General features: G+C 66.1%; 53 protein-coding genes and 1 tRNA gene (1 of these 54 only partly in view). 27 read left to right on the top strand and 27 right to left on the bottom strand.

Features of this window, described 5'->3' with window-relative positions:
• From C6P61_RS01835 to rpe, 3 genes are all read right to left on the bottom strand, one after another.
• Positions 1-95 carry the 5' portion of an MFS transporter gene (locus C6P61_RS01835; RefSeq protein WP_105728292.1) on the bottom strand. Its footprint begins 1,087 nt before the window's first position, so 95 of the gene's 1,182 nt are visible here — the first part of the coding sequence; it begins with the start codon at positions 93-95; the stop codon falls past the left edge of the window.
• 115 nt (positions 96-210) lie between these two features.
• The gene (locus tag C6P61_RS01830; protein WP_170067304.1) at positions 211-2,577 is read right to left on the bottom strand and encodes a methyl-accepting chemotaxis protein; all 2,367 of its coding nucleotides are present in this window, start codon (positions 2,575-2,577) and stop codon (positions 211-213) included.
• A 101-nt stretch (positions 2,578-2,678) separates the two neighbouring features.
• Positions 2,679-3,356, bottom strand: a complete 678-nt coding sequence (gene rpe, locus C6P61_RS01825) for a ribulose-phosphate 3-epimerase (protein WP_105728221.1) — start codon at positions 3,354-3,356, stop codon at positions 2,679-2,681.
• Between the two features lie 92 nt (positions 3,357-3,448).
• Between rpe and apaG the strand changes: the two genes are divergently transcribed.
• From apaG to C6P61_RS01795, 6 genes are read left to right on the top strand one after another with little or no spacing between them, the layout of a single operon-like run.
• On the top strand, positions 3,449-3,832 hold the full coding sequence (gene apaG / locus C6P61_RS01820) for a Co2+/Mg2+ efflux protein ApaG (protein WP_105728220.1): 384 nt from the start codon (positions 3,449-3,451) through the stop codon (positions 3,830-3,832).
• A complete protein-coding gene (locus C6P61_RS01815; RefSeq protein WP_105728219.1) occupies positions 3,819-5,900 on the top strand; it encodes a site-specific recombinase in 2,082 nt (693 codons plus the stop codon). The genes apaG and C6P61_RS01815 overlap by 14 nt, the downstream gene beginning before the upstream one ends.
• Complete coding sequence (gene thiL, locus C6P61_RS01810; RefSeq protein WP_105728218.1) at positions 5,887-6,858, top strand: thiamine-phosphate kinase; 972 nt, start codon at positions 5,887-5,889, stop codon at positions 6,856-6,858. Before C6P61_RS01815 ends, thiL begins: the two co-directional genes overlap by 14 nt.
• Positions 6,859-6,867: 9 nt before the next feature.
• Complete coding sequence (locus C6P61_RS01805) at positions 6,868-7,734, top strand: NUDIX hydrolase (RefSeq protein ID WP_105728217.1); 867 nt, start codon at positions 6,868-6,870, stop codon at positions 7,732-7,734.
• A 17-nt stretch (positions 7,735-7,751) separates the two neighbouring features.
• Positions 7,752-8,291: a phosphatidylglycerophosphatase A family protein gene (locus C6P61_RS01800; protein WP_105728216.1), complete on the top strand. Its 540-nt coding sequence runs from the start codon at positions 7,752-7,754 to the stop codon at positions 8,289-8,291.
• Between the two features lie 38 nt (positions 8,292-8,329).
• Positions 8,330-8,827 (top strand): CinA family protein, encoded by a 498-nt coding sequence (locus C6P61_RS01795; protein WP_105728215.1) that lies wholly within the window; start codon positions 8,330-8,332, stop codon positions 8,825-8,827.
• A gap of 24 nt (positions 8,828-8,851) precedes the next feature.
• Here C6P61_RS01795 and C6P61_RS01790 read toward each other — a convergent pair whose 3' ends face one another.
• The 3 genes from C6P61_RS01790 to C6P61_RS01780 all read right to left on the bottom strand — a co-directional run bounded on the left by C6P61_RS01790 (position 8,852) and on the right by C6P61_RS01780 (position 11,678).
• Positions 8,852-9,229: an aminoacyl-tRNA synthetase gene (locus C6P61_RS01790; RefSeq protein ID WP_105728214.1), complete on the bottom strand. Its 378-nt coding sequence runs from the start codon at positions 9,227-9,229 to the stop codon at positions 8,852-8,854.
• A gap of 100 nt (positions 9,230-9,329) precedes the next feature.
• Positions 9,330-10,811 (bottom strand): SulP family inorganic anion transporter, encoded by a 1,482-nt coding sequence (locus C6P61_RS01785; RefSeq protein WP_105728213.1) that lies wholly within the window; start codon positions 10,809-10,811, stop codon positions 9,330-9,332.
• Between the two features lie 90 nt (positions 10,812-10,901).
• On the bottom strand, positions 10,902-11,678 hold the full coding sequence (locus tag C6P61_RS01780; protein WP_244908726.1) for a YecA/YgfB family protein: 777 nt from the start codon (positions 11,676-11,678) through the stop codon (positions 10,902-10,904).
• 150 nt (positions 11,679-11,828) lie between these two features.
• On the opposite strand from C6P61_RS01780, the gene C6P61_RS01775 reads away from it, so the two are divergent.
• Positions 11,829-14,294, top strand: coding sequence for a Lon protease family protein (locus C6P61_RS01775; protein WP_105728211.1), 2,466 nt, complete (start codon positions 11,829-11,831; stop codon positions 14,292-14,294).
• A gap of 129 nt (positions 14,295-14,423) precedes the next feature.
• Complete coding sequence (locus C6P61_RS01770) at positions 14,424-14,888, top strand: bacteriohemerythrin (protein ID WP_202428027.1); 465 nt, start codon at positions 14,424-14,426, stop codon at positions 14,886-14,888.
• Between the two features lie 4 nt (positions 14,889-14,892).
• Here the strand turns inward: C6P61_RS01770 and C6P61_RS01765 are convergent, their stop codons facing one another.
• A complete protein-coding gene (locus tag C6P61_RS01765; protein WP_105728210.1) occupies positions 14,893-15,846 on the bottom strand; it encodes a LysR family transcriptional regulator in 954 nt (317 codons plus the stop codon).
• Positions 15,847-16,218: 372 nt separating this feature from the next.
• Between C6P61_RS01765 and benA the strand changes: the two genes are divergently transcribed.
• From benA to C6P61_RS01725, 8 genes are all read left to right on the top strand, one after another.
• A complete protein-coding gene (gene benA, locus C6P61_RS01760) occupies positions 16,219-17,583 on the top strand; it encodes a benzoate 1,2-dioxygenase large subunit (protein WP_105728209.1) in 1,365 nt (454 codons plus the stop codon).
• 18 nt (positions 17,584-17,601) lie between these two features.
• Positions 17,602-18,090 carry a benzoate 1,2-dioxygenase small subunit gene (benB, locus tag C6P61_RS01755; protein WP_105728208.1) on the top strand — a complete coding sequence of 163 codons (489 nt, stop codon included), beginning with the start codon at positions 17,602-17,604 and terminating at the stop codon, positions 18,088-18,090.
• Positions 18,091-18,218: 128 nt separating this feature from the next.
• Complete coding sequence (benC, locus tag C6P61_RS01750) at positions 18,219-19,235, top strand: benzoate 1,2-dioxygenase electron transfer component BenC (protein WP_105728207.1); 1,017 nt, start codon at positions 18,219-18,221, stop codon at positions 19,233-19,235.
• A 53-nt stretch (positions 19,236-19,288) separates the two neighbouring features.
• On the top strand, positions 19,289-20,068 hold the full coding sequence (locus C6P61_RS01745) for a 1,6-dihydroxycyclohexa-2,4-diene-1-carboxylate dehydrogenase (RefSeq protein WP_105728206.1): 780 nt from the start codon (positions 19,289-19,291) through the stop codon (positions 20,066-20,068).
• Between the two features lie 74 nt (positions 20,069-20,142).
• Positions 20,143-21,477 carry an MFS transporter gene (locus tag C6P61_RS01740; protein ID WP_105728205.1) on the top strand — a complete coding sequence of 445 codons (1,335 nt, stop codon included), beginning with the start codon at positions 20,143-20,145 and terminating at the stop codon, positions 21,475-21,477.
• 13 nt (positions 21,478-21,490) lie between these two features.
• The gene (pcaD, locus tag C6P61_RS01735) at positions 21,491-22,267 is read left to right on the top strand and encodes a 3-oxoadipate enol-lactonase (protein WP_105728204.1); all 777 of its coding nucleotides are present in this window, start codon (positions 21,491-21,493) and stop codon (positions 22,265-22,267) included.
• Between the two features lie 121 nt (positions 22,268-22,388).
• A complete protein-coding gene (locus C6P61_RS01730) occupies positions 22,389-23,195 on the top strand; it encodes an alpha/beta fold hydrolase (RefSeq protein WP_105728203.1) in 807 nt (268 codons plus the stop codon).
• Positions 23,196-23,210: 15 nt separating this feature from the next.
• Positions 23,211-24,881 carry an ATP-binding protein gene (locus tag C6P61_RS01725; protein WP_105728202.1) on the top strand — a complete coding sequence of 557 codons (1,671 nt, stop codon included), beginning with the start codon at positions 23,211-23,213 and terminating at the stop codon, positions 24,879-24,881.
• 160 nt (positions 24,882-25,041) lie between these two features.
• Here C6P61_RS01725 and cynR read toward each other — a convergent pair whose 3' ends face one another.
• Positions 25,042-25,920: a transcriptional regulator CynR gene (gene cynR, locus C6P61_RS01720; protein WP_105728201.1), complete on the bottom strand. Its 879-nt coding sequence runs from the start codon at positions 25,918-25,920 to the stop codon at positions 25,042-25,044.
• 110 nt (positions 25,921-26,030) lie between these two features.
• Here cynR and C6P61_RS01715 point away from each other — a divergent pair, with 110 nt between their 5' ends.
• From C6P61_RS01715 to C6P61_RS01700, 4 genes are all read left to right on the top strand, one after another.
• On the top strand, positions 26,031-27,212 hold the full coding sequence (locus C6P61_RS01715) for a muconate/chloromuconate family cycloisomerase (protein ID WP_105728200.1): 1,182 nt from the start codon (positions 26,031-26,033) through the stop codon (positions 27,210-27,212).
• Positions 27,213-27,241: 29 nt separating this feature from the next.
• Positions 27,242-27,520: a muconolactone Delta-isomerase gene (gene catC / locus C6P61_RS01710; RefSeq protein WP_105728199.1), complete on the top strand. Its 279-nt coding sequence runs from the start codon at positions 27,242-27,244 to the stop codon at positions 27,518-27,520.
• A 26-nt stretch (positions 27,521-27,546) separates the two neighbouring features.
• The gene (locus tag C6P61_RS01705) at positions 27,547-28,521 is read left to right on the top strand and encodes a tripartite tricarboxylate transporter substrate binding protein (protein ID WP_105728198.1); all 975 of its coding nucleotides are present in this window, start codon (positions 27,547-27,549) and stop codon (positions 28,519-28,521) included.
• 403 nt (positions 28,522-28,924) lie between these two features.
• Positions 28,925-29,863, top strand: coding sequence for a dioxygenase family protein (locus tag C6P61_RS01700; RefSeq protein WP_105728197.1), 939 nt, complete (start codon positions 28,925-28,927; stop codon positions 29,861-29,863).
• A gap of 93 nt (positions 29,864-29,956) precedes the next feature.
• Here the strand turns inward: C6P61_RS01700 and C6P61_RS01695 are convergent, their stop codons facing one another.
• On the bottom strand, positions 29,957-30,763 hold the full coding sequence (locus C6P61_RS01695) for an IclR family transcriptional regulator (protein ID WP_105728290.1): 807 nt from the start codon (positions 30,761-30,763) through the stop codon (positions 29,957-29,959).
• Positions 30,764-30,877: 114 nt separating this feature from the next.
• Here C6P61_RS01695 and C6P61_RS01690 point away from each other — a divergent pair, with 114 nt between their 5' ends.
• The 3 genes from C6P61_RS01690 to pcaF are packed head-to-tail and all read left to right on the top strand — an operon-like array spanning position 30,878 to position 33,484.
• Entirely contained in the window at positions 30,878-31,591 is a 714-nt protein-coding gene (locus C6P61_RS01690; RefSeq protein WP_105728196.1) for a 3-oxoacid CoA-transferase subunit A, read from the top strand.
• A gap of 17 nt (positions 31,592-31,608) precedes the next feature.
• Complete coding sequence (locus C6P61_RS01685) at positions 31,609-32,253, top strand: 3-oxoacid CoA-transferase subunit B (RefSeq protein WP_105728195.1); 645 nt, start codon at positions 31,609-31,611, stop codon at positions 32,251-32,253.
• Between the two features lie 28 nt (positions 32,254-32,281).
• The gene (pcaF, locus tag C6P61_RS01680; RefSeq protein WP_105728194.1) at positions 32,282-33,484 is read left to right on the top strand and encodes a 3-oxoadipyl-CoA thiolase; all 1,203 of its coding nucleotides are present in this window, start codon (positions 32,282-32,284) and stop codon (positions 33,482-33,484) included.
• Here the strand turns inward: pcaF and C6P61_RS01675 are convergent, their stop codons facing one another.
• The 5 genes from C6P61_RS01675 to C6P61_RS01655 form a co-directional block, all read right to left on the bottom strand.
• Positions 33,485-34,879: an aminopeptidase P N-terminal domain-containing protein gene (locus C6P61_RS01675; RefSeq protein WP_105728193.1), complete on the bottom strand. Its 1,395-nt coding sequence runs from the start codon at positions 34,877-34,879 to the stop codon at positions 33,485-33,487.
• Entirely contained in the window at positions 34,876-35,655 is a 780-nt protein-coding gene (locus C6P61_RS01670; protein ID WP_105728192.1) for a nucleotidyltransferase family protein, read from the bottom strand. Before C6P61_RS01670 ends, C6P61_RS01675 begins: the two co-directional genes overlap by 4 nt.
• Before the next feature lie 72 nt (positions 35,656-35,727).
• On the bottom strand, positions 35,728-38,598 hold the full coding sequence (locus C6P61_RS01665) for an Ig-like domain-containing protein (protein WP_105728191.1): 2,871 nt from the start codon (positions 38,596-38,598) through the stop codon (positions 35,728-35,730).
• Positions 38,599-38,819: 221 nt separating this feature from the next.
• Positions 38,820-39,512 carry an NYN domain-containing protein gene (locus C6P61_RS01660; protein ID WP_105728190.1) on the bottom strand — a complete coding sequence of 231 codons (693 nt, stop codon included), beginning with the start codon at positions 39,510-39,512 and terminating at the stop codon, positions 38,820-38,822.
• Positions 39,513-39,896: 384 nt separating this feature from the next.
• Positions 39,897-39,972, bottom strand: a tRNA-Arg gene (locus C6P61_RS01655).
• A 131-nt stretch (positions 39,973-40,103) separates the two neighbouring features.
• On the opposite strand from C6P61_RS01655, the gene C6P61_RS01650 reads away from it, so the two are divergent.
• Positions 40,104-40,580, top strand: coding sequence for a c-type cytochrome (locus C6P61_RS01650; protein WP_105728189.1), 477 nt, complete (start codon positions 40,104-40,106; stop codon positions 40,578-40,580).
• A gap of 88 nt (positions 40,581-40,668) precedes the next feature.
• Here C6P61_RS01650 and C6P61_RS01645 read toward each other — a convergent pair whose 3' ends face one another.
• The 11 genes from C6P61_RS01645 to C6P61_RS01595 form a co-directional block, all read right to left on the bottom strand.
• Positions 40,669-41,208, bottom strand: a complete 540-nt coding sequence (locus C6P61_RS01645) for a DUF2946 family protein (RefSeq protein ID WP_105728188.1) — start codon at positions 41,206-41,208, stop codon at positions 40,669-40,671.
• A gap of 84 nt (positions 41,209-41,292) precedes the next feature.
• Positions 41,293-41,730 (bottom strand): YybH family protein, encoded by a 438-nt coding sequence (locus tag C6P61_RS01640; RefSeq protein WP_105728187.1) that lies wholly within the window; start codon positions 41,728-41,730, stop codon positions 41,293-41,295.
• 89 nt (positions 41,731-41,819) lie between these two features.
• Positions 41,820-42,236 carry a F0F1 ATP synthase subunit epsilon gene (locus C6P61_RS01635; RefSeq protein WP_105728289.1) on the bottom strand — a complete coding sequence of 139 codons (417 nt, stop codon included), beginning with the start codon at positions 42,234-42,236 and terminating at the stop codon, positions 41,820-41,822.
• A 121-nt stretch (positions 42,237-42,357) separates the two neighbouring features.
• Positions 42,358-43,764: a F0F1 ATP synthase subunit beta gene (atpD, locus tag C6P61_RS01630; protein ID WP_105728186.1), complete on the bottom strand. Its 1,407-nt coding sequence runs from the start codon at positions 43,762-43,764 to the stop codon at positions 42,358-42,360.
• A gap of 41 nt (positions 43,765-43,805) precedes the next feature.
• A complete protein-coding gene (atpG, locus tag C6P61_RS01625; protein ID WP_105728185.1) occupies positions 43,806-44,675 on the bottom strand; it encodes a F0F1 ATP synthase subunit gamma in 870 nt (289 codons plus the stop codon).
• 33 nt (positions 44,676-44,708) lie between these two features.
• A complete protein-coding gene (gene atpA, locus C6P61_RS01620) occupies positions 44,709-46,265 on the bottom strand; it encodes a F0F1 ATP synthase subunit alpha (RefSeq protein WP_105728184.1) in 1,557 nt (518 codons plus the stop codon).
• Positions 46,266-46,314: 49 nt separating this feature from the next.
• Positions 46,315-46,845: a F0F1 ATP synthase subunit delta gene (locus C6P61_RS01615; protein WP_105728183.1), complete on the bottom strand. Its 531-nt coding sequence runs from the start codon at positions 46,843-46,845 to the stop codon at positions 46,315-46,317.
• A 20-nt stretch (positions 46,846-46,865) separates the two neighbouring features.
• Positions 46,866-47,336 carry a F0F1 ATP synthase subunit B gene (locus C6P61_RS01610; RefSeq protein WP_105728182.1) on the bottom strand — a complete coding sequence of 157 codons (471 nt, stop codon included), beginning with the start codon at positions 47,334-47,336 and terminating at the stop codon, positions 46,866-46,868.
• 97 nt (positions 47,337-47,433) lie between these two features.
• A complete protein-coding gene (gene atpE, locus C6P61_RS01605) occupies positions 47,434-47,685 on the bottom strand; it encodes a F0F1 ATP synthase subunit C (RefSeq protein WP_105728181.1) in 252 nt (83 codons plus the stop codon).
• 74 nt (positions 47,686-47,759) lie between these two features.
• Entirely contained in the window at positions 47,760-48,644 is an 885-nt protein-coding gene (gene atpB / locus C6P61_RS01600) for a F0F1 ATP synthase subunit A (RefSeq protein WP_105728180.1), read from the bottom strand.
• 21 nt (positions 48,645-48,665) lie between these two features.
• Entirely contained in the window at positions 48,666-49,196 is a 531-nt protein-coding gene (locus C6P61_RS01595) for an ATP synthase subunit I (RefSeq protein ID WP_105728179.1), read from the bottom strand.
• 201 nt (positions 49,197-49,397) lie between these two features.
• On the opposite strand from C6P61_RS01595, the gene C6P61_RS01590 reads away from it, so the two are divergent.
• Genes C6P61_RS01590 through lipA form a run of 3 tightly spaced genes read left to right on the top strand, consistent with a single transcriptional unit; the run spans position 49,398 to position 51,375 of the window.
• On the top strand, positions 49,398-49,682 hold the full coding sequence (locus tag C6P61_RS01590; protein WP_105728178.1) for an HP0495 family protein: 285 nt from the start codon (positions 49,398-49,400) through the stop codon (positions 49,680-49,682).
• Positions 49,683-49,684: 2 nt separating this feature from the next.
• Positions 49,685-50,362 (top strand): lipoyl(octanoyl) transferase LipB, encoded by a 678-nt coding sequence (lipB, locus tag C6P61_RS01585; protein ID WP_105728177.1) that lies wholly within the window; start codon positions 49,685-49,687, stop codon positions 50,360-50,362.
• Positions 50,363-50,394: 32 nt separating this feature from the next.
• Positions 50,395-51,375: a lipoyl synthase gene (gene lipA, locus C6P61_RS01580; RefSeq protein ID WP_105728176.1), complete on the top strand. Its 981-nt coding sequence runs from the start codon at positions 50,395-50,397 to the stop codon at positions 51,373-51,375.
• Between the two features lie 70 nt (positions 51,376-51,445).
• Here the strand turns inward: lipA and C6P61_RS18260 are convergent, their stop codons facing one another.
• Both C6P61_RS18260 and C6P61_RS01570 read right to left on the bottom strand, forming a co-directional pair.
• A complete protein-coding gene (locus C6P61_RS18260; protein WP_280524100.1) occupies positions 51,446-53,302 on the bottom strand; it encodes a TolC family outer membrane protein in 1,857 nt (618 codons plus the stop codon).
• Positions 53,303-53,558: 256 nt separating this feature from the next.
• Positions 53,559-55,560, bottom strand: a 2,002-nt coding sequence (locus C6P61_RS01570) for a DUF5801 repeats-in-toxin domain-containing protein (protein ID WP_146114948.1), incomplete at its 5' end; no start/stop codon positions are given.

The following is a 55,560-nucleotide window of genomic DNA, read 5'->3' as shown; positions in this document are numbered from 1 at the left end:
AGCGCGAACACCGGCAGCACCAGGAACAGCCCCAGCATGCGCAGGGCGAAGATAGCGGCGAGCGAGACACTGGCGCGGCGTTCGCCGGCAGTCATGCGATGGGGGTCGTTCTGGGTGTCGGGCACGATGGGGGTGGCGACCGGAACCAGGCTGGGCCTGGATCGGCCGCGCAGATGGCGGGCGAAGCCGCCATTTTCGCTCAAGCGCGGCTCAGTGGTTGCTGAGGGCGCTGCGATAGGCGCCACAACCCACCAGCAACTGCTCGCTGACCGGCAGCACGAAGGAGGACTTGCCGCGCACGTCGCCGGTCAGCGGGTTGACGATGTTGTATTCGATCCAGCCGCCGCCGTCCTGATCGACCCGCTCCCAGGCGTCGCGCAACAGGCGTTCGGCATCCACGCCCGGAGCGTCGTAGACCGAGCTGCCCGACTTGCTGCGATCGGCGCCCATGACGCGGTAGCGGCCCTCGCGGTCGAGCACGAAGATATAGAGGTCGCGGTCGATGAAGCGGCCATGGGGTTGGTAGAAATCCTCGCTGGCGCGCTCCAGGCCCCTGGCCCGGATGTGATCGAGCGCTGCCTGCGCCAGATGCATCGCGACATCGGCGGTACCCTGGGTCAGCGTCATGTACTGCACCGCCTGGGTCAGGTCCGACGTGCGGTCCATCAGCTGGCCGCAGCGGCTGCTGGTGCGATCCGCCATCGAGGCGTTCTGGTAGGTCACCTGGTCGATCTCGTCCATCGCCTGCGCCACTTCCTTCAGCGCGACGCTTTGCTGCTTGCTGGCGACAGCCATGCCGTCGATGCGCACGGCGATGTCGCGGATGCCGGTGACGACGCGCTCCATCACCTCGTTGACCGAACTGATCTCGGCGACCGAGGCCTTGACCCGCCCGGTCGAGGCCGCAATCAGCGAGCGCACCTCGCCGGCAGCCGATTGGGTGCGCTGCGCCAGGCTGCGGACCTCGGCCGCCACGACGGCAAAGCCACGCCCCGCATTGCCGGCACGCGCGGCCTCGACTGCGGCATTGAGCGCCAGGATGTTGGTCTGGAAGGCGATGCCGTCGATCACGCCGATGATCTCGTTCATGCGCTGCGAGGTGGTCTGCAAAGTACCCATGCCCTGCACGGTCTGCTGCATCAGGCCATGCGCCTGCTCGGTCTCGCGGTGCAGCACCTCGCCGACGCGGCTGATCTCCTGTACCGATTCGCCGTTGCGCGTCACGGTGTCGGCGGCGTCGCGCACGCTGGCCGTGGCCTGCTCGAGGCTGGCAGCCTGCGACTGGGTACGCTCGGAGAGCTGGCCGCTGTCGCCCACCAGCTGCTGCCCCATGTGGCCGAGCACGGCCGAAACGCTGCGCACATCGGCGACCAGCCCGGCCAGGCTGGCCAGCATGAGCTGGAACTTGGCGCCCATGGCGGCCATCTCGTCGCGGCCGGGAATATCGACCACGCCGCTCAGATCGCCCTGGGTCGCGCGATCGATCACCTCGTTGAGCGACTGCAACCCGCCCACGGTCGCATGGTAGAAGGCCGTCACAGCATAGGCCAGCAGCAGCATCACCAGCAGCGCGCCGGCGCTGACACCGATCAGCCGACGCACGGCCTGGTCGGCCCGGGACTGCAGCAGCTCCTGCAGCCGTTGTGCGGTGGCCTGGCCGAAGGCCGCCTGCGCCTGCACGACCAGGGACACCTCGTCATAGAAATCGACGGGCTCGCCGCTCAAGGCGCCATAGCCCAGGGTCAGGCCGACCTTGCTGACCAGGCCATCGGCGGCAGACTTGAACTCGGTCCAGCCCTGGGGCGGCGGCTCGTCGGCACGCTGCAGCGAAACGATGCGACCCTCGACCTGGCTCAGCTGGCCGCGCAACACGTCGGTCTGGCCACCGCCCAGGCGCACGGCGGCATTGACCAGATCGGTGTTGTAGCCCTCGCGCTCCTGGCGCGCGAGCAGCAGCGCGCCCTCGTTGCGCAGGTGGCTGACGGTCTGGAACATCGGCAACAGGCGCTCGACGACGATGTCCTTCAGAAAATAGCCCGTGGCCGAGGCGTCCTGCAGCAGGCCCGAGTTCTCGCCGACCAGGGACATCAGCTGGCGCAGACGCTCCATCTGTTCGCCGTGGCGCGCGTACAGCGCATCGGCTTCGGTCACGTCATCGGCCGCAGCCAGCGACTCCAGGGCCTGGCGCAGCGGCGTCCAGTGCGGCGCCAGTTCGAGCTGGGGGTCGGCCTGCACGGCCCGATCCACCTGCGCCATGGCGGCCTTGAGCTGCTGGCGGGCCGCCGGCAGGTCCGACTGAGCCTTGGCATTGCCCTGCATCGCCAACCGCAGCCGGCCCTGATGCTGGCCGACCTGCTCCACCAGCTGGGTGATCTGCCGCACCACCTGCAGGCCAGCCAGTTCGTGCAGCGACTCGCGCCGGACATCCCAGTAGGACTTGGCCAGCAGGATGCTGACGAGCAGCAGCGGCAGCACCAGGGTGGCGCTCATGGCCAGCATCTTCACCGTCATCGGCAAGCGCTGCATCAGGGCAATGCCCGGGCCGAGAAGACGGGAAGGTTTGATCGAACGAGTCATGGGAGAGATCCTGGTAGCCACCAGATTCTCCCCCGCAATCATGCGGAAAACTGACAACGGGGGCTGGGGGAAACCCTAGGCCCGCGGCAGAAAATCCGCAATCAGGCCAATGCGGCTCGCATATGGTCGATCACGGTCTTGTAATCGGACTGGCCGAAGATCGCGCTGCCGGCGACGAAGGTATCGGCACCGGCATCGGCGACGCCGCGGATGTTGGCCGCCTTGATGCCACCGTCGACCTCGAGCCGGATGTCCTTGCCGCTGGCCTCGATGCGCTTGCGCGCCGCCTCGATCTTGCGCAGCGCGCTGTCGATGAAGCCCTGGCCGCCGAAGCCGGGGTTGACGCTCATGATCAGGATCAGGTCGATGTCGTCGATCACCCAGTCCAGCACGTCGAGCGACTCGGCCGGGTTGAACACCAGGCCGGCCTTGAGGCCGCGCGCCTTGATCGCCTGCACGCTGCGGTGCACATGGGTCGAGGCGTCGGGGTGGAAGCTGATCAGGTCGGCGCCGGCATCGGCGAAGTCGGCGGCAAGCGCATCGACCGGCTGCACCATCAGGTGGACGTCGATCGGTGCCGGCGTGCCGTCGGGCTTGAAGGCGTGCTTCTTGAGGGCCTTGCAGACCATCGGTCCGAAGGTCAGGTTCGGGACATAGTGGTTGTCCATCACGTCGAAGTGAATCCAGTCGGCGCCGGCGGCCAGCACATGGCGGACCTCCTCGCCCAGGCGGGCGAAGTCGGCCGAGAGGATGGAGGGGGCGATGCGGTAGGTGCTCATGCGCGAGATTGTGGCAGCTTTGCGCCGCTGCGCCAGCCACCCCGGCCAGCCCTGCAGCCGACAAAGCGCGCGAAGCTGGTTAGGATTGGCACATGCCCCAACACCAGTTCGCCGTCCAGGTCAGGCCCGAATACCTGCCCGCGCAGTCCTCGCCGATGGAGGACTCCTATGTCTTTGCCTACACGGTCACGATCTCGAACACCGGCTCGGTGCCGGCCCAGCTGATCGCGCGCCACTGGGAGATCGAGGACGCCTTCGGCGAAACCCAGATCGTCGATGGCTTGGGCGTGGTCGGTCGCCAGCCCCTGCTCCAGCCCGGCGAGGCGTTCCAGTACGCCAGCAGCGCGCGGCTGCAGACCGCCATGGGCATCATGAGCGGGCATTACTTCTGCGTCGGCGTCGACGGCCACCGCTTCGAGGTGGCGATTCCGACCTTCACGCTCAACGTCCCGACGGGTGGCCATGAAACCCATTGACGAGCCCGCCACCCTGCTGGCCACGCTCGATCCCGCCGCCGGCCGGGCCGAGCGCCACCTGTGGCTGATCGCGCTGATCGACTGGCTGCGCGGCCCCGAGGCCGACGTGCCGGCCACGCTCAAGCGACTCGGCGCCTTGCTCGATGCCGCCGAGGCCGACCCCGACTGGCTGGCGCGCTGGCGCCTCTGGTGGCGACGCTTTCGCCAGGATGTCGATCTGGCGCCGTTGCTGGCCGATTTCGGCTTTGCCTCGCAATCGGCCTTCATGACCGAGCTCGGACACCGGATCCGGCACAAGATGCTGCCGAGTTCGCCCGTGACCACCGACATGACCGAGCTGTTCGGCCTGCTGTTCCACGATCCGCTCGATGCACGCTGGCTGGGCGCCTTGTCGGCACGCCAGCTCGAACGCCTCGGCGCGCTGCTGGGGTCGGAGCCCGACCTGCCCGCCGAGAGTCGTGGCGCACCTGCAAGCCGCTTGAGCGACTGGGAGCAGACGCTGATCGATGCGCTGTCGTTCTGCATCGGCCAGATCAGCGCCACCGGCTTTCGGCCCGAGCTGCGCTCGCGCATGTCGGTCGAGGCGCGCCAGGCGCGCAGCTTCCTGGATCTGCCGATGGCGCTGGAAAACTTTCGCCGCGCCGCCGCTGCGCAGGGCGTGGCCAGCGCCGAGGCCCAGGCTCAGCTGCCCGAACTGCACCGGCTGCTGGACCTGGCGCGCCAGGCCGCCTATTCGGTCTACGCCCATCTCGAGGAGCATGGCATCTCGGTCGGCATCGTGTTCCGGCTGCGCCAGCTGCGCGAACGGGTGCTGCGGGCGACCACCCTGCTCGACTGCCTGCTGTCCGAGCAGCGCCCGCGCACGACGGCCCGTTTCATCGGCCAACTGGTGCAGGTCGGCCATGAGAGCCGCAGCATCCGCGCCCTGGTCGCCAGCAGCACCCAGCTGACCGCAGCGCGCGTGGCCGAGCGCAGCGCCGAAAGCGGCGAGCACTACATCACGCGCAACTGGGACGAGTACCGCGACATGCTGCTGCGCGCCGGCGGGGGTGGCGCCGTGCTCGGCTTCACGACCTGGTTCAAGTTCCTGCTCGGCGGCCTGGCGCTGTCGGCGTTCTGGAGCGGGCTGGCCGCGGGCCTGAACTATGCCGCCGCCTTCGTGCTGATCCAACTGCTGCACCTGACGGTCGCGACCAAGCAACCGGCCGTGACGGCGCCGGCCATGGTCGCCAAGCTGCGCGACCTGCGCTCGCGCGAAGGTGTGCTGCGCTTCGTCGACGAGGTCGCGCACCTGTTCCGCTCCCAGGTCGCGGCCATCATCGGCAACCTGGCGCTGGTGGCGCCAGTGGTGGCCCTGATCAGCGCCGCCCTGTGGCTGATGACGGATGCGCCGATGCTGACGCCCGAGAAGGCACGCCATGTGCTCGACAGCCATCAGCTGCTGGGCCCGACCCTGCTGTTTGCCGCCGTGACGGGCCTGCTGCTGTTCGCCAGCAGCATCGTCGCGGGCTGGGTCGAGAACTGGTTCGTGCTGCACAAGCTCGATTCGGCGATCGCCTACCACCCGAGCATCACCGGTCGGCTGGGCCAACGCCTGGCCCAGCGTTGCAGCCATTTCATGCGCACCCATATCTCGGGCCTGGCGGCCAATATCTCGCTCGGGCTGATGCTGGGGCTGGTGCCGGCCATCGCGGGGTTTTTCGGGCTCGAGCTCGAGGTGCGCCATGTGACCCTGGTCATGGGGCAGCTGACGGCCGCCGTGATGGCGCTGGGCTGGACGGTGTGGCTGGAGCCGGCCTTCTGGTCGGCGCTGGCCGCGATGCTGCTGGTCGGACCGATCAACCTGGCGGTCAGCTTCTATCTGGCCTTCCGGCTCGCGCTCAAGGCGCGCAGCGTCAGCGACGTCAACCGCCAGCGCATCCAGGGCGCGATCCGGCATCGCCTGCGCCGCGCGCCGCTGAGCTTCCTGTGGCCGGTCAGTGCCCAGCAGGAAACCCAGGCCCATGCCGACGTCGACATCGCCCCCCCCGAAACCCACGAGGACGAGCCACCCGATGGGCGAGTTTGAACTGATACGCCATTACTTCCAGCGCGCTGGCGCCAACCCGCCCGGCGTGGTGCTGGGCGTGGGCGACGACTGTGCGCTGCTGGCACCCGAGCCGGGCCAGCGGCTGGCGATCTCGACCGACATGCTGGTCGAGGGCCGGCATTTCTTTGCCGATGTCGATCCGGTCGCGCTCGGCCACAAGGCGCTCGCGGTCAACCTGAGCGACCTGGCCGCCATGGGCGCCCGCCCGCTCGGCTGCACGCTGGCGCTCGCGCTGCCGCGCGCCGACGCGACCTGGCTGGCCGGTTTCAGCCGCGGCCTGTTCGAGCTGGCCGATGGCGCGGCCTGCCCGCTGGTCGGCGGCGACACCACCAAGGGCCCGCTGAACCTCTGCATCACGGTGTTCGGCCAGGTGCCGCCGGGCCAGGAACTGCGGCGCAGCGGCGCGCGCGCCGGCGACGAGGTCTGGGTCAGCGGCCAGCTCGGCGATGCGCGGCTGGCGCTCGACGCGCTGCTGGGCGAGATCGAACTGGCGCCCGAAGTCCTGGCGCGGGCACGCCAGCGGCTCGAGCGCCCGACACCGCGGCTCGCGCTGGGGCTGGCGCTGCGCGGCATCGCCAGCGCCGCCGCCGATGTCAGCGACGGCCTGTGCGGCGACCTGGGCCATATCCTGGTCGCGTCGGGCGTCGGCGCCGAACTGGACGCCGATGCGCTGCTGGCCTCTGACGCCATCAGCGCCGACCTGCGCGCCCTGCCGCGCGAACGCGCGCTGCACTGTGCGCTGGCCGGCGGCGACGACTACGAACTGATCTTCACCGCACCGGCTGGCGCGCACGATGCCGTGCTGCAAGCCGCCTGCTCGGCGGCCACGCCCGTGTCCTGCCTGGGCCGCATCACGACTGAGCCCGGCCTGCGCTGGCAGGACGCCTGCGGCCGGCCACTCGATCTGGCCTGGGCCAGCTTTGACCATTTCGCCTGAATCCCCCTCATGAACCCGACTGAAACCGAACGTCCGCCGCGCGATGCGGCCTCGCTGGTGCTGCTGCGCGACGGCAGCGCCGGACTCGAGGTGCTGCTGCTGCGCCGCCACGCCGATTCCCGCGTCATGGGCGGCGTCCATGTCTTCCCGGGCGGCAAGCTGGACCCGACCGACTGCAGCCCCGATGCGCTGGCCGCGCTCGACCTCGAGGCCGAGCAACTGCTGGCACGCCTTGACGAGCCCGCGTTGACCCCGGAAAAGGCCGCCGGCCTGCACCTGGCCGCGCTGCGCGAAACCTTCGAGGAAGCCGGCCTGCTGCTGGCCGACAACGCCGATGCAGCGGCCAGGCAGGCGCTGGCGGATCGCCAGACCGCCGGCGAAGCGCTGGCCGACGCCATGGCCGCGCTGGGCCTGCGCTGGCAAGCCAGCGCCATCCTGCCCTGGTCGCGCTGGATCACGCCGCGTCACCCGGCCTCGGGGGCCGCCTTCGACACCCGTTTCTTCCTGGCCCGGCTGCCGACCGGACAGGAGGCCAGGCATGACGGCTACGAGACCACCGAGGCGGTCTGGCTGGCGCCGCGTCAGGCGCTGACGCTGCACGCCGAACACCGGCTCGAACTGGTTCCGCCCCAGCTCATGAGCCTGGTCAAGCTCGCGCGCCACGCCACTGTCGACAGCGCCTGGAACGAGGCGCTGGCCGCTCGTCCGCCACGCATCCAGCCCGAGGCCAGCGAGGTCGACGGCGAGCGCCTGCTGTACTTGCCCGGCGATCCGCTGCACTCGGTGCGCGAACGCGCACTGCCCGGCCCGACAAGGCTGCACTGGCTGCCACGCCGCTTCGAGCCCGTCGGCGGCTTCGCGGCCTGGTTCGACTGAACAAGATTCAAATTTCCATGGAAACCTCCTACAAGCCTTTCCCGAAAAGCGAGCCGGTGCTGCGCCCCGATCGCCGCTTCCTGTTCTCGCGCCTGTCGCACCTGATCGCGCTGGGCTTTGGCGCCGGCCTGAGCCGGGTGGCACCCGGCACCGTCGGCACGCTCTGGGCCTGGATCGCCTTCCTGCTGATCGACCGGCTCGGGCGGCCGGGCGACGCCGGCTGGGCGCTGATCATCGGCGCCACGCTGCTGGCGGGCTGGTGGGCCAGCGTCGCCACCGTCAAGCGCACCGGGGTAGCCGATCCGGGCTACATCGTGATCGATGAGGTGGTCGCGTTCTGGCTCGTGCTCTGGCTGGCGGCGCCGGTCGGTTTCTGGGGCCAGTTCTGGGCCTTCTGGCTGTTCCGCTACTTCGACGCCGCCAAGCCCGGCCCGGTGCGCTGGGCCGACCAGGCCTTCAAGGGCTGGGGCTGGCGTGGCGGCTGGGGCATCATGTTCGACGATCTGGTGGCAGCTGCCTGCACCCTGCTGCTGATCGCGTTCTGGCGCTGGCTCTGAACCCGCTCGAAACTTTTCACCCCTGACCGAGCATCGCCATGAGAACCGACGACCCCGAAATCCTGCAACTCTGCACCGACCTGGCGCAAGCGCTCAAGACACAAGGCGCCATGATGGCGACGGCCGAAAGCTGCACCGGCGGCCTGATCGCCGCCTGCTGCACGGGATTGAGCGGCTCAAGCGACTGGTTCGAGCGCGGCTTCGTCACCTATTCCAACGCCGCCAAGACCGAACAGCTCGGCGTGCCGGCGGCACTGATCGAGGCGCATGGCGCGGTCAGCGAGCCGGTAGCGCGCGCAATGGCGCTGGGTGCGGTCGCGCATTCACGGGCCCAGGTCAGCGTGGCAGTGACCGGCGTGGCCGGCCCGACCGGCGGCAGCGCCGACAAGCCGGTCGGCCTGGTCTGGTTCGGCTGGGCGGTGGGCGAGCAGGCCTGGACCGAATGCCAACGCTTCGACGGCGACCGCGACGCGGTGCGGGCGGCGACGGTCATGCATGCGCTGCAGGGGTTGCTGCAGCGACTGGCGACGGCCTGAGTCAGCGCCCGGCCGGCACGCGCCTCAGGGCAGCGGATGCAAGGGCTGCGCCGCGTGGTGCGGATGCTCGAGCCGGCGGATCACTTCCTTGACGATGCCGAACATCAGCGCCCGGTCCCGGCTCGGGTGATCCGAGAAATGGACCCGGGTCTGGCCGATCTCGGCGCCGTCGGGCTCGGTAGCGTCATCCGGGGTCACGAAGACCAGCGACAGCGCATGCTGCGCCAGCAGCGGCCCGCAAGCGGCCCAGTCGCGGGTCCAGGCCGGCAACGCCTGCGCGCCCGCCCAGAGCTTGCCGACGCTCTCGTAGCATTCCTCGATCTGCTGGTGGCCCAGCAGCTGCGCCAGCTGCCGCTCCTTGGCAATGCAGCTGCGGAAATAGTCCTGGTCGCTGATGCGCATGGCGTTCTCCTCCGCAATCGGTTTGCGAAAGATTGAACGCGCTCAAGACAGCGGCGTCAAGCCCGGGAGGGGCGCTGCTGCTGTGCGTGCCACGCTTCGTTCAGGCGGCTTCTGCGTCCTTGGCTCCGAGCCGGTCGATCAGCACCGCGCTGGCCTCATTGAGCCCGACCACCTCGACCGCGCAGCCATGGTGGCGCAACCGCTCGACCACCTTGTCGAGCGCAGCCACCGCCGTGATGTCCCAGAAATGCGCCCGCGCGAGGTCGATCCGCACCGGGCGCCGCTCGACATCGAGGATGTCGAAGGCCTCGATGAAGGCATCGGCCGAGGCAAAGAACACCTGGCCGGTGACGCGCCAGGTGCGCAGTCCGGTAGTCTGGTCGTCTTCGGCCTTCACCTCCAGCAGCTGCGAGACCTTGACGGCAAACAGCACGCCGCTCAGCAGCACGCCAACCCCGACGCCGGCGGCCAGGTTGTGGGTCGCGATCGTCACCACCACGGTCGCCAGCATGACCGCGCTCGAGCTGCGCGGATGCACCACCAGCGTGCGCAGCGAAGCCCAGTTGAAGGTCTCGGCCGACACCATCACCATGATCGCGACCAGCGCCATCACCGGCACCTGCGACACCCAGGGCTTGAGCAGCACCATCAGCAGCAACAGGAAGACCCCGGCAAACAGGGTGGAGAGCCGGCCGCGGCCGCCGTATTTCACGTTGCCGACCGCCTGGCCGATCATGCCGCAGCCCGCGATGCCGCCGAACAGGCTGGCCGCCATGTTGGCCAGCCCCAGGCCCGAGCATTCACGGTTCTTGTCGCTCGGGGTTTCGGTCATCTCGTCGACCACGGCGGCGGTCAGCACCGACTCGAGCAGGCCGACCATGGCAATCGCCAGCGCCGGCAGCGCGATGATGCGCAGCGTCTCGATTGATGCCGGCACCTCGGGCCGGCCGAAGCTCGGCAGCGCATCGGGCAGCCGGCCCAGGTCGGCCACCGTCGCCAGCGGCAGACCCAGCGCCGAACTCAGCAGCGTCAGGACCAGCACGCAGATCAGCGGCGGCGGAATCAGCGTGAAGGCACGCCCGGGCAGCAGCGGCAGACCGTAGATCAGCGCCAGGCCCAGCGCCAGCATGGCCCAGCCCATGCCGTTGGCGGCCTGCAGATGGGGCCATTGCGCGGCAAAGATCAGCACCGCCAGCGCGTTGACGAAGCCGGTGCGGACCGAACTCGAGACAAAGCGCACCAGCACGCCGAGCCGCAGCAGGCCGAACGCGACCTGCACCAGCCCGGCCAGCAGACCGGCCGCCAGCAGGTAGGCCAGGCCATGCGAGGCCATCAGCGGTGCCGCCACCAGCGCCACCGAACCGGCCGCGGCCGACACCATGGCCGGACGCCCGCCCGCGAACGCGATCACCAGGCTGATGACGAAGGAGGCGAACAGCCCGACCGCCGGATCGACGCCGGCGACGAAGGAGAACGCGATCACCTCGGGGATCAGCGCAAAGGTCGCGACCGCGCCAGCCAGCAGCTCGCGCGGGATGCTCGGCGCCCATTCGGCGCGCAGACGTTGCAGGGAATGCTTCATGGTTTCAAATGAAAAAACCGGCGCCACCCAGACAGGCAGCGCCGGCGTTCGAGCCGTGGATCAGGCCGGGGTCAGACCAGGTTCAGTGGGTCAGTTGGCGCCGCAGCATTTCTTGTACTTCTTGCCGCTGCCGCAGGAGCAGGGATCGTTGCGGCCGGGCTCGTCACCCTTGACCACCTGCTCGACGCGCGGGCCGATGCTCTTCCAGAGGTCGCGCAGGTCGTAGGCGGCCCAGATCGCGTCGCCATAGGCGTTGATGCGGGCCTGGCTCACGCTGGGCGGGCTGTCCTCGCCAAACATGCTGATGACCGGCTCGCCGTCGTCGTCCTCGGTCAGCGTGACGATGCGGTTCAGCGCATCCTCCAGCCACTCGCGTGCTTCCTTGTCGCGCGGGGCGGCCCATTCCTCGGGCCAGGTCTCGACCACGAACATGAAGCCCAGCGCCCAGACCTGGGCGAAATAGGGCAGCTCCTGGTCGGCCAGTTCATCGGCCATCTCGGCGCGCTCGGACTCGCTCATGGCTGCGACGGCACCGCGCACGTCCATGACTTCGGGCGCGTAGGCACGCGCGTCCTCGAGGTTGTCGACCTGGGCGTCGAGCGCGGTGACGACCTCGTTCCAGCGCCGGTTCCACAGCGTCAGGAACTGCTCGTACTGCTCAGGGCTGGCGAACAGCTCGGGGCCGAACTGGCCGCTGTCCTCGTCGCCCATCAGGGCGCCGAAATACTCGGCGGCCGGAATGTCGCGGCGGCAGCAGATCAGCGCGGCGATCGCGCCCTCGCAGAATTCCCATTGCGGGACTTCGTCGAGGCGCTCGCGCAGGCTGTCCAGGATCTGGTCGAGCGCGTCGAATTCCTGGTCGTTCATGGGCTCAAGGGCGGGAGTAGCGGTGTTCATGCCGGCAGTGTAACGGCCCGCCGTGGCGGCTGGCTAGGCAGGCGCCGGCGTTCAGGACTAGACTGGACCACAGCGCCGGCGTGGGACCTTGGGGCCAGCTGCCGGAGACAAGGAGCCCGCATGCCCGCCATCCGACTCACCCCCGCCGAGCTGCGCCTGCAGCTCGATCCCGCCCAGCTCGGCTTTGCCGACACAGCCGAACTGGCGCAGGAGGAACTGCCCTGGATCGGCCAGGAGCGCGCGCTGACCGCGGCCCGCTTCGGCCTCGGGCTCGACCACCCGGACTACCACCTGTTCGTGCTCGGCGACATCGGCACCGGGCGCTCGACCCTGCTGCAGCAGGAAATGCAGGCCGCCGCCGCCCGCCGCCCGGCACCGCCCGACCTGTGCTACTTGCACAACTTCGATGCGCCCGAGCGCCCGCGCGCGCTGCGCCTGCCCGCCGGCGAGGGCCGCCAGCTGCGCCAGCTGATGCTGCAGCTGGTCAAGACGCTGCAGACCGGGATTCCGAAGCGCTTTGCCGAATCCGACTTCAAGGCCGCGCAGGACCGGCTCGAACATGACTACGCCGAGCGCGAGGCCGTGGCCTACCAGGCGCTGTCGAGCTTCGCGGCGGCGCGCCATTTCGCGCTGCGGCGCGAGGACGGCCAGCTGATCCTGACCCTGATCGGCCCCGACGGCCAGGGCCTGACCTCGGCCGAACTCGCCGCGCTGGCGCAGGAAGAGCGCGACCGCTACGACCAGGGCGAGCGCGAGCTGCGCGGCGAGATCCTGCGCTTTCTCGAGCTGACCCAGCCGCTCGAGCGCGCGCTCGAAGCCGGCGTGACCGCGCTGCGGCTGCAGGCCGTCAAGCCGCTGCTCGAGCGCGAGCTGCAGGCGATCCGCCAGGGCCTGAAGAAGCAGATCAAGGACACGCGCAAGCTCGGCGCCTGGCTCGAACAGGTCGGCGTCGATCTGCTCGAGCAGCTGCACCTGTTCGAGAGCGGCGCGCCCGAGGACGAGCCCGAGCGCAAGGAAGCACTCGCGCAGGTGCTGGCGCGCTACCGCGTCAACCTGGTGGTCGACAACGCCGAGGCCCATGGCGCGCCGGTCATCATCGAGAACAACCCGCTGTTCCGCGCCTTGTTCGGCAGCATCGAATACCAGTCCGACAACGACGTGCTGGTGACCGATTTCTCGCGCATCCGCGCCGGCAGCCTGCTGAAAGCTCATGGCGGCTTCCTGATGCTGCACATGCGCGACCTGCTGGCCGACGAGCTGGTGTGGGAGAAGCTGCGCCGCTTCCTGCGCAACGGCCGGCTGCAGATCGAGGAGCCCGCGGTCGTCTATTCGGCCCAGGCCTCGACCTCGCTCGAACCCGAGGCGATCGATGTCGATGTCAAGCTGGTGCTGGTCGGCTCGGACGAGCATTACTACGCGCTGCAGGAGGGCGACCCCGAGTTCGCGCGCCATTTCCGCGCCAAGGTCGACTTCGCCGACAGCTTCCTGGCCAGCGACGCGACCCGGCGCGCCAGCGGCGTCTTCGTCGCCCATGTCTGCGCCCGGCTCGGGCTGCCGCATTTCTCGGCCGGCGCGGTCGCGCGCCTGATCGAGGACAGCCACCGCCAGGCCGAGGACCAGGCGCGCCAGTGCGCGGCATTCTCGCGTACCGAGGCGCTGGTGGTCGAGAGCGCGGCGGTGGCGCAGGCACGCGGCGCGCGCGGGGTCGAGGCCGAGGATGTCGCCGCCGCGCTGCAGGCACAGCGCCACCGGCACGACTACCTCGAGCAGCGCCTGCGCGAGACCATCGCCGACGGCGAGCGCATCATCGCGTTGAGCGGCCAGCGCGTCGGCCAGCTCAACGGTCTGACCGTGATCGACCTCGGCGACTACAGCTTCGGCCAGCCGATGAAGGTGACGGTACGCACCGTCGCCGGCACCGAGGGCCTGCTCAACATCGAGCGCGAGGTCGAGCTGTCGGGCCCGATCCACGACAAGGCGGTGCTGATCCTGCAGAGCTATCTGTCGGCGCTGTTCGGCCATATCGCGCCGCTGGCGCTCAACGCCTCGATCGTGTTCGAGCAGGAATACCACGGCGTCGAGGGCGATTCGGCCAGCTGCGCCGAGCTCTACGCGCTGCTGTCATCGCTGTCGGGCCTGCCGCTGCCGCAAGGCATGGCGGTCACGGGCGCGATCAGCCCCTACGGCGAGGTGCTGCCGATCGGCGGCGTCAACGAGAAGATCGAGGGCTTCTTCGCGGTCTGCCGCGACGCCGGACTCGACGGCCAGCAGGGCGTGCTGATCCCGGCGCGCAACCGCCGCCACCTGATGCTGTCACGCGAGGTCTGCGCCGCGGTCGAGCAGGGCCGGTTCCAGATCCACGGCGTCAGCCATGTCAGCGAAGGCGCCGAGCTGCTGCTGGGACGCCCCTTCGGTGCCGATCCCGGCCAGTCCTGCCCAGTCGCCCTGCCCGGCCCGGCCTGCAACCGGACGCATCCGGCCAGCTATCCCGAAAACAGCATCCTGGGCCGCGCCGAAGCCACGCTGCAGGCCTTCCGGCGCGCCTGCCTGCGCGCGACCCACCCCAAGGCCTGGCGCCGGCGCTGAAACAGCGGCGGCAACAGGCGCGGCGGCAAAACGGCCCGGGCTGGTTCATACTTCAGGCCCAGCAGCGGTCCGGCGCCCTTGCGCCACCGCCACCCCACCCACATCCCAGCCAGCCACGCCAGAAGAGACATGACCACCGAGCAACCGCACCCCGACCAGCAGCCCATGCATTGGAACGACATGTACCTGCTGGGCTACACGCCGATCGACGAGGTCCACGAGGAATTCGTCGGGCTGGTCGGCCGCATGCAACAGGCCGCCGATGCCGACCTGGCCGGCTTGCTGGCCGAGTTCACGCGCCATTGCGAAGAGCATTTCGGCATGGAAAACCGCTGGATGGTGGAAAACGACTTCCCGCCGCGCGACTGCCATATCGACGAACATGCGGCGGTGCTGGCCTCGGTGCACGAGGTCGGCGAACTGTTCGCCAAGGGCGAGCTCGGCGCCGACGTGGTGCGCGACCTGGTCGAGCATCTGGCCGACTGGTTCCCCAAGCATGCCGACCAGCTCGACTCGGCGCTGGCGCACTGGATGGCCAAGAAGCGCCTGGGCGGCAAGCCCGTGGTGCTGCGCCGCGGCCTGCAGCTGCGCTGAAGGCTCAAGGGCTGCTGCGCGGCCCGGTCAGCACCGGCATCGACTTGCGCTCGGCCTCGAGCTTTTCAACCGCCTGCAGCCGGTAGACCTCGTCGATCAGCTCGCGCAGCAGCGCGATATCCTCGGACTGGTCGTTCAGGCGCGTGCTCATGATGATCGGCGAGGTCGCGTTCGACTCGAGCAGCGGGCGGTAGACCACCTCGTCGCGGCGCAAGCGCTGGGCGCTGGCCGGCACCAGGCACAGCCCCATGCCGGCGGCAACCAGGCCGAGCGCGGTCTGCATCTCCTGCACTTCCTGCACCTCGGCCGGCTCCAGGCCCTGGTCGCGGAACAGCGACAGGATATGGTCGGCATAGCTCGGGCGCGGCTTGCGCGGGTAGACCAGCTGCGGGAAGGCCGCCGCCTGCGCCAGGCTGACCGGCCCCGATTCGCCCGCCAGGGAATGCTCGGTGGGTATGGCCAGCACCAGCGGCTCTTCGCGCAACACCTCGCGCCGCAGGCTGGGGTCGTCGAAACGCACGCGACCGAAACCGACATCGATCTGGCCGGCCTTGAGCGCCTCGCCCTGCTCGACCGTGGTCTTCTCGACCAGCACCAGCGGCACCTGCGGCCGGCGGGCGCGGAACAGGCGCGCGATGCGCGGCAGCGCGCCATACATGGTCGAGGGCACGAAGCCGATCACCAGCCGGCGATCGACCTGGGACAGGCGGCGCGTCATGGCAATGGTTTCGTCGAGCTGCTCGAGCATGCGCACCGCGCGGGCATGGAAAAAGCGGCCGGCCTCGGTCAGCGCCAGCGGCCTGGCCTCGCGGTCGAGCAGCTTGAGTCCGAGCTCCTCCTCGAGCTGCTGGATCTGTCGGCTCAGCGGCGGCTGCGAGATGTAGAGCCGTTCGGCCGCGCGGGTGAAACTGCGCTCCTGCGCCACTGCGACGAAATACTTGAGGTGCCGAAAATCCATCGCATACTTTCTGGGTATTGGATGATTCTAAAACAGTCTTTGATTTGGATCAGGGTTTGTTCATAAGATCAGCTCCGTAAGACAAGCAAGCCCCTGGAACGTAACTGACCGGACAAGAAGTCTGGCGGTCGCAGCAGCAGGGGAGCAGACGGTGCCGCGACGATGGTCACCGCAGGAGACAAGAACAGCGACAACGGGCCAGCGCCACCACCGGCGGTCTCGCGCCCGAATGCGTCCACCGTCACCTGCCAGCCGCGAAGCGTGCCGCCCGCACTGTCCGGCAGGGCCCCTCCTGCCAGACCTGCCCGCCACCCCAGCCGTTTCGGCCATGCCGCAGCGGACCAGAGCCACGAGTCCAACCGGAGATAATTTATGAGCCAAGAAAATCTGCGCGAGCGCCTGGAAGGCATGCTGGTCGATGACCACGACACCGGCCTGCACCGCGTCAAGCGTTCCGTCTTCAACGACCCGGAACTGTTCGACCTCGAGATGAAGCACATCTTCGAAGGCAACTGGATCTACTTGGCTCATGAAAGCCAGGTCCCGAATATCAACGACTACTTCACGACCACCATCGGCCGCCAGCCGGTGATGATCACGCGCAACCGCGCCGGCGAACTGAACTGCTTCATCAACGCCTGTGCCCACCGCGGCGCGCAGTTGGCCCGCTTCAAGACCGGCAACAAGGGCACCTTCACCTGCCCCTTCCACGGCTGGACCTTCAACAACACCGGCAAGCTGCTCAAGATCAAGGACCCGGAAAACACCGGTTACCCCAGCACCTTCAACAAGGAAGGCAGCCACGATCTGACCAAGATCGCCAAGTTTGCCAACTACCGTGGCTTCCTGTTCGGTTCGCTCAACGCCGACGTGCAGCCGATCGAAGAGCACCTGGGTGAATCGCGCAAGATCATCGACATGATCGTCGATCAGTCCGAAGAAGGCCTGGAAGTGCTGCGCGGCGCCTCGACCTACTGGTTCGAAGGCAACTGGAAGCTGCAGGCCGAGAACGGCGCCGACGGCTACCACGTGACCGCCGTGCACTGGAACTACGCCGCGACCCAGGCCGCCCGCAAGGAACGCGAAGCCGGCAACGACCAGATCAAGGCCATGAGCGCCGGCGGCTGGGCCAAGAAGGGCGGCGGCTCCTACTCGTTCGACAACGGTCACCTGCTGCTGTGGACGCGCTGGGACAACCCGGAAGACCGTCCGCTCTACCCGCAGCGCGAGCAGCTGGCCGAGCGCGTCGGCGCCAACACCGCCGAGTGGATGATCAACAACTCGCGCAACCTCTGCCTGTACCCGAACGTCTACCTGATGGACCAGTTCAGCTCGCAGATCCGCGTGCTGCGCCCGATCTCGGTCGACAAGACCGAAGTCACCATCTACTGCATCGCGCCCAAGGGTGAGAGCGCCGAGGCCCGTGCCCGCCGCATCCGCCAGTACGAGGACTTCTTCAACGCCACCGGCATGGCGACGCCTGACGACCTGGAGGAGTTCCGCTCCTGCCAGCAAGGCTACAAGGGCGGTGCCGCCGAGTGGAACGACATGTCGCGCGGTGCCGAGCACTGGGTGCGCGGCCCCGACGCCGAAGCCGACAAGATCGGCCTCAAGCCGATCCTGTCCGGCGTCAAGACCGAAGACGAAGGCCTCTACGTCGCCCAGCACACCTACTGGCTGGAGCAGATGCGCAAGGCGGTCGACGCCGAAGAAGCTGCCCAAGCCAACGCAAAATAAGAACCGGAGCGCCACAGCATGACTACCTCCTACGAAAACGTCTGCGCCTTCCTGTACCAGGAAGCCCGTCTGCTCGACGACCGCGAATGGGACGCCTGGATCGAGATGTACGATCCGCAGGCCGAGTTCTGGATGCCGGCCTGGGCCGATGACGGCGAGCTGACCACCAATCCGCAGACCGAGATCTCGCTGATCTACTACCCGAGCCGTGGTGGCCTGGAAGACCGCGTCTTCCGCATCCGCACCGAGCGTTCGAGCGCGACCATCCCCGACACCCGCACCTCGCACAACATCAGCAACGTCGAGATCGTCGAGCGCAACGGCGACGTCGTGAAGGTCCGCCACAACTGGTTCACGCTCAGCGTGCGCTACAACGTGACCGACACCTTCGCCGGCACCAGCTTCCTGACGATCGACTTCTCGGGCGCCAAGCCGGTGATCAAGTCGAAGAAGGTCGTGCTCAAGAACGACTACATCCGCCACGTCCTCGACGTCTACCACCTCTGATCCAGGCCTGGCCCCTTGGCGGGGCCAGACCGGATCCGGAGGCTACGGCGCCGGCCTCGCAGGGGCTGGCGCCGGTCTTTTTCCCCGGGCAACCCCGGCTTGCTCCACCCAGCAACCGAGAAATCATCATGCCGACTTACAAGATCGCCCTTAATTTCGAGGATGGAGTCACGCGCTTCATCGACTGCAAAGACAGCGAGACCGTGGCCGATGCCGCCTATCGCCAGAAGATCAACGTCCCCATCGACTGCCGCGACGGTGCCTGCGGCGCCTGCAAGTCCAGCTGCGAGTCGGGCCAGTTCGACATGGGCAGCAACTACATCGACGACGCGCTGACCGAGGAAGAACTGCAGCAAGGCTTCGTGCTGACCTGCCAGATGCGTCCGAAGAGCGATCTCGTCATCGGCATTCCCGCCTCCTCGGCCGTCTGCAAGACTGCCCAGACCAGCCTGAGCACGACCATCCAGGACGTGCGCCTGGTCTCCGACAGCACCATCGCGCTGACCGTGGCCGGCGACGATATCGCCAAGCTGTCCTTCCTGCCGGGCCAGTACGCCAACCTGCAGGTGCCGGGCACCGACGCGCACCGCGCCTATTCCTTCAGCTCGATGCCGAAAGACAACGCGGTCTCGTTCCTGATCCGCAACGTGCCGGGCGGCCTGATGAGCAGCTACCTGACCGGATCGGCCAAGCCGGGCGACACCCTGGTCATGAACGGCCCCAAGGGCAGCTTCTACCTGCGCGACATCGTGCGCCCGGTACTGATGCTGGCCGGCGGCACCGGCCTGGCGCCCTTCACCGCCATGCTTGACAAGATCGCGGCCGCCGGCGGCAGCCCGTTCCCGGTGCACCTGATCTACGGCGTCAACACCGACACCGACCTGGTCGACATCGACAAGCTGCAAGCCTTCGCCCAGGCCATGCCCAACTTCAGCTACGCGCTGGTCGTGGTCGACGCCAACAGCGCCCAGCCGAAGAAGGGCTATGTCACCAACCACCTCGAAGCCGGCCAGCTCCACGACGGCGAAGTCGACATCTACCTGTGCGGCCCGCCGCCCATGGTCGAAGCCGTCAACCAGTACCTGCGCGACCAGGGCGTCAAGCCCGTCAGCTTCCACTACGAGAAGTTCGCCGCCAGCGCCTGATCGCTGACCCCATCCAACAGCCCGTGCCAACGGGCTCTTTCATCTCCATCCGCATGACTAAACGATTCAAGAACAAGGTGGCCGTGATCACCGGCGCCGCCCAGGGCATCGGCCACGGCGTCGCGCTGCGCATGGCCAAGGAAGGCGCCCAGCTGGTGCTGGTTGACCGCTCGGAGCTGGTGTTCGAGCTGCGCGACCAGCTCAAGAAGAAGAAGGTCGACGTGCTGGCGCTGACCGCCGACATGGAAAAGTCCGCTGACTGCAATAAGGTCATGCAGCAGGCGGTCGAGAAGTTCGGCCGCATCGACGTGCTGGTCAACAACGTCGGCGGCACGATCTGGGCCAAGCCGTTCGAGCATTACCAGGAAAACGAGATCGAGGCCGAGGTGCGCCGCTCGCTGTTCCCGACCCTGTGGTGCTGCCACGCGGTGCTGCCGCACATGCTGGAGCAAAAGAGCGGCGCCATCGTCAACGTCTCGTCGATCGCCACCCGCGGCGTCAACCGCGTGCCTTATGGCGCGGCCAAGGGCGGCGTCAACGCGCTGACCGCCTGCCTGGCGCTGGAAACCGCCGAGCGCGGCATCCGCGTCAACGCGATCGCCACCGGCGGCACCGAGGCGCCGCCGCGCCGCATCCCGCGCAACGCGGCCGAGCAGACCGAACAGGAAAAGGTCTGGTACCAGATGATCGTCGACCAGACCATCAACTCCAGCCTGATGAAGCGCTACGGCACCATCGACGAACAGGTCAACGCGATCTGCTTCCTGGCCTCGGACGAGGCCTCCTACATCACCGGCATCACGATGCCGGTCGGCGGCGGCGACCTCGGCTGACCGCAGCACCTCCCAATCGCCAGGGCGGCAACACCGTCCTGGTTTTTTTCGCCCATTAGAGTAGAGAGACAAGAATGAAGAAAGTCGATGTCCATGACGTCATAGACCACGCGAAGTTCTCGGGCTTCCACTGGATGGTGATGTGCCTGTGCGCGCTGCTGCTGATTTTTGACGGCTACGACCTGTTCATCTTCGGCGTCGTGCTGCCCGCGATCATGAAGGAATGGAGCCTGACCCCGCTGCAGGCCGGTGCCCTGGGCAGCTATGCGCTGTTCGGCATGATGTTCGGTGCGCTGGTCTTCGGCACCCTGGCCGACAAGATCGGGCGCAAGAAGGGCATCGCGATCTGCTTCGCGCTGTTCTCGGGTGCCACCATCATCAACGGTTTCGCCAGCAGCCCGACCGAATTCGGCATCTTCCGCTTCATCGCCGGCCTCGGCTGCGGCGGCCTGATGCCCAACGCCGTGGCGCTGATGAGCGAATACGCCCCCAAGCGCCTGCGCAGCACGCTGGTAGCCGTGATGTTCAGCGGCTATTCGCTCGGCGGCATGCTGGCCGCTGGCGTCGGCATCTACATGCTGCCGACCTTCGGCTGGCAGTCGATGTTCTTTGCCGCCGGCATCCCGCTGCTGCTGCTGCCCGTGATCCTGTACCTGCTGCCGGAATCGGTCGGCTTCCTGGTGCGCCAGGGCCGGCACGAACAGGCCCGCGCCATCCTGGCCCGGATCGAGCAGAGCCGCGCGATCAGCAGCAACGACGAACTGGTGCTGCATGACACCAAGGGCGGCAGCGCCTCGGTGGTCGAATTGTTCCGCGAAGGCCGTCTGCTGCGCACCCTGTGCCTGTGGGTCGCCTTCTTCTGCTGCCTGCTGATGGTCTACGCGCTGAGCTCCTGGCTGCCCAAGCTGATGGCACAGGCTGGCTACAGCCTGGGATCAAGCCTGAGCTTCCTGCTGGCGCTGAACTTCGGCGGCATGGCCGGCGCCATCCTGGGTGGCTGGCTGGGCGACCGCTTCAACCTGTACAAGGTCATGATCGGCTTCTTCGCCGCCGCTGCGGTGTCGATCAGCCTGCTGGGCTTCAAGAGCTCGACCGAGATGCTGTATCTGCTGATCTTCATCGCTGGCGCCACCACCATCGGCACCCAGATCCTGCTCTACGCCGGCACGGCACAGTTCTACGGCCTGTCGATCCGCTCCACCGGCCTGGGCTGGGCCTCGGGCATCGGCCGCAACGGCGCCATCGTCGGCCCGCTGCTGGGCGGCGCGCTGATGACGGCCCAGCTGCCGCTGCAGCTGAACTTCATGGTGTTCGCCATCCCTGGCGCCGTGGCGGCGCTGGCCATGCTGGTGTTCAGCCTGCTGCAGCAACAGCGTGCCGTGGCACCGAAACCGGCTTACGCCGCCTGATCAAAGGACAGTCATGACCCAACTCCATACCGTCAAGCAAGGCCAGGGCCCCCTGGTCGTCCTGAGCCATGCGCTCGGCTGCGACCTGACCATGTGGGACGGCGTCGCCGCCGCGCTGCAGGAGCGCTACACCGTGCTGCGCTACGACCAGCGCGGCCACGGCCAAACGCCTGCGACCGAAGGCGCCTACAGCATGGACGACCTGGCCGACGACGCGGCCGAGCTGATCCGCGCCCAGGGCGTCGGCCCGGTGCATTTCGTCGGCCTGTCGATGGGCGGCATGACCGCCCAGGCGCTGGCCGCGCGCCACCCCGAGCTGGTGCGCAGCATCGTGATCGCCAACTCGGCCGCCAGCTATGACGCGGCCGCACGCGCCATGTGGCAGGCCCGCATCGACACCGTGCGGCTCAACGGCGTGCCGCCGATCGCCGACGGCGCGCTGCAGCGCTGGTTCACGCCCGAATTCCGCGCCGACCAGGTCAATGGCGGTGCCGAGCGCGTCGCCAAGCTGCGCACCGTGCTAGAGGCAACCCCCGCCCTGCCCTACGCTGCCGCCTGCGCGGCGGTTGCCGGCATTGCGCTCGATGAAGGCAACGCGCGCATCGCCTGCCCGACGCTGGTGATCGCCGGCAGCCGCGACGAAGCCACCCCGCCCGCGATGTCGCAGGCGATCGCCGACCGCATTCCGGGCGCGCAACTGGCCAGCCTGGACGCCGCCCACCTGAGCGCGGTCGAGCAACCCGAGGCTTTCGCCCAGCTGCTCGAAGGCTTCTGGGCCGGGCTGCGCTGAGCCAGTCCCGGGCAGCGGCCCGGGACTGAAGCCCAGCACGGATTGGGGTTCATGGCTACAGGGATATGATATATTCATCAATTACCAGCCTGACCTCTTTCACTACCCCTGGCCCATCGAAATGCCCTCCAACATCCGGCAGCGCAACCATGTGCGCGAAATCGGCCAGCAAGGCCCGGTGATCCTGTATGGCCATGGCTTCGGCTGCAACCAGCACATGTGGCACCGGATCACGGGGGCGTTCGAGGGCACGCACCGCCAGGTGCTGTTCGACTATGTCGGCAGCGGCCAGTCCGATCCGACCGCGTTCGACCCGCAGCGCTATGCCAGCCTCGATGGCTACGCCCAGGACATGATCGAGGTCTGCGACGCGCTGGGCTTGAGCGGCATCACGCTGGTTGCACATTCGGTCAGCTGCAACATCGGCATGCTGGCCTCGATCGCCCGCCCGGACCTGTTCGAGCGCCTGATCCTGCTCGGCCCGAATCCCTGCTTCCTGAACCATCCCCCGGACTACCATGGCGGTTTCGATCGAGCCGACCTCGAGGGCCTGCTGTCACTGATGGAAATGAACTACATCGGCTGGGCCAACTACCTGGCGCCACTGGCGACCGGCGCGGCAGTCGGTGATGCGGTCACTGGGACTTTCATCGACAGCTTCTGCTCGACCGATCCGGTGCTGGCACGCGCCTTTGCCGAAGCGACCTTCTTCGCCGACCACCGCGCCGATCTGGCCCGGGTCACCAAGCCCTGCCTGATCCTGCAGCACAGCGACGATGCGCTGGTTCCGGTCTCGGTCGGTGACTACCTGCACCGCGAGCTGCGCGGCAGCCAGCTGGAACGGCTCGACGTGAAGGGCCACTCGGCACACATGAGCCGACCGGAGCTCGTGATCGCGGCCATGCAGCGCTATCTGCCCAGCGCCTGAAGTCGGGAGCTGCGCATGGAAAAGGGCCTGATGCCGGCGTTCCTCGATCTGCCCTGCGCATTGCTGGTCACAGACCCCTCCGGCCGCATGCTGGCGCTCAACGACGAGCTGCTGGCAGTGCTGGGCGGCACGCGCGCGTACTGGGAGAGCGCGGGACTCGATGCGATGCTGCCGCCAGCCAGCCGCGTCTTCCTGCAGACCCATGTCTGGCCGATGCTGCTGCACATGGGCCGGGTGCGCGAACTGGCCCTGACACTGCGCACCCATGAGCAGCACGAGATGCCGGTGCTGATCAACGCCGAACAGACGCTGTACCAGGGTCAGCCGGCCTACTGCTGGGTCTTCTTCGTGGTCCAGGAGCGCCAGCGCTTCGAGGCCAAGCTGCTGGCGGCCAGCCAGCAGGCGCAGCAGGCCGCTGCCGAACTGAAAGCGCATTCGCTCGAACTGGCCGCCGCCAAGGAAACCGCCGAAGCCGCCAACCGCGCCAAGAGCGAGTTCCTCGCCAACATGAGCCACGAGATCCGCACGCCGATGAATGCGGTGATCGGGCTGTCCCGGCTGCTGCTCGAGACCGAACTCGATGCCCTGCAGCGCGACTACCTGGGCAAGATCCACGGCTCGGGCACCGCCCTGCTCGGCGTGCTCAACGACATCCTGGACTATTCGAAGGTCGAGGCCGGACGACTCGCGATCGAATCGCTGCCGTTGCGGCTCGACGAGCTGTTCGAGAAGGCCAGGATGCTGTTCTCGCTCAAGGCCGCCGAGCGCGGGCTGGCGCTGGAATTCGAACTCGCGCCGGGTCTGCCGCGCTCCTTGCGCGGCGACCCGCTGCGGCTGCTGCAGGTGCTGAGCAACCTGGTCAGCAACGCGCTGAAGTTCACCGCCAGCGGCGGGGTACGGGTGCGGGTCGATGCCATGGATGCCATCGATGGCGATCGCACCGACGCGGCCCTGCAGCTGCATTTCGAGGTGCAAGACAGCGGCATCGGACTCTCGCACGAGGAGATCGGACGGCTGTTCACGCCGTTTCACCAGGCCGACAGCTCGACCACGCGCCGCTACGGCGGCACCGGGCTCGGGCTGTCGATCAGCAAGCGCCTGGTCGGGCTGATGGGCGGCGAGATCGGCGTCGAAAGCCAGCCGGGCCAGGGCAGCCGGTTCTGGTTCACGGTACGGCTCGAGCAGATACCGGACGAGACACCCGCCGCAACCCTGCCGGCAGTCGGGACGCTGGCGGCTCCTGCTGCGGCCACGCCAGGCAGCAGCGCCTTGGCCACCACGCCAGAAGTCACAGCCCTGCGCGGGGCCCGGGTGCTGATCGTCGACGACAACGAAACCAACCTGATCGTGGCGCGGGCCTATGTCGGCAAGCTCGGCCTGCACTTCGAAACCGCCCGCGGTGGCCACGAGGCGGTCGAGAAGGCCTGCCGCGAGCGCTTCGACGCCATCCTGATGGACTTGCAGATGCCCGAGATGGACGGCTTCGAGGCGACACGGGCCATCCGCGCACACGAGGCAGCGCAGGGCGCAGCGCCGGTGCCGATCATCGCGCTGACGGCGGCAGTGATGCTCAAGGACCTGCTGGCGACCGAGGCCGCCGGCATGAACGACCATGTCTCCAAGCCGATCAACCGCCAGCAGCTCGCCGCGACGCTGAGCCGCTGGATTCCGGCCCAGCGCGGCTGATATCAGCCCGCGCCGGAGTTTCGTAACCCGAACAGGATCGACAGTCGCCGCCCACGCCACTACAGTTGATTCATCGACCGGCGCACAGAACTCATTGATGGCTGCGCCAGTCGAACCCACGAAGCCCGCCCAGTGCGGGCTTCGTCTTTTGCGGGGCAGCTCAGTCCAGCGGTGTCGCGCGCAGCAGCGCAACGAACTCGCGTGCCGCCGCGCTGCGCGAGGCGCCACGCCGCCACAGGATGCCGGCATGGCGCAGGATCTCGGGCTCGGTCAGCGCGATCGCTGGCAGGTCGGGCGCCTGGCGCGCCGCGCGTTCCGGCACGATGCTGGCCAGTTCGCCATAGCGGCAGACCCCCAGCAGCGACTCGACCGAATCCATCTCGACCGGTACCTGGGGCTCGATGCCGGCCCGGCGCAGGCTGTCGTCGATCAGGCGCCGGGTCGCGAAATTGCGCGGCAACAGCGCCAGCGGCAGGCCGGCCAGCTCGGCCATCGCCAGGCGGGTCCGCGCCGCCCAGGGATGATGCGGGCCGACCACCAGCAACAGGCGCTCCTCGAACAGCACCTCGGCCTCGATCTCGTCATGCTGGGCCGGGTGAAAGGCAATGCCGAGGTCGAGGTCGCCGTCGAGCAGCTGCTGCTCGATGGCACCGGCGCGCAGGTCCTGCACCTCGACCTTGACCTTGGGATAAGCCCGGTTGAAGGCCGCGACCGTGACCGGCACCACCGTGTTCAGGAAGGTCGGAAAGGCCCCGACCTTGAGCTTGCCCGACTGCAACCCACCGAGGTCGGCCAGCGCCATGCGACCGGCCTCGATCTCCTGCAGCGCGCGGCTGGCATAGACCCGGAACTCGGCGCCCGCCTGCGACAGCTTGAGCCCGCGCCCGAGCCGGTCGAACAGCGCGACGCCGAGCTCCTGCTCGAGCTGGCGCAGCCCGTGCGACAGCGTGCTCTGGGTCACGAACAGGTTCTGCGCCGACTGGGTCAGATGCTCGGTGTCGGCAATGTCGAGAAAGTAGCGCAGCTGCCGGATTTCCATGATCGTTCGATCATAGCGAATGATTTCATGGAAATAAATCATTTGTAGCCCAGTGGGCGTGGCTTTACGCTTGTCTGATTCACGAACCACTGTCCACCCAGACCCGCGACATGACCGTCTCCCATTCCATCGAGCGCATCGAGGCGCGCATCCTCGACATCCCGACCATCCGTCCGCACAAGCTGTCGTTCGGTGCCATCAGCCGCCAGAGCCCGGTCATCGTCCAGCTCTGGCTCAGCAACGGCGCGACCGGCTTCGGCGAGGCCGCCACCATCGGCGGCCCGTCCTGGAACGAGGAGTCGCCCGAATCGATCAAGCACGCGATCGACGGCTACCTGGCCCCGGCGCTGATCGGCCAGGACGGTGGCGCCTTCGGTAGCGCGCTGGCGCGCATGGACGCCTTCTGCAAGGGCAACTACTTCGCCAAGAGCGCGGTCGAGATCGCGCTGATCGATGCCTACTCGCGCACGCTCGGCCTGCCGGCCTACCAGCTGCTCGGTGGCAAGCGCATCAAGAGCCTGCCGCTGGCCTGGACCCTGGCCAGCGGTGACGTCAACAAGGACCTCGAGGAAGCCCAGCTGCGGCTGGAGCAGAAGCGCCACCGCATCTTCAAGATGAAGATCGGCGCCCGCACCCCCGAGCAGGACGTGGCCCATGTGTCGCAGATCGCGCGCGGCCTGCAGGGCAAGGCCACGCTGACGGTTGACGTCAACCAGGCCTGGGACGGCAGCACCGCGCGCCGCTTCCTGCCGCAGATGATCGATGCCGGCGTCACGCTGATCGAGCAGCCGGTGGCCAAGTGGAACGTCGAGGCACTCAAGACCCTGAGCGCCACGCTGGGCGACCGCGCCAGCATCATGGCCGACGAGACCGTCTGCAGCCCGCAGGACGCGATGATGCTGGCACGCGCGCAGGCCAGCCAGGTGTTCTCGCTCAAGGTTGCCAAGCATGGCGGCCTGCTGCGCACCAAGGAAGTCGCGGCCGTGGCCGAGGCGGCCGACATCGCCTGGTACGGCGGCACCATGCTCGAGACCTCGATCGGCAGCGCCGCCTCGGCCCAGGTATTCTCGACCCTGGGCAACAAGCACCATGGTTGCGAGCTGTTCGGCCCCCAGCTGCTGGTCGACGACATCGTGACCGAGCTGATGCCGATCGTCGACTTCGAGCTGCAACTGCCCGACGGCCCCGGCATCGGGGTCGAGATCGACCCGATCAAGCTCGAGCGCTTCGACCGCGCCCGCGCCGGCCTGACCGCCACCCATATCGACCTCGGCCACAAGCAAGTCGCCTGAGTCCCCCGTTTCAAACAAGGAAAAAAATCATGCTGTTTCTGGTTCGCATGGATGTCAACATCCCCCACGACCTGCCGGTCGAACAGGCCAACGAGATCAAGGCACGCGAAAAGGCCTACTCCCAGCAGCTGCAGCAAGACGGCCGCTGGAAGAACCTGTGGCGCGTGGTCGGCGAATACGCCAACTACAGCCTGTTCGATGTCGAGAGCAACGACGAACTGCACACCCTGCTGTCGCAGCTGCCGCTGTTCCCGTTCATGAAGATCCACGTCACGCCGCTGGCCCAGCATCCCTCGGCCATCGCCTGACCGGCCAGCCGCACAAGGACCGACCGATGAAAACCACTGCGCTCCTGCTGGCGCTCGGACTGGGCTGGAGCGGTGCCGTCATGGCGCAGACTTCGGCCACCGACTGGCCGACCAGGCCGATCCGCTGGGTCGTGCCGTTTCCGCCCGGCGGCGCGATGGACGCGATCGCACGCGCGCTCGGCGAAAAGGCCGGCAAGAGCGTGGGCCAATCGTTCGTGATCGAGAACAAGCCCGGTGCCGGCGGCAACATCGGCGCCGACTTCGTGGCCAAGGCGCCAGCGGACGGCCACACGATCATGATCACCTCGATCGGCATGGCCACCAACAAGCCGCTGTACGGCAAGCTGAGCTACGACCCGATCAAGGACTTCGCCCCGGTCAGCCTGCTGGCCGTGGTGCCCAACGTGCTGGTGACCAACAACACCCAGCCCAACGTCAAGAACGTGGCTGACCTGGTGGCGGCGGCACGCAAGGCGCCCGGCCAGCTGACCTATGCCTCGGCCGGCAACGGCACCTCGATCCACCTGGCCGGCGAGCTGTTCGCCTCGCTGACCAAGACCGACCTGGTGCATGTGCCCTACAAGGGCAGCAGCCCCGCCGTGTCGGACCTGCTGGGCGGACAGGTCAACTACATGTTCGACAGCGTGACCTCGGCGCGGCCGCACCTGCAATCGGGCAAGCTGCGTGCGCTGGGCGTCACCACTGCCAAGCGCTCGAGCGCCCTGCCCGACGTGCCGACGCTGGCCGAGGCCGGCGTGACAGGCTACGAGCTGTCGCCCTGGTTTGCCGTCTTTGCCCCCGCCGGCACGCCCAAGGCCACGATCGGCAAGCTGCAGGCGGCCCTGACCGATGCCATGAAGCAGCCCGACGTGGTCAAGCGCTTCGAGGCGATCGGTGCCGAGGCCATCGGCTCGACGCCCGACGAACTGGCTGTGCACCTGCAGCGCGAATCCACGCGCTGGAGCAAGCTGATCGCCGAACGCGGCATCCAGCTGGACTGAGGCGCCAGCGCAACAGCGACGACCCGCACCAGACCACGCCGGCCCCGGAGCTTTCCCGGGCCGGCGTGGTGCATTTTGCGGGCCGGCGAACCGCCGCTGGCAGCCTGCCAGGCAACCGGCCAGGCCCGTGCAACGTCATGCTCTACAGGTCTGACAAGAAACCCGGCCGAAGCCATAGATCCCTTCGTTACCAACAAGGGTTAACCCTAATCTTGTCGATCTGGCGGGGACAAATAGCCTTTTCATGCCTTTTGGGTATGGATCAAGTCTGAAACAGTCTTTGATTTCAACCGGCTGCTGACTCAGAATTGGCTCCGCAGACCAATCAGCCCAGCCACCGGCCAAAACCGGCCAAGGCGATTGCCTCAAGCCCCTCGTCTCGCGACGCCTACACACTCAGGAGATAACCGTGACCAAGAACGAATTCACCAAAGAGAGCCTGCTCGAGCTCGTCAACACCGTCAAGATCGCTGAAGGCGACGAGCGCGTGCGCGCCATCGTCGGCCGCATCACCGCTGACCTGTTCAAGACCATCGACGAGTTCAAGGTCACGCCCGACGAGTTCTGGGCGGCCTGCGACTGGATCACCCGCCTGGGCGCGCTGGGCCAGATCGGCCTGATCACCGCCGGCCTGGGTTTCGACCGCCTGCTCGACATCATGATGGACGAGGCTGACGAAGCCGCTGGCATCGCTGCCGGCACCCCGCGCGCCATCGAAGGCCCGCTGTTCGTTCCGAGCGCTCCGCAGTCCAACTACGAAGCCCAGCTCGACGATGACAGCACCCTGCGCGGCAAGGGCAAGGTCATGGTCGTCGAAGGCACCGTGTTCGACTTCGAAGGCAAGCCGGTCCCGAACGCCGTGATCGACGCCTGGCATTGCAACGAAGTGGGCGGCTACTCGCATTTCTTCCCGGGCATGAAGGAGCACGAACTGCGCCGCAAAATCGTCGCCAACGAGCAAGGCCAGTACCGCTTCCGCACCACCATCGCTCCGGGCTACGAAATCCCGCCGACCGGTCCGGTGCGCGAGCTGTTCACCGCCCTGGGTCGCCATGGCAACCGTCCGGCCCACATCCACTTCCACGTCGTCAAGCCGGGCAACCGCACCCTGACCACCCAGGTCAACATCCCGGGTGACACCTTCATCGACGACGACTTCGCCTTCGCCACCCGCGACGGCCTGATCCTGGACATCGAGCACGATGTCAACCCCGCTGGCTACGAGTCGCTCGGCATCACCGCTCCTTGCGAGCGCGCCCGCTTCGACTTCAAGATGCAGCAGGCCGTCACTGAAGCCGACGCCGACCCGCGCACCCGCGTCGCCAAGGCCCTGAACCAGTAATCGAAGTACCCGGAACCCGTTCCGGGTTCGATACAGCTCATGCACGCCGGCCCCGGTTCACCCCGGGCCGGCGTTTTGCATGTGGCGCCCGCTTCAGCGCGCGCCGCTGGCGCGCAGCAGCTGGGTGATGGTCTGCGCCGCCTCGCGCAGCGCCGGCAGCATCGCGCGCAGCATCTGCTCGGGATCGGTGCGGTTGGCCTGGCCCGAGATGTTGAGCGCCGCCACCACCTCGCCGCCCTTGCCGTAGACCGGCGCCGCCATCGAGAGCAGCCCTTCCTCGAGCTCCTGGTTCACCAGGCACCAGCCCTGCTCGCGCGCACGCCGGATCTCGCGCATCAGCTCGTCGATCCCGGTCAGCGTATGGCGGGTGCGGGCCTTGAGCTCGCTGGCGCGCAGCCGGGCCTCGACCTCGGCGTCGGGCAGGCCGGCCAGCAGCAGCCGGCCCATCGAGGTGCAGTAGGCCGGCAGGCGCGAGCCCACGCCCAGGTTCAGCGACAGGATCTTGTGCGTGTGGACCCGGATCACGTAGACGATCTCCTGCGCGTCGAGCACCGCGGCCGAACAGGATTCGCCGGTGCGGGTCGCCAGGGCCTCCATGACCGGCTCGGCCAGATTCCAGATCGGCATCGACGACAGGTAGGCAAAGCCCAGGTCCAGGATGCGCGGCGTGAGCCGGAACAGCTTGCCGTCGCTTTGCACATAGCCCAGGGTCTGCAGCGTCAGCAGGATGCGCCTGGCGCCGGCACGGGTCAGTCCGCTGCGTGCGGCGACCTCGCTGAGCGTCTGCTCGGGTGCCGCTGCACTGAAGGAGCGGATCACCTCCAGCCCGCGGGCAAAGGACTGGACATAGCTGTCGCCCGGCTGCGGAGCGGCATCAGATCGGGTTGCGGTATTTGCCATGATCAAAAAAAAGTTCTAGAATTCATTATACGAACACTTGTTCTTATGTAGAACAAATATCGACAGCACAAGACCCGCGACAGCGGAAACAGCGGACCTAACAGGAGCATCCCAGTGATCAACAAAATCTCCGCCTCGATCGCCGAGGCCATGTCGGGCATCCAGGACGGCGCCACCGTCCTGGTCGGCGGCTTCGGCACCGCCGGCATCCCGAACGAACTGATCGACGGCCTGATCGAACAGGGCGCGCGCGACCTGACCGTGGTCAACAACAACGCCGGCAACGGCGACACCGGACTGGCCGCGCTGCTCAAGACCGGCCGCGTGCGCAAGATCATCTGCAGCTTCCCGCGCCAGGCCGACTCCTGGGTCTTCGACGAACTGTATCGCGCCGGCAAGATCGAGCTCGAGCTGGTGCCCCAGGGCAACCTGGCCGAGCGCCTGCGCGCTGCGGGCGCCGGCGTCGGCGCCTTCTTCACCCCGACCGGCTTCGGCACCGAACTGGCCAGGCACGCCGACGGCACGCCGAAGGAAACCCGCCACATCAACGGCAAGGACTATGTGCTTGAGTACCCGATCCACGGCGATGTCGCGCTGATCAAGGCCGAGGCCGGCGACCGCTGGGGCAACCTGATCTACCGCAAGGCCGCACGCAACTTCGGCCCGGTCATGGCCACCGCCGCCAAGCGCACCATCGCGACCGTGCACGAGATCGTCGAGCTGGGCCAGATCGACCCCGAGCATGTCGTGACCCCGGGCATCTTCGTGTCCCAGATCGTCCAGATCGAGCGCGTGGCCACCCAGGCCGGCGGTTTCAAGCAAGCCTGAATCGAAAGACCAGAACCATGAGCAACTACACCAAGCGCAGCAAGCAGGAACTGGCCCAGCGCGTCGCGCAGGACATCTTCGATGGCGCCTATGTCAACCTCGGCATCGGCCAGCCGACCCTGGTCGCCAACTACCTGCCTGAAGGCATGGAAGTCGTGCTGCACAGCGAGAACGGCATCCTGGGCATGGGCGCGGCCCCGGCCGCTGGCGCCGAGGACTACGACCTGATCAACGCCGGCAAGCAGCCCGTGACGCTGCTGCCGGGCGGCGCCTTCTTCCACCATGCCGACAGCTTCGCGATGATGCGCGGCGGCCACCTCGACATCAGCGTGCTGGGGGCGTTCCAGGTCTCTGCCACCGGCGACCTGGCCAACTGGAGCACCGGCGAAGCCGGCGCCATCCCGGCCGTCGGCGGTGCGATGGACCTGGCGGTCGGCGCCAAGCAGACCTGGGTCATGATGGACCTGCTGACCAAGAAGGGCGAGAGCAAGGTGGTCCAGGCCTGCAGCTACCCGCTGACCGGCATCGGCTGCGTCAAGCGCATCTACTCCGACCTGGCCACGCTGGAATGCACGCCCGCCGGCCTCAAGCTGATCGACAAGGTCGACGGCCTAGAGCATGCCGAGCTCGAGCGCCTGCTTGGACTGCCGGTTTCTATCTGATACATTATTTTTATTTAACGGAGACAAAATGAATCAAGCCTACATCTGCGACGCGATTCGCACCCCCTTCGGCCGCTACGGCGGTGCCCTGTCCGGCGTGCGCGCCGACGACCTCGGCGCCGTGCCGATCAAGGCGCTGATGGAGCGCAACCCGCAGGTCGACTGGAGCGCCATCGACGACGTGCTCTACGGCTGCGCCAACCAGGCCGGCGAAGACAACCGCAACGTCGCCCGCATGTCGGGCCTGCTGGCCGGCCTGCCGGTCGAAGTGCCCGGCGGCACCATCAACCGCCTGTGCGGCTCCGGCCTCGACGCGATCGGCTCGGCCGCGCGCGCCATCAAGTCGGGCGAAGCCCGCCTGATGATCGCCGGCGGCGTCGAAAGCATGAGCCGCGCCCCGTTCGTGATGCCGAAGGCCGAATCCGCCTTCAGCCGCTCCAACGCGGTCTATGACACCACCATCGGCTGGCGCTTCGTCAACAAGCTCATGAAGGCCCAGTACGGCGTCGACTCGATGCCCGAGACGGCCGAGAACGTCGCAGTCGACTTCAAGATCGAACGCGAGGCGCAGGACCTGATGGCCTACACCAGCCAACTGCGCGCCGCTGCCGCGATTCAAGCCGGCCACCTGGCGCGCGAGATCTGCCCGGTCACCATCCCGCAGAAAAAGGGCGACCCGGTCGTGGTCGATACCGACGAGCACCCGCGCGCCACCACGCTCGAAGCGCTGGCCAAGCTCAAGGGCGTCGTGCGCCCTGACGGCAGCGTGACCGCCGGCAACGCCTCGGGCGTCAACGATGGTGCCTGCGCCCTGCTGCTGGCTGACGCCGAGACCGCCAAGCAATACGGCCTGACGCCCAAGGCACGCGTGGTCGGCATGGCCACCGCCGGCCTGGCACCGCGCATCATGGGCTACGGCCCGACCCCGGCGGTGCTGAAGGTGCTGGCGCAGACCGGCCTGACGCTGGAGCAGATGGACGTGATCGAGCTCAACGAAGCCTTCGCGGCCCAGGGCCTGGCCGTGCTGCGCGGCCTGGGCCTGGCCGATGACGATGCACGCGTCAACGCCTGGGGCGGCGCGATCGCCCTCGGTCACCCGCTGGGCGCCTCGGGTGCCCGCCTGGCCACCACCGCCATCAACCGCCTGCACCATGTCGGCGGCCGGTACGCGCTGTGCACCATGTGCATCGGCGTCGGCCAGGGCATCGCGCTGATCCTCGAGAAGGTCTGATCAGCCGCGCATCAGCGCCTCGATCTCGTCGCCGTCGACCGGCACGCCGCGCGTGATCAGCTCGCAGCCGGACTCGGTGACGATGGCATCGTCCTCGATCCGGATGCCGATGTTCCAGAATTCCTTGGGCACATCGGCCGCCGGACTGATGTAGAGCCCCGGCTCGATGGTCAGCGCCATGCCGGGACGCAGCAGGCGGCTCGGCCGGTCCTTGATCAGCTCGCCGCTGAGCGGGTCGCGCCGCTCGACGGTCTGCGCCGCGCCAGGCTCGACATAGCTGCCGACGTCATGCACATCCAGCCCGAGCCAGTGGCCGGTGCGGTGCATGTAGTGGCGGAAATAATGGCGCTGCTCGATGACGTCGTCGAGGTGGCCGACGTCATCCTTCTTCAGCAACCCGAGGTCGAGCATGCCCTGCGCCAGCACGCGCACCGTGGCATCGTGCGGATCGACGAAGCGCATGCCGGGCCGCGTCGCCGCGATGGCGGCCTCTTGCGCCGCCAGCACCAGGTCGTAGAGCGCGCGCTGCGGCCCGGAAAACTTTCCGTCAGCCGGGAAGGTGCGCGTGATGTCCGAGGCATAGCCATCGAGCTCGCAGCCGGCATCGATCAGCACCAGCTCGCCGGCGTGCACCGGCGCGATGTCGGCGCGGTAATGCAGCACGCAGGCATTGGCGCCGGCCGCGACGATGCTGCCGTAGGCGGGGTATTGCGAGCCATGCTGGCGGAACTCGTGCAGCAGCTCGGCGTCGAGGTGGTATTCGCGCACCTCCTGGCCGGCGCGGATCATCGCCGCGCTGCGCTGCATCGCGCGCACATGGGCCTGGGCGCTGATCTGCGCCGCGCGCTTCATGACGTCGATCTCGTGCGCGTCCTTGAACAGCCGCATCTCGTCGAGCAGCACGCAGAGGTCGCGCTGCGTGTCCGGGCAGCTGGCACCGAAGCGCGCGCGCGCCCTGACCTTCTGCAGCCAGCCGTCGACCTGGGTCTCGAGCCCGACATGGGTCGCGAACGGGTACCAGAGCTGCTGCCGGTTCTCGAGCAGCCTGGGCAGCCGCTCGCCGAGCTCATGCACAGAATAAGCCTCATCGACGCCGAGCGCGCTGGGTGCCGCCTGCGGCCCGAGCCGGTAGCCGTCCCAGATCTCGCGCTCGAGGTCCTTCGGCTGGCAGAACAGCGTGCTGTGGCCCTCGGCCGTGATCACCAGCCAGGCGCGCGGCTCGGTGAAACCGGTCAGGTAGTAGAAATAGCTGTCGAAGCGAAACAGGTACTCGCTGTCGCGGTTGCGCTGGCGCTCGGGGGCGGTCGGAATGATCGCGATGCCGCCGGCGCCCAGCTGGGCAGCCAGGCGGGCACGGCGGTCGGCGTAGATGGCCTGATGAGGAATTGCGCTCATGATGACAGTTGCTGATTGAGTTGGGCCAGGCGCTCGGGGGTGCCGACATCGGTCCAGTCCCCGAGCCAGAGTTCGGCGCTGACCTGGCCGGCGTCCATCGCCGAGCGCAGCAGCGGCGCCAGCGGGGCGGCAATACCCTGCGGGTTGCCGGCCGGGATCGCGCAGTGCGGCGCGGCAAAGCAGTCGCGCCGGTACAGGCCCAGGGTGCTGTAGGTGTAGCGCGGGCCTGGCGCGTCGGCGGCCAGGTTCAGCGCCAGCCCCTGCTCTGACAGGCCGAAGTCACCCTTTGGGTGGTGCGCCGGGTTCGGCACCAGCCAGAGATGGGCCAGCTTGCCGCTGGCGGCAAAGCGCTGCATCGCCGCGAACGAAAACTCGAAACCCGGCATATGGACATCGCCCGCGACCAGCCAGAAGCAATCGTCCAGCCCGGGCAGCGCACGCACGATGCCGCCGGCGGTCTCGAGCGCGCCACCGAAGTCGTGCGCCTCCATCGAATAGCTCAGTTCCAGCCGGGCCTGCGCTGCGCCGCGGTCTGCCGGCGGCCAGCAGCGGCCAAGGCGGGCCGGGATCTGCTCGCCGAGCCAGGCCGTGTTGATCAGCGCCTGGCGCCAGCCAGCCTGCGCCAGCGCCTCGAGGTGCCACTGCAGCAGCGGCTTGCCCTGCACGTCCAGCAGCGGCTTCGGAGTCAGGTCGGTCAGCGGGCGCATGCGCTCGCCGCGACCGGCGGCCAGCACCATGGCCTGAGCGCGGCCGGGGGCCGCAAAGGCGGAGGTCATCAAGATATCCAGAAATCGGCCAGGCCGGGACTGGTCATTTTGTCATGAGCCGGCGCCGAGGTCAGGACCGCCTCAGTCCAGCGTCAGCCGGAACACCGTCTGCGCCGCCCCCATCACGAAGTACATCTGCTGGCCCGTGATCCAGACCTGGTTCGGGCTGGCATCGATGCGCAGCTGGCGGGTCCGGGTCGCGGCATCCCAGCTGTAGGTCTTGCCCTGCTCGCCAAAGACCAGCTGGCCGGCCCCGGCGCCATAGAGCAGCGCCGAGTTCAGCGGCGAGACGACGCTGGTCTGCCCGAGCGCATGGGCCTTGAGGCTGTTGCCCGTGCTGCCGGTCTCGCGCCAGCCCAGCACCCCGTCCCGCAGCCAGAAGGATTCGCTGGCGCTGCTGGTGATCTCGCTGACCGTCCCGCCACCGACCGGCAAGCTCGTCAGTGAAATCGCGGTGCCGACCGCGCTGCTGCTGGGCGACTGCAGCCAGACCACGCTCTGGCCGTCGGTCTTGGGATAGATGGCACGCGCTCCGCCAGCACTGATCCGAGTCGAGCTGGCCGTGGCCGCCGACCACTTGAAGATGTCGTAGAACGCCGCCTGGTCGGAGCCGCCGGTCCTGGCCCAGTAGTAGAACTCGACCCCGTTGGCCCCGACAAAGAAATCGTAGTTCCAGTTGCCCAGATAGCTGGTGCCAGTCGGCTGGGGGATCTTGGTGAAGCTGCCGCTGGCCACATGGTGCAGGGTGTACCAGTTGCTCTCGCTGATCCAGATCACATAGCCCTTCCTGGCCACCGGGTGCAGGTCGGTGCTCTGGACCTGGTCGATCAGCTCGGTCGCTGCGGCGCGCTTGGCGTTCGAGAGGTTGCTCATGACGCCACCCCCCGTCCACTGGTAGATGCAGTACAGCACGCAGTCGCTGCCCTTGCCGTAGGCATAGACCAGGCCCTCGCTGAGCTGCCAGTCATTGGCATAGTTGATGCTGGCGGCCTGGGCCAGCTCGACCTCGGTCTTGGCAATCACATGGCGCAGCCGCACGCTGCCATCCACCGCGCGATACAGCACCCGGTCACCCTCGACCGCCAGCAGCTGGCCGCCGGCACCGATCGTGAACAGCTCTGGATAGGCCAGCGCGGCCGAGGTCACCGTCACCGTGCGCTGCACGACGGTCGACGCCTTGCTGCTGTCGGTGGCGCGCAACGTCAGCGTGTAGCTGCCGGGCGTGACGCCCGCCAGGCTGAAGCTGGTATCGAACGAGGCTCCGGTCGAATTCAGCAAGGCGTAGTCGCCCAGGCTGGCCGTCACGCGCAGCTCGCCGGACTTGTCGCTGCTAGCGCTGCCAGCAACTCTCAGGCTGCCGGTGACGAAAGCCCCATCGACCGGAGCTGCCAGGCTGACGATCGGCAGATTCGAGACCGGCACCGCCAGCGTCACGCTCTTCTTGACGCCGGCCTTGTCGGTGGCGGTCAGCACCATGCTGTGGTTGCCGGAACCGGCCGTGGCCGCATCGACCGTGAAGCGATAGACATCGTTGCTGCCGGAGCACCAGCGCGAACAGGCATTCGGCGCGCTCAGGCTGCCGACGTCCTGGCCGTCGAAGATGGCCGCCACCGTCGCGATGCCGTATTCCGAACTGGCGCGCGTATCGACCAGGATGGTGCCAGTGGTGCCCGACACGCTCGAGCTCAGCGCCAGGTTCGAGTTCGAGACCGCCACCGTACGCCGCAGCTCGATGTAGGCGTCCGGACTGACCTGCACCTTGGCCAGCAGCAGGTGCTGGCCGTTGCCTTCGGCGCTGGTGTTCCAGTTCAGCGCCTGGGCGGCACCGCTGCCCTGGCCGAGCAGGCGCAGATCCGCATACCAGGACACCGAGGCATAGCTGCCGCCACCCGACAGCGCAAGCTGCACGCTGCCCGAGAGCGGCTGCTCCTGATTCAGCACGATCGCCGGTGGCGCAGCCGGCGCCTCGACACTGACCGATTCCTGGCCCTGGGCGGTGGACAGGACGGCCGTGCGATCCGGCAGCAGGGCCAGCACCCGGTAGACCGTGGCGACGGTGACGGCACGCTGCCATTGCACCACGCTGTGGGTGCCGCCCAGGCCCTTGATCGTCTCGATCGCACTGTAGCTGCCGTCGGCATTGCGCGACTCGACCCGGTACTGGGTACCCAGGGGATAGCTGTCGGTCCAGCTCAGCGTCACGAGATTGCTGCCGAGGTCGATGCTCGATGACAGCCGGGCAGCGCTGGAATCGACCCCGTCCGTGACCACCTGCTGCACGCTGGCTGTGCCGGCCTGAGCCGCCAGGGCAGCGACGACCCGGGCCTGCTGCAGGCGGTTAAGCTTGGCTCCCAGCTGGTCGAGCCACTGGTCATGCGCATCGCCACCGGTCGGATTGGCAGCAGTCGCCGCCGTCAGCGGACGCGCGACCAGGTTGTTCAGCGTGCTGATGTCAAAAGCCATGCTCAGGATCTGGCGCAGCTCCTGCTCAGCTGCGGCCAGGGCGGCCGCACTCAGGCGGCTGGCAGCCTGCGTCGGATCGAAGCGGTCGAAATAGCTGGCAGGGTCCTGGCCGGCGAGGCGCGCCAGCAGCATCTCGGTCACGGGGGTGATGTTGGCGGTGGCGCTGGACGCCGATCCGCTGCTGCTCAGGCTGTGCCAGCGGCTCTGGTCGCGCGGATCGGTCGCGCGCAGCACGCAAGGCAAGGTGCCGCCGGCAATCTGCAGCTGGAAGCGGCCGTCGGCGCTCGCCCTGGCAATGCCGCTGCCGCCCTGGCATCTGGCCTGGACCTCGGCCGCCGCAACCGCCCGCCCGCTGGCGACCGTGCCCTGGAGCGTCAGCTTCGCGGCGCCAGCGTCTGGCGAACCATCGCCATCCCCGCCACCGCCGCAAGCGGCCAGCGCAAGACAGAGCGCAGCCGCCAGGCCAGCCCATTTTTTCGACATCATCATCTTGTACTCCCTGTCAGGCCGAGCGCCGCTCAAGCGGGCGTCAAAGGCCTGACAGATACTACTTTGATAATTGTCTCAGGGCTACTGGCTGCGATGCTGGCGGGGATCGAACCCACGACCCTCGGCTCTCTGCTACACCGCTGGCTTAAGAAGTCCGTTTGTTGGCACACCTCCGCAGCATACGACGAGCATGGCTATCCCGCCGCCACCGTTACCCAAGCTCACCAGTGAGGAGGCTTGCTGGCTGGCTTCTTCTTGGTCTGCACGTTTTGGGGAAGCTGAGAGGCTTGCAGCTCGTCATCACGGATGTAGTGGCGAACCCAGTGGGCATGGGGAAGCAACCTCTTGTTCGCCGGAGCGGGCTTGCCTTCTGCATCCCCACCTCGCAGCGGAAGAATGACACCCACTTTCACAGCAGGAACATCCTCGCGGATCATCCGCAAGGCTGGCTCCATGTCGCTGTCGTTGGAGCAAACAACGACTTGATCAAACTCGCCTCGAACCGCATCACGGTAGAGGTTCAGGGCGATGTTCACATCCGTCTGCTTCTCCTCGATCATCCAGACGGGGGCTACGTCAGCCTTGCTCGGATTTTCGCCTTCACGGTAGACAGGCAAGGAGCTGGGCTCAAAGATGTGAAAACCCTGGATCACCTCGATCAACCCAGTATGCCGAGCACTCAGCGCTCGCAGATACTGTGTTTGAGCTTCTTCAGACGCCTTCCCGTGGCGGGCATACTTGGCCTTGACCGGGGAAGTGGAATATTTGACAGCGACAAGCTTCGTCCCCGGGTCTTGGGGAAGCAGGATACGGTCACGGAACAACGCTATGAGGTCGAGCCACTTGTAAGGAGTGCCCTTCAACCGGGAGTAGTAAAAGTTGTAGCCGTCAATGTAGAGAGCAGTTCTTGTCATTTTTTGCACCTACAAGTGAAAAGACCACCCAAAGATGATCTCTGGGTGGTCTTTCCGCCCTAAGCCCGAGCCAACTTAATGACACTGCGAAGGGATTTTAGAGTTGGATTATAACTCGTCCGTGGCTCTCCGGCAGACTAGCCCCATAGAGTGCCGCCACCACTTTGGCGCCAAAACATTGCACACCAACTTGGCGATATGCAGTTCGGATGCTCGACAGGATGGGATGAATTCGGAAGTCCTGCGGGAACGGCTAGACGTGCCCACCATACGCCACCACGGCGCATAAGAGGCTATGCCATGCCCGACCCTTTGTAGCAGAGTGATGTAGCAGGGGCCCAGAAACCAAAAAAGCTGTTGAAGAATCAACAGCTTTAAAGGATCTGGTGCGGCTGGCGGGGATCGAACCCACGACCCTCGGCTTCGGAGGCCGATACTCTATCCACTGAGCTACAGCCGCTTGCGGTGAACGCTAACTATCCATTCTAGCAGCCCGCCGAGGGGTGAAGGGCCCCTGCTTGGCTATAATTTGACAAGCACTCCCGGCCTTCGGGAGCTCACTCCTACCCAGTACAAGCCCCCGAGGACAACATGAGCGAATTTGCGAACGCGCTGCAGAACGGCCACCCCAACGCCCGCCGCGGCTGGACCCTGCCCATGATCGGAGCGGTCGGCTTGGCACTGCTGCTCGGTGGCTGCGGCAAGACCGACACCAAGACCATCCAGGAAGAGGCCGCCATGGCCCAGCGCCTGCAGCGCGTGGGCACGGTCGAACTGCAAGTCGCCACCGGTGGCGGCGAGCCCAAGACCGGCGAGCAGGCCTACCAGGCGCAATGCGCGGCCTGCCACGCTGCCGGTGCCCTGGGCGCCCCCAAGTTCGGCGATGCCGCTGCCTGGGCGCCGCGCATCGGCGCCGGCCTGGCCGCGCTGACCAACTCGGCGCTCAAGGGCAAGAACGCCATGCCGGCCCAGGCCGGCGGCGCCTTGAGCGACCTCGAAATCTCGCGCGCAGCGGCCTACATGGCCAACGCCGGCGGCGCCAAGTTCAGCGAACCCAAGGCCGAATAAGCCCCCGCAACAGGCCTGTCCAGGCCGGCTGCAACCACAGCAAAAGCCGACTCAGTCGGCTTTTGCTTTTTCAGCCTGCGAGGCGGCCTTAACCGAGCAGACTGGCCTGCGGACTCAGCACGAAGCCAAATCGTTGCGGCAGTTCAGCGGCCGGGCAATCCTGCGGCAGCCAGCGGCCCTGCTCCACCCAGTCGGCGGCCAGGTGCATGTCCTGGCTGTGCACCAGGCCCAGCCCGAGCTCGGTTTCGACGTAGAGCCTGCCCTGTTCATCGACCCAGCTGCTCAGATAGCTCGCCAGCTGTTCCGTGTGGCTGCGCAGCGTTCCATCGGGCTGCAACCGCCAGATCCAGGGTGCCGCCTCGAGCTCGACATAGACCCGCTGCGGCCCGTTCTGGAAGAACCAGCAGCCCTGCTCGCAATTGCCGTAATTGCGACCGATGAAAGCGATCAGCTTCTCATGCTCGAGCCGCTGACCACGTCCGGCCGGATTGCTCCCGGCAAAGGGCCCGATCCGTTGCACCTCATCGTCGCGCAGATGCCACTGGCCACGCGCATCCAGACCCAGCCAGCCGTAGCAGGCCGGCACCTCCGGCCATTTGGCCATCGCGGCCTTGACAATCTCGTCCATGGTTCATGCTCCTGCTGCCTCTGGCAGCGCTGACCTCGAGGAAAGCCCTCAAACAGGCTCCATCATGCCGGAACGGCTGACAATTCAGTGCAAGGTGTGGCTCTGCTCGGTGAGTTCAGCCATTCCTTCAGCATCTGCAGGACTGGAATGATGGGTAAACAGGCGCCAACCGGCTTCGGTCTTGGCATAGACATTGGTGGCCAGCAGATAGCCATGGCGCAGGCCTTCGCCCGTCATGACCTCCAGGCGCTCGACCACGCTGTGGATGCAGCAGCCTGGGGCATGGACGCGCTGCACCTCATGGACCTGCATGCGGACCCCGCCCTGGGCCAGCAGTTCGCGAAAGGAATCACGGACCGCCCGCAGACCCACCAGGCGGACACCGCCCGGATGGATGCAGACCACCTCCTCGTCATCGGCCCAGCAGGCCATCAGGCGCTCTAGGTCGCCAGCGCGCAAGGCGGCGTAAAAAGTTTCTTCCAGTTCATCGGCTTCGGCATCGGAGATCAAGGGGCTTCGCATGGCCGGATTGTGCCCTAGCCAGCAGACCGCAGAAAAGCAAGAACCGCCCGAAGGCGGTTCTTGTTGCAGGGTCGAAGCAGGCCGGAGGCTTACTTCTTCTGGCGGAACTTGCGCAGCGCAGCGATCTGGGCCGCCATGACAGCAAGTTCCGACTGGGCCTTGGCCAGGTCGACATCGCTCTTGGCGTTCTTCAGCGCTTCCTCGGCCGCACGGCGCGCCTCGTTGGCCTTGGCCTCATCGAGGTCATGACCGCGAATGGCGGTATCGCTCAGCACCGTGATGCACTTGGGCTGGACTTCCAGGATGCCACCGGCGACGAACACGAATTCCTCGCCGCCGTCTTCCTTCTCGATCCGCACCGCACCGGGCTTGATGCGCGTGATCAGCGGGATGTGACCGGGCAGGATGCCCAGTTCACCGGCTTCGCCCGGCAGCGCCACAAACTTGGCGCGACCGCTGAAGATAGCCTCTTCGGCGCTCACAACCTCGACTTGTATCGTGCTCATCATTACTCCTTGTTGAATCTGACTCAAAGCGAGTAGTCGGGTGTCTGGCTAGGCGCAGCGCACAGCCGTACTGAGGGTACGGCGAGCACTGCAACAACGCCAGACGCCCGAATACGAAGCTTTACGCCAGCTTCTTGGCCTTTTCGAAGGCTTCGTCGATGGTACCAACCATGTAGAAGGCCTGCTCCGGCAGATGATCGCACTCACCGGCGGTGATCATCTTGAAACCACGGATGGTTTCCGACAGCGGCACATACTTGCCCGGCGAGCCGGTGAACACTTCAGCGACGTGGAACGGCTGGGACAGGAAGCGCTGGATCTTGCGAGCGCGCGCCACGGCGAGCTTGTCTTCCGGAGCCAGTTCGTCCATGCCCAGGATCGCGATGATGTCGCGCAGTTCCTTGTAGCGCTGCAGGGTACCCTGCACCGAACGGGCGGTTGCGTAGTGCTCTTCGCCAACGACCAGCGGATCCAGCTGGCGGCTGGTGGAGTCGAGCGGATCGACGGCCGGGTAGATACCCAGCGAGGCGATGTCACGCGACAGCACGACGGTCGAGTCCAGGTGGGCGAAGGTGGTGGCAGGCGACGGGTCGGTCAAGTCATCGGCCGGCACGTAAACGGCCTGGATCGAGGTGATCGAACCAACCTTGGTCGAGGTGATACGCTCTTGCAGACGGCCCATTTCCTCGGCCAGCGTCGGCTGGTAGCCCACGGCGGAAGGCATACGGCCCAGCAGTGCGGACACTTCGGTACCGGCCAGGGTGTAGCGGTAGATGTTGTCCACGAAGAACAGCACGTCCTTGCCTTCGTCGCGGAACGACTCGGCGATGGTCAGGCCGGTCAGCGCGACGCGCAGACGGTTGCCCGGCGGCTCGTTCATCTGGCCGTAGACCATGGCAACCTTGGACTCGCCCAGGTTGTCGAGGTTCACGACGCCCGAATCGGCCATCTCGTGATAGAAGTCGTTACCTTCACGGGTACGCTCACCCACGCCGGCGAACACGGACAGACCGCTGTGCGCCTTGGCGATGTTGTTGATGAGCTCCATCATGTTCACGGTCTTGCCGACGCCGGCGCCACCGAACAGACCCACCTTGCCGCCCTTGGCGAACGGGCAGACCAGGTCGATCACCTTGATGCCGGTCTCGAGCAGTTCCTGCGAGGGCGACAGCTCGTCATAAGCCGGGGCCTTGCGGTGGATCGAAGCGGTCAGCTCTTGCGAGACTTCGCCGCGCTCGTCGATCGGGTTGCCCAGCACGTCCATGATGCGGCCCAGGGTGGCCTTGCCAACCGGGACAGTGATCGGAGCGTGGGTGTTGGTCACCAGCATGCCGCGACGCAGACCATCGGACGAACCCAGAGCAATGGTACGGACCACGCCGTCGCCGAGCTGCTGTTGCACTTCCAGGGTCAGTGCAGAACCTTCCATCTTCAGTGCGTCATAGACGCGCGGCATCTGGTTGCGCGGAAACTCCACGTCCACCACGGCGCCGATACACTGAACAATCTTGCCTTGAACTTGAGCCATGATTGAAACCTTAAATATTTTCTAATTCTGTGAACCCGGCCTCAAACGGCCGCGGCGCCTGCCACGATTTCCGACAGTTCCTTGGTGATCGCGGCCTGACGGGTCTTGTTGTAGACCAGCTTGAGCTCGTTGATCACGCTACCGGCGTTGTCGGTCGCAGCTTTCATGGCCACCATACGCGCCGACTGCTCGGATGCCATGTTCTCGGCGACTGCCTGGTAGACCTGGGATTCCAGGTAACGCACCAGCAGTTCGTCGATCACCGTGGCGGCATCGGGTTCGTAGATGTAATCCCAGTCGTGGCCCTGCTCACCTTGCTGCAGCTCGGAAACGTTCAGGGGCAGCAACTGCTGCACCACGGCTTCCTGCTTCATGGTGTTGATGAAGCGGGTGTAGCACAGGTACACCGCGCTCACGCGACCTTCGGCATAAGCATCGAGCAGCACCTTGACCGGGCCGATCAGCTTTTCCAGGTGGGGCGTATCGCCCAGACCCGTGACGTGCGAGACGACCTTGGCACCGATACGGTTCAGGAAACCCAGGCCCTTGTTGCCGATGGCGACCGCTTCCGCGGCCTGGCCCTGGGTCTGGAGGTCCTTGAACTGGTTCGTGACCAGGCGCAGCACGTTGGTATTCATACCACCGCACAGGCCCTTGTCAGTCGTGACCACGACCATGCCAACAGTCTTCGCGTCAGCGTTGACCTGCATGAACGGGTGCGTGTAGTCCGGATTGGCCCGGCTCAGGTTACCGACGATCTGGCGCACCTTCTCGCTGTAAGGCCGAGCCTGGCGCATGCGGTCCTGCGCCTTGCGCATTTTGGAGGCGGCGACCATTTCCATGGCTTTGGTGATCTTCTTGGTGTTTTCCACCGATTTGATCTTGCCGCGTATTTCCTTGCCTGCTGCCATTGATGCTCCTTAAACGAACGCTTGAAGCGCCGCTCAGTAAGTGCCGGTCTTCTTGAACTCGGCGACGGCAGAGTTCAGTTCAGCTTCGGCGTCCTTGTCCATGGCCTTGGCCGCTTCCAGCTTGGACAGCAGGGCAGCGTGCTTGTGCTTCAGGTGGGCGTGCAGGCCGGCTTCGAAAGCCAAGACCTTGTTGACGGCGATGTCGTCCATGTAGCCCTTGTTGACCGCGAACAGGGTCGCGCCCATCAGGCTGATCGACAGCGGAGCGTACTGGGCCTGCTTGAGCAGTTCGGTCACGCGGGCACCGCGGTCGAGCTGCTTGCGGGTGGCTTCGTCCAGGTCGGAAGCGAACTGCGCGAAGGCAGCCAGTTCACGGTACTGGGCCAGGTCGGTACGGATACCGCCGGACAGGCTCTTGACCAGCTTGGTCTGTGCAGCACCACCGACGCGCGACACCGAGATACCGGCGTTGATCGCGGGACGGATACCGGCGTTGAACAGGCTGGTTTCCAGGAAGATCTGGCCGTCGGTGATCGAGATCACGTTGGTCGGAACGAAGGCCGACACGTCGCCAGCTTGCGTTTCGATGATCGGCAGTGCGGTCAGCGAACCGGTCTTGCCCTTGACAGCGCCCTTGGTGAAGGCTTCGACGTAGTCGGCGTTGACGCGAGCGGCACGCTCGAGCAGACGGCTGTGGAGATAGAACACGTCGCCCGGGTAGGCTTCGCGGCCCGGCGGGCGGCGCAGCAGCAGCGAGACCTGGCGGTAGGCCACGGCCTGCTTGGACAGGTCGTCATACACGATCAGCGCGTCTTCGCCGCGGTCGCGGAAGTACTCGCCCATGGTGCAGCCGGCGTAGGCCGACAGGTACTGCATCGCAGCGGATTCGGAAGCCGAAGCGGCGACAACGATGGTGTACTCCATCGCGCCAGCCTGCTCGAGCGCACGCACCACGTTCTTGATCGAGGAAGCCTTCTGGCCGATCGCGACGTAGATACAGGTGACGCCCTGGCCCTTCTGGTTGATGATGGCGTCGATCGCGACGGCGGTCTTGCCGGTCTGGCGGTCGCCGATGATCAGTTCGCGCTGGCCACGGCCGACGGGAACCATCGAGTCGATCGACTTCAGGCCGGTCTGCAGCGGCTGGTCGACGGACTGACGAGCGATCACGCCCGGGGCGACCTTCTCGATCACGTCGGTCATCTTGGCGTTGATCGGGCCCTTGCCGTCGATCGGTGCGCCCAGCGCGTTGACCACGCGGCCGATCAGCTCGGGGCCGACCGGCACTTCCAGGATGCGGCCGGTGCACTTGACCGTGTCGCCTTCGGAGATATGCTCGTACTCGCCCAGGATCACGGCGCCGACGGAGTCGCGCTCGAGGTTCAGCGCCAGGCCGAAGGTCTGCTGACCGTCCGGGGTGACCGGGAACTCAAGCATCTCGCCCTGCATGACGTCGGACAGGCCGTGGACGCGGACGATACCGTCAGTCACGGACACCACGGTACCCTGATTGCGCACGTCGGCAGCGGGGGCCAAGCCTTCGATGCGGGACTTGATCAGTTCAGAAATTTCTGCGGGATTGAGTTGCATGACTCTTTCCTTCTTTCGTATAGGTTTGCGCTTCGGGACACACCGCGGCTTACGCCGTCAGGGCCGCTTTCATTTGTTCCAGGCGGGCTTTGACCGTCAGGTCCAGCACCTCGTCGCCCACGACCACGCGAACACCGCCGATGAGCTCGGGCTGCAGCACGAGTTGCAGGTTGAGCTTGCGGGCGAAACGCTTTTCAAGGACGCCAGCCAGATCGGCCAGGGCCGCGCTGTCGATGTCGTAGGCGCTGTAGACCACGGCATCCGAGGTGCCCAGCTGCGCATTCACAAGGGTGCGGAACTGGCGGGCAATCTCGGGCAGCACGGCCACGCGGCCGTTCTCGATCACGGTCAGCAGGAAATTGCGGCCGATTTCGGGCAGCGCCTGCTTGCAGACACCCGAAACCAGGTCGAACACCTGCTGGGCGTTGACCTTGGGGTTATCGGCAAATTGCAGCAGCTGCTCATTGCCAGCAATGGCAGCCAGCTCTTCGACCCACTGCGCGGCGGCAGCGGCGTCGGCCTTGGCGGCCTTGAACAGCGCTTCAGCGTAGGGGCGGGCAATGGTGGCAAGTTCAGCCATGGTCAACCTTTATGCGCTGGTCAAAGTTCGGTCTTCAGGCGGTTCAACAGCTCGGCATGCACGCCGGCGTTGACTTCGCGCTGCAGAATCTGCTCTGCGCCCTTGACGGCCAGGCTGGCGACCTGCTCGCGCAGGACTTCGCGGGCCTTGACCACCTGCTGCTCGGCATCAGCCTTGGCAGCGGCAATGATCTTGGCGGCTTCGTCATTGGCACGAACCTTGGCTTCGTCGATCGTGGCCTGAGCGCGTTGCTCGGCATCGGCGAGGCGGGTGGCGGACTCGTTGCGCGACTTGCTCAACTCTGCCTCGACACGCTTGTTGGCGACGGCCAGCTCGGTCTTGGCTTTTTCGGATGCGGCCAGACCTTCGGAAATCTTCTGCGCGCGTTCATCCAGGGCCTTGGCGATCGGGGGCCACACGAACTTCATCGTGAAACCCACCAGAATCGCGAAGACAATGATCTGCGCAAAGAGGGTTGCATTGATGTTCATCGCAACGCCTTTCTGTGTGTTATCGGGAGTTGAAACGCATTTGCTGTGACGCGCGCCCCGGCCTTGGCCGGAGCACGTCCTTCCTCACAGCAAACTATCAGGCGGCGATGACGAAGGGGTTCGCGAAGGCGAACAGCAGGGCAACAGCAACGCCGATCAGGAAGGCGGCGTCGATCAGACCAGCCAGAATGAACATCTTGGTTTGCAAGTCGTTCATCATTTCAGGCTGACGGGCAGAAGATTCGAGGAACTTGCCACCCATGATCGCGATGCCGATAGAAGCGCCAACAGCACCCAGAGCGACGATGAGACCACAAGCCAGAGCAACCAGACCCAGAACGTTTTCCATGATGAATCCTTTGAAATGAGAGGAAGGTTAAGAAAGAAAAGCTAAGAGAAACACAGTGCGCGGGTTACGCGAACTCAGTGCGCATCATGCGCTTGACCCAGATAAATCAGAGCCAGCATCATGAAGATGAACGCCTGCAGAGTGATGACCAGGATATGGAACAAGGTCCACACCGTGCCGGCGACCAGGTGCCCGACGAATAACAGGCCACCGCTGAGCGAGAGCGTGGCGTAGCCACCCAACAGCGCGATCAGCATGAAGACCAGTTCACCCGCGAACATGTTGCCAAACAACCGCATGCCGTGCGAAACAGTCTTCGCCAGGAATTCGATCATTTGCATCAGGAAGTTCACCAGACCCAGCGGAATGGCAAACAGAGGATTCTTGCTGGTACCGAACGGTGCGCTGACCAGTTCGTGCGACCAGCCGCCCAGACCTTTGATCTTGATGTTGTAGAACAGGCACATCAGCAGCACCGACACCGACAGACCCAGGGTGGTGGACAGGTCGGCGGTCGGGACGACGCGCAGGTAGGCGTGGTGCGGATCATGACCTTGTGCAGCGTAGACGCCTTCCCAGATCTTGGGCAGCATGTCCAGCGGCAGCATGTCCATGAAGTTCATCATGAAGATCCAGACAAACACGGTCAGCGCCAGGGGCGAGACCAGCTTGCGGCTTTGTTCGTTGTGGATCAGGCCCTTGGCCTGGTTTTCCACCATTTCGACCAGAATCTCGACGGCAGCCTGGAAACGGCCCGGCACGCCGGCGGTAGCCTTGCGTGCGCCCAGCCACAGCACGAACACCGTCAGCAGACCCAGCGTCGCCGCGACCACGATCGAATCGAGGTTCCAGTAGCTGAAGTCAACGATGCCCGACTGCTTGTCACCGTGGTTGGTCAGGTGCGTCAGGTGGTGCTTGATGTATTCGCCCGGGGTCGGGCCCACGCCTTCAATCGCCATGTTTGATTCAGCCATTAATAGTCACAAAATTTTCGACGTCCGAGACGCTCGGCGGGAACGCATCAAGAGTTCCAGCCAATACGCCTTGAGCGCCACCACCAGCCCAGCCACCAGGGCCAGCCAGCTCAGTCCGGGGACCAGCCTGGGGGCCAGCCACATCATGGCAAGCGCCAACAGGAGCTTGACCCCTTCCCAAAAGAACAATCCTGCCAACGACAACCCGGACACTCCGGGAAACAGCCGCTGCAACATCCTGGCCAGTCCGCTCGAAGTCAGGCCATAAGCCATCAGAGCCGTCGGCAACAAGATGCACGAGACACCGTAGACAACCGACCCGACCACTTCAGCCCGTCGCGTCAACAACCATGTCAACGGAACCAGCAGTAAGCCAAGCAACAGCTGCCACCGAACCACATCCCAGACCGATTCGCGCGGCTGACGCCTGCGCCACTCGGCAGCCTCATCAGCGCTCCAGCGCTTGAATTCTGGCTCAGGCACCTCATCTACTTCATCATCGTAGACAGGGCGGCGGTTTTCCGGCTCGTTCTTCATCACGCGTTCTCCACGCAAGCCAGGCCCAGCCTGCACCCCGCAAAGCCACTCATTATACGTAGCAACCCTTAGTGTGCGTCAAGTCTTTTGCACCTTCATGACAGTGGGGCGTCAACTTGCCGCATTCCTGTCTGGCAACGGCCACGCAGGCTTGGGATAATCAGCTTTTTACCTATCCTACCTTACGAATACGTGACAACCATGGACATCAGCCGCGACATCCCGCCGGAACAATCCCTGATCGAATACCCCTGCCATTTCCCGATCAAGGTCATGGGTGCCCAGGTGGAAGGCTTCTGCGCTGCGATCGCGCATGTGGCGACCCAGTTTGATCCCAGCTTCGACGCTGCCACGATCGAGCAGCGTCCGAGCCGCAGCGGCAACTATCTGGGCCTGACGATCAGCGTCTATGTCACCCACCGCGAACAACTCGACGAACTCTACCGCACCTTGACCACCCATCCGATGGTCAAGATCGTCCTGTGAACATGCCTGGTCTCGCGATCAGCCGACTGGGACGGGTCGACTACCTGGCCACTGTCGCGGCCATGCAACAGTTCAGCGCCGAGCGTGGGCCCGACAGCACGGACCAGCTCTGGCTCTGCGAGCATGCGCCGGTCTTCACCCAGGGGCTGGCCGGCAAGGCCGAGCATGTGCTGGCGGCGGGCGAGATCCCGGTGGTCCAGACCAACCGCGGCGGCCAGGTGACCTATCATGGCCCGGGCCAGGTCATGGCCTATCCCCTGATCGACCTGCAGCGCGCTGGCTACTACGTCAAGGAATATGTCTACCGGCTCGAGGAGGCCGTGATCCGCACGCTCGCGCACTGGAACGTGACGGGACACCGGGTCGCCAGCGCGCCAGGCATCTACGTCCGGCTCGAAGACCCGTTCTCGCACGCGGCACTGACCGGCCCGGCACCGGACGGCGACCCTTTCCGCGGCCTGGGCAAGATCAGCGCGCTGGGCATCAAGGTACACCGCCATTGCACTTACCACGGGCTGGCGCTCAACGTCGCGATGGACCTGGAACCCTACGCGCGCATCAACCCCTGCGGCTACGTCGGGCTCAAAACCGTCGATCTCCATACAATCGGGGTCCAAGCTGCGCCCGAGGACGTGGCCGAGGTGCTGGGCCAGAAGCTTGGCGCCCTGCTGTCCGCCTGACAGGCAATCACCCCACTAGCCGGAAAATCCAGATGTCGAGCAACCCCGTCGTCCACCAGGCCGAAGACGCCGCCAACTACAACGCCAGCGCCAAGCAAAAGAGCCACGCCAAGACGGCACGCATCCCGATCAAGATCGTGCCAGCCGAAACGCTCAAGAAGCCCGACTGGATTCGCGTCAAGGCCGGCTCGCCGACCACCCGCTTCTACGAGATCAAGGACACGCTGCGCGCCAACAAACTGGTGACGGTGTGCGAGGAAGCCTCCTGCCCGAACATCGGCGAATGCTTCGGCAAGGGCACCGCGACCTTCATGATCATGGGCGACAAGTGCACGCGGCGCTGCCCGTTCTGCGACGTCGGCCACGGCCGCCCGGACCCGCTCGACGTCAACGAACCCGAGAACCTGGCCAAGACCATCGCCGCGCTCAAGCTCAACTATGTCGTGATCACCAGCGTCGACCGCGACGACCTGCGCGACGGCGGTGCCGGCCACTATGTGACTTGCATCCAGAAGACGCGCGAGCTCTCGCCCAAGACCCAGATCGAGGTCCTGGTGCCCGACTTCCGTGGCCGGCTGGACAAGGCGCTCGACATCCTGGCCGAAGGCCTGCCGGATGTCATGAACCACAACATGGAAACGGTGCCCCGCCTGTACAAGGAAGCGCGCCCGGGTGCCGACTACGCGCATTCGCTCAAGCTGCTGCAGGACTTCAAGGCCCGCTTTCCCAACATCCCGACCAAGAGCGGCCTGATGGTCGGCCTGGGCGAGACCGACGAGGAAATCCTGGAGGTCATGCGCGACATGCGCGCGCACGACATCGACATGCTGACGATCGGCCAGTACCTGGCGCCCAGCGGCCACCACCTGCCGGTACGCCGCTATGTGCACCCCGACGTCTTCAAGATGTTCGAGGCCAAGGCCTACGAGATGGGCTTCTCGCACGCTGCCGTCGGCGCCATGGTGCGATCGAGCTACCACGCCGACCAGCAGGCGCACGCCGCCGGCGTCTGAAGACTGGCGCTGACCGGGAATCGAAGAAGGCCAGGTCGCAAGACCTGGCCTTCTTCATTGGAGCCGCAGCTTATTTCGGCTCTGTCGCCTTGGGGGCTGTGGAAGCCGGCAACGGGCCCTTGTAGCCGGTCGGTACCACCGTCACTTCGACCCGGCGGTTCTGGCTGCGGCCTTCAGCCGTCTTGTTGCTGGCGACCGGCTCGGACTCGCCCCGGCCATCGGCACGGATCTTGATCTGCGGCACGCCCTGGCTCACGAGATAGGTCTTGACTGAATCGGCACGCCGCAGCGACAGCTTGCGGTTGTACTCGTCGGTGCCGATCGAATCGGTATGGCCGACCACGATATAAATCTCGATGTCGGCACCCTTGACCTTGGCCAGCAGGTTGTCAAGCCCCCGCTTGCCTTCGGGCTTGAGCACTGACTTGTCGAAGTCGAACAGCGCGCTGGCCGGGAAGGTCACCTTGAGCGGCTGCTCCAGCTTGATGGCAACCGGCTTGGGCGCATCGACCGACTTGTCAACCACCGCGAGCTCGGGCGCATCGAAGGGGCAGAGTTCCTCGGGCGGCAGCAAGGGTTCGCGGTCCTGGCCGGCCTCCTTCAGGCCGGGCTGATCGGGACGCGCGACACCGAGCGCCGCCGTCAGCTTGCCCATGCTGGCCAGCGTGCGGGCCTGGGCGATGACCTCGTCGTAGCGCGCGTTGATATAGGCCCGATTGGCTTCGAACAGTTCGTTCTGCGTGTCGAGCAGATCCAGCAGGGTACGGTCCTTGTTGGCGTAGAACTGCTCACGGTAACCCTGCATCACCTTTTCGGTCGACAACTGGTGCGTCTGCAGGTAACCGAGCTGCTCGTTGATCTTGACCACATCCTGGAAGGCAATGGCCAGCGTCTGGCGCACATCACGACAGGCCTTTTCCTGCAGATCGCGCGCCTGGAAGCGGTATTCGACCGCCTGCCGCTCGCGTGCCTTGTCGTAGCCGCCGCGGTACAGGTTGTAGTTGAGCACCACCTCGGCCACCTGGTCGCGCCGGCTGCCATCGACGCCATCGACGTTGCGCCCCCAGCTGTCGCGGATGCGGAAGTCGACCCGGGGCCAGTAGGCGGCCTTGCGCGACTCGATGTTGGACTGGCTCGAACGCACGTTCTCGTAGGCAGCGTTGATGGTCGGACTGTTGGGCAGGCCGATCCGCATCGCCTCGGTGGCGCTGGCCGGAATGCCCTGGAGCTTGAGGCCTTCGGACAAGGCGGCGATCTTGGTCGGCGGCTTCTCGCCCATGATGCGCAGGTAGCGTGCGCTCACATCGTGCAGATTGGACACTTCAGTCAGCAGGTTGGACTCGGCCAATGCCAACCGGCCATAGGCCTGAGAGAGGTCGACCCGGGTGTCCCTGCCGGCACGGACCCGGTCTTCCAGCTTGACGTAGGTGAGCTTGTGCTCGAGGAAGTTGGCGCGAGCTTCCTCGACCAGTTCGCTGCGCCGCGCCACATCGGCGTAGGCCTTGACAGCCTCCAGGCTGATGTTTTCGGAGGCTTCGAGCAGTTCGTAGTAACGCACCAGCTTGGCATAGCCCAGGCGCTTGACCTCGTTGCGCGTGAACATGCCGTCGAACAGCATTTGGGTCAGGGTGACCGAGCCACCGGTACGGGTGTACTCCGTCTGGCTACCCGCAGGCGTAGCGCCCGGATAGTCCTTCCATTCGCGACCGACGCCCAGCGTCAGGTCGACCTGAGGCTTGTAGCCCGCCGTCGCGGCGTCGCCATCGGCCACGGCGCCGGTGTACTCACGCCAGCGCGCCTGCACCTCGGGGTTGGTGACGACCGCTTTCTGCGCTGCCGTCACCAGCGGGGCGGGCAGCAGGGTCTGGGCTTGAGCCCATGTCACTCCGCCTGTCATGACCAGAATCGCGCCAGCAATGGCACTCATTTTTGTACTTTTTTTCATTCTCCCACCCTTTCAGTTCTGCGCATCCATCACCCCATGCGCAAGATTACATGCCTACACATTTGACTCACTATATCAGTGGAGTCACTTTGCGAGTAGCCCCTTGTTGTTGTCAAGAAGACACAATTCTGGTGGCTCTCACCTGGAACAGACCCAGCCCGAGGCCGGTCCACGCGCACCATGGATGCCGGGTGAAATCCGACCCGGACGACGCCGGGTCGGACGGGCAAGGATGCGGTCAGAGATCCACGACCAGCTTGTTGGCGGCCAACAGGTTCGAGATCTTGCTCGCGTCGTCGGCACCGGCCAGCGTGACGCCCTGCAGAACGATGGACAAACCAAACGCAGTTGAGATAGTTGGATCAATCGTGACTTCGATCGTCGTGTTCCCCCCCGAGGTTGTGAAGTGCAGGTACTGCTCCAGGCTGCCGCTGGTCCCTGCTGCGGCCCCCTGATGCTCGCCCTGCAACAGGTCACGCAGGTCCAGTCTGTCCTGGCCATTGCCAAAGTCGGTGATGGTGTCGATTGAGCCGCCCGTGCCCTGGTCGTTGCGGCGCCAGACAAAGGTGTCCGCTCCATCACCCCCGGTCATCGTGTCGGAGTCCTTGCCACCAACCAGGAGGTCATCGCCGCTGAGACCGTCCAGGATGTCGTTGCCATCCTCTCCCAGCAACAAGTCGTTGCTGCCAGCAGTGCCGTTGATGGTGTTGCCTGAGGAATCACCGATCTGCGAGACCTTCAAGTCGATCGGCAGCGTGCCAGTGGCATGGTCGCCGTCGTTGTCGACCAGCGCGTAGCCGACATCGAGATGGAAATCCGCAGCGGGGGTGAGCAGCAGGTTGTAACGACCGTCATCCATGTCCACGGTGAACTGTCCCGTCCCCACCGTCACCTGCATGAGATGCGTACCGGCATCGAAGCCAATCAGGCTGCTCGGCCCTCCCGTGACGTCGATGCTGTTCGTGCTGGTGTTCCAAGCATAGGTCGTGCTGCCCAGGGTAATAGATTCGACATAGCCGCCGTCGGTCCCGAACGACAGGTATCCGAGCGAATCGACTGCCTGCCCGCTGGTGGAGGGATCGGTCATCGGACCGTCATCGTCGAAACTGAAGAACGATGAGCTCGAGTCGATCAGCACGATGGAGGAGTTGATGTTGTTTCTATCGCCGTCGCCATCTGTGCGAATGACCTGATAGTTCAGGTTCACCTCACCAGCGGTCATCAACAAATCGATCGATTCATCGTGCAGTGCCGTGTCGCCATGGCGGATCGCCTCGTACAAGGTGGTCTGCAATTCGTAGACCGCCGGATCACCGCTCGATGCGGTATTCACGATCTCGATCCTGAATACCGGATTGCCTCCGTTGGCGTCGCGGCCGACGATGACACCGCTCTCCAGGAATAGCGTGATCGTGCCGCCCGCCGTTGACGACAGCGTGGTTTCCAGGCCGCTGGGCGGGATGCCGGTAAAGCTCAATGTGCCATTGGTGGTGCCGGCCCCGTCTGCGCCATAGGCTCCCCCCACGTCAAACAGGTTGACCAGCCCCAGGCCACCACTGACCGAGGTGGTGACCCGCCCCAGCCAGCCCATGCCGTCATCGTTGTTGCCAGCGTCCGGACTCTCCAAAGGAGCGTAGCGGTCGGGACCGACGGTCTCGTCCACGCTGGACAAGGGAATGAAGATGGTGTTCTTGACCGTCAGCGTCGTCGTCGGGCCATCGTCCAGGAAGCTGATGGCACTGCCCAGGTTGATCGAATTCGAGCCCGTGTTGCTGTCACCATCCCTGTCGGTGATGGTGTCGGTACGCGTCAACGTGATCAGGTCAGCCGCACTCAAGGACTTGGCTTCGTTCGGCTGCGTCGTCGGGTGCACGATGGCAGTCACCTGGTCCAGCGTCACCAAGGCACCGCTGTTGCTGACCCGGAACGCCACCGTACCGGCCGGGTCCGGCGTGGTCGTGGCACTGCCCACACGGCCCACCACGTCGTTGCCTGACAGGTACAGGTAGATGTGGTTGCCCGTGAGCGTGTCCACCAGTCCACTGTCCGCCCCCACGCTCTTGATGCCGAGCGCAAAGGCCGAGCCCACCGTGCCCGCACCGTCCGCGCCGTAGCTCGGAGTGTTGCCAAAGCGGTTAGCGAAGCTCACGCTGACATTGGTGCCCAACAAGCTTTCATCCACCTGCAGCGAAGCCGCAGCCGGCGCGGTCGCGCTGACTGCAATGCTCGGGCCGTCGTCC

It is taken from the genome of Malikia spinosa, from assembly GCF_002980625.1.
GTDB classification, from domain to species: domain Bacteria; phylum Pseudomonadota; class Gammaproteobacteria; order Burkholderiales; family Burkholderiaceae_C; genus Malikia; species Malikia spinosa.
The sequence above is the reverse complement of the archived record's forward strand: the minus strand, read 5'-3'. Positions and strand labels throughout refer to the sequence as shown.

What these genes read in the sequence shown, in the direction of transcription:
- C6P61_RS01830 (WP_170067304.1), bottom strand. Translation starts at nt 2,577, where the DNA reads ATGACTCGTTCGATCAAACCTTCCCGTCTTCTCGGCCCGGGCATTGCC.
- rpe (WP_105728221.1), bottom strand. Translation starts at nt 3,356, where the DNA reads ATGAGCACCTACCGCATCGCCCCCTCCATCCTCTCGGCCGACTTCGCC.
- apaG (WP_105728220.1), top strand. Translation starts at nt 3,449, where the DNA reads ATGCCCCAACACCAGTTCGCCGTCCAGGTCAGGCCCGAATACCTGCCC.
- C6P61_RS01815 (WP_105728219.1), top strand. Translation starts at nt 3,819, where the DNA reads ATGAAACCCATTGACGAGCCCGCCACCCTGCTGGCCACGCTCGATCCC.
- thiL (WP_105728218.1), top strand. Translation starts at nt 5,887, where the DNA reads ATGGGCGAGTTTGAACTGATACGCCATTACTTCCAGCGCGCTGGCGCC.
- C6P61_RS01805 (WP_105728217.1), top strand. Translation starts at nt 6,868, where the DNA reads ATGAACCCGACTGAAACCGAACGTCCGCCGCGCGATGCGGCCTCGCTG.
- C6P61_RS01800 (WP_105728216.1), top strand. Translation starts at nt 7,752, where the DNA reads ATGGAAACCTCCTACAAGCCTTTCCCGAAAAGCGAGCCGGTGCTGCGC.
- C6P61_RS01795 (WP_105728215.1), top strand. Translation starts at nt 8,330, where the DNA reads ATGAGAACCGACGACCCCGAAATCCTGCAACTCTGCACCGACCTGGCG.
- C6P61_RS01790 (WP_105728214.1), bottom strand. Translation starts at nt 9,229, where the DNA reads ATGCGCATCAGCGACCAGGACTATTTCCGCAGCTGCATTGCCAAGGAG.
- C6P61_RS01785 (WP_105728213.1), bottom strand. Translation starts at nt 10,811, where the DNA reads ATGAAGCATTCCCTGCAACGTCTGCGCGCCGAATGGGCGCCGAGCATC.
- C6P61_RS01780 (WP_244908726.1), bottom strand. Translation starts at nt 11,678, where the DNA reads ATGAACGACCAGGAATTCGACGCGCTCGACCAGATCCTGGACAGCCTG.
- C6P61_RS01775 (WP_105728211.1), top strand. Translation starts at nt 11,829, where the DNA reads ATGCCCGCCATCCGACTCACCCCCGCCGAGCTGCGCCTGCAGCTCGAT.
- C6P61_RS01770 (WP_202428027.1), top strand. Translation starts at nt 14,424, where the DNA reads ATGACCACCGAGCAACCGCACCCCGACCAGCAGCCCATGCATTGGAAC.
- C6P61_RS01765 (WP_105728210.1), bottom strand. Translation starts at nt 15,846, where the DNA reads ATGGATTTTCGGCACCTCAAGTATTTCGTCGCAGTGGCGCAGGAGCGC.
- benA (WP_105728209.1), top strand. Translation starts at nt 16,219, where the DNA reads ATGAGCCAAGAAAATCTGCGCGAGCGCCTGGAAGGCATGCTGGTCGAT.
- benB (WP_105728208.1), top strand. Translation starts at nt 17,602, where the DNA reads ATGACTACCTCCTACGAAAACGTCTGCGCCTTCCTGTACCAGGAAGCC.
- benC (WP_105728207.1), top strand. Translation starts at nt 18,219, where the DNA reads ATGCCGACTTACAAGATCGCCCTTAATTTCGAGGATGGAGTCACGCGC.
- C6P61_RS01745 (WP_105728206.1), top strand. Translation starts at nt 19,289, where the DNA reads ATGACTAAACGATTCAAGAACAAGGTGGCCGTGATCACCGGCGCCGCC.
- C6P61_RS01740 (WP_105728205.1), top strand. Translation starts at nt 20,143, where the DNA reads ATGAAGAAAGTCGATGTCCATGACGTCATAGACCACGCGAAGTTCTCG.
- pcaD (WP_105728204.1), top strand. Translation starts at nt 21,491, where the DNA reads ATGACCCAACTCCATACCGTCAAGCAAGGCCAGGGCCCCCTGGTCGTC.
- C6P61_RS01730 (WP_105728203.1), top strand. Translation starts at nt 22,389, where the DNA reads ATGCCCTCCAACATCCGGCAGCGCAACCATGTGCGCGAAATCGGCCAG.
- C6P61_RS01725 (WP_105728202.1), top strand. Translation starts at nt 23,211, where the DNA reads ATGGAAAAGGGCCTGATGCCGGCGTTCCTCGATCTGCCCTGCGCATTG.
- cynR (WP_105728201.1), bottom strand. Translation starts at nt 25,920, where the DNA reads ATGGAAATCCGGCAGCTGCGCTACTTTCTCGACATTGCCGACACCGAG.
- C6P61_RS01715 (WP_105728200.1), top strand. Translation starts at nt 26,031, where the DNA reads ATGACCGTCTCCCATTCCATCGAGCGCATCGAGGCGCGCATCCTCGAC.
- catC (WP_105728199.1), top strand. Translation starts at nt 27,242, where the DNA reads ATGCTGTTTCTGGTTCGCATGGATGTCAACATCCCCCACGACCTGCCG.
- C6P61_RS01705 (WP_105728198.1), top strand. Translation starts at nt 27,547, where the DNA reads ATGAAAACCACTGCGCTCCTGCTGGCGCTCGGACTGGGCTGGAGCGGT.
- C6P61_RS01695 (WP_105728290.1), bottom strand. Translation starts at nt 30,763, where the DNA reads ATGGCAAATACCGCAACCCGATCTGATGCCGCTCCGCAGCCGGGCGAC.
- C6P61_RS01685 (WP_105728195.1), top strand. Translation starts at nt 31,609, where the DNA reads ATGAGCAACTACACCAAGCGCAGCAAGCAGGAACTGGCCCAGCGCGTC.
- pcaF (WP_105728194.1), top strand. Translation starts at nt 32,282, where the DNA reads ATGAATCAAGCCTACATCTGCGACGCGATTCGCACCCCCTTCGGCCGC.
- C6P61_RS01675 (WP_105728193.1), bottom strand. Translation starts at nt 34,879, where the DNA reads ATGAGCGCAATTCCTCATCAGGCCATCTACGCCGACCGCCGTGCCCGC.
- C6P61_RS01670 (WP_105728192.1), bottom strand. Translation starts at nt 35,655, where the DNA reads ATGACCTCCGCCTTTGCGGCCCCCGGCCGCGCTCAGGCCATGGTGCTG.
- C6P61_RS01665 (WP_105728191.1), bottom strand. Translation starts at nt 38,598, where the DNA reads ATGATGATGTCGAAAAAATGGGCTGGCCTGGCGGCTGCGCTCTGTCTT.
- C6P61_RS01660 (WP_105728190.1), bottom strand. Translation starts at nt 39,512, where the DNA reads ATGACAAGAACTGCTCTCTACATTGACGGCTACAACTTTTACTACTCC.
- C6P61_RS01650 (WP_105728189.1), top strand. Translation starts at nt 40,104, where the DNA reads ATGAGCGAATTTGCGAACGCGCTGCAGAACGGCCACCCCAACGCCCGC.
- C6P61_RS01645 (WP_105728188.1), bottom strand. Translation starts at nt 41,208, where the DNA reads ATGGACGAGATTGTCAAGGCCGCGATGGCCAAATGGCCGGAGGTGCCG.
- C6P61_RS01640 (WP_105728187.1), bottom strand. Translation starts at nt 41,730, where the DNA reads ATGCGAAGCCCCTTGATCTCCGATGCCGAAGCCGATGAACTGGAAGAA.
- C6P61_RS01635 (WP_105728289.1), bottom strand. Translation starts at nt 42,236, where the DNA reads ATGAGCACGATACAAGTCGAGGTTGTGAGCGCCGAAGAGGCTATCTTC.
- atpD (WP_105728186.1), bottom strand. Translation starts at nt 43,764, where the DNA reads ATGGCTCAAGTTCAAGGCAAGATTGTTCAGTGTATCGGCGCCGTGGTG.
- atpG (WP_105728185.1), bottom strand. Translation starts at nt 44,675, where the DNA reads ATGGCAGCAGGCAAGGAAATACGCGGCAAGATCAAATCGGTGGAAAAC.
- atpA (WP_105728184.1), bottom strand. Translation starts at nt 46,265, where the DNA reads ATGCAACTCAATCCCGCAGAAATTTCTGAACTGATCAAGTCCCGCATC.
- C6P61_RS01615 (WP_105728183.1), bottom strand. Translation starts at nt 46,845, where the DNA reads ATGGCTGAACTTGCCACCATTGCCCGCCCCTACGCTGAAGCGCTGTTC.
- C6P61_RS01610 (WP_105728182.1), bottom strand. Translation starts at nt 47,336, where the DNA reads ATGAACATCAATGCAACCCTCTTTGCGCAGATCATTGTCTTCGCGATT.
- atpE (WP_105728181.1), bottom strand. Translation starts at nt 47,685, where the DNA reads ATGGAAAACGTTCTGGGTCTGGTTGCTCTGGCTTGTGGTCTCATCGTC.
- atpB (WP_105728180.1), bottom strand. Translation starts at nt 48,644, where the DNA reads ATGGCGATTGAAGGCGTGGGCCCGACCCCGGGCGAATACATCAAGCAC.
- C6P61_RS01595 (WP_105728179.1), bottom strand. Translation starts at nt 49,196, where the DNA reads ATGAAGAACGAGCCGGAAAACCGCCGCCCTGTCTACGATGATGAAGTA.
- C6P61_RS01590 (WP_105728178.1), top strand. Translation starts at nt 49,398, where the DNA reads ATGGACATCAGCCGCGACATCCCGCCGGAACAATCCCTGATCGAATAC.
- lipB (WP_105728177.1), top strand. Translation starts at nt 49,685, where the DNA reads ATGCCTGGTCTCGCGATCAGCCGACTGGGACGGGTCGACTACCTGGCC.
- lipA (WP_105728176.1), top strand. Translation starts at nt 50,395, where the DNA reads ATGTCGAGCAACCCCGTCGTCCACCAGGCCGAAGACGCCGCCAACTAC.
- C6P61_RS18260 (WP_280524100.1), bottom strand. Translation starts at nt 53,302, where the DNA reads ATGAGTGCCATTGCTGGCGCGATTCTGGTCATGACAGGCGGAGTGACA.